This is a genomic window from Ruegeria sp. CG4 (assembly GCF_056537185.1).
Genome location: NZ_JBQFRB010000001.1, coordinates 789,061 through 845,593, shown reverse-complemented (window position 1 = coordinate 845,593; position 56,533 = coordinate 789,061). Strand labels below are relative to the sequence as shown.

General features: G+C 58.4%; 53 protein-coding genes (2 of these 53 running past the window's edge). 29 read left to right on the top strand and 24 right to left on the bottom strand.

Translation table 11 applies throughout. From position 1 onward, the window contains the following. On the top strand, positions 1–3,453 hold the 3' portion of the coding sequence (locus tag ACR0J2_RS04170) for a baseplate multidomain protein megatron (RefSeq protein WP_480811745.1). It extends 513 nt beyond the left edge of the window; 3,453 of the gene's 3,966 nt are visible here — the last part of the coding sequence; its start codon lies beyond the left edge, outside the window; the stop codon is at positions 3,451–3,453. A gap of 8 nt (positions 3,454–3,461) precedes the next feature. Next, complete coding sequence (locus tag ACR0J2_RS04165) at positions 3,462–3,758, top strand: DUF7742 family protein (protein ID WP_480811744.1); 297 nt, start codon at positions 3,462–3,464, stop codon at positions 3,756–3,758. Here ACR0J2_RS04165 and ACR0J2_RS04160 read toward each other — a convergent pair. After that, the gene (locus ACR0J2_RS04160; protein WP_170619146.1) at positions 3,739–4,077 is read right to left on the bottom strand and encodes a TraR/DksA C4-type zinc finger protein; all 339 of its coding nucleotides are present in this window, start codon (positions 4,075–4,077) and stop codon (positions 3,739–3,741) included. The two genes, ACR0J2_RS04165 and ACR0J2_RS04160, sit on opposite strands and share 20 nt — an antisense overlap. An 84-nt stretch (positions 4,078–4,161) precedes the next feature. On the opposite strand from ACR0J2_RS04160, the gene cysE reads away from it, so the two are divergent. After that, positions 4,162–4,971, top strand: a complete 810-nt coding sequence (gene cysE / locus ACR0J2_RS04155; protein ID WP_170610280.1) for a serine O-acetyltransferase — start codon at positions 4,162–4,164, stop codon at positions 4,969–4,971. A 397-nt stretch (positions 4,972–5,368) separates the two neighbouring features. Here cysE and ACR0J2_RS04150 read toward each other — a convergent pair whose 3' ends face one another. From ACR0J2_RS04150 to ACR0J2_RS04120, 7 genes are all read right to left on the bottom strand, one after another. Next, positions 5,369–6,673: a pyruvate dehydrogenase complex dihydrolipoamide acetyltransferase gene (locus ACR0J2_RS04150; protein ID WP_480522507.1), complete on the bottom strand. Its 1,305-nt coding sequence runs from the start codon at positions 6,671–6,673 to the stop codon at positions 5,369–5,371. Positions 6,674–6,687: 14 nt separating this feature from the next. Beyond that, complete coding sequence (locus tag ACR0J2_RS04145; protein ID WP_480522506.1) at positions 6,688–7,173, bottom strand: hypothetical protein; 486 nt, start codon at positions 7,171–7,173, stop codon at positions 6,688–6,690. Between the two features lie 3 nt (positions 7,174–7,176). Beyond that, entirely contained in the window at positions 7,177–8,547 is a 1,371-nt protein-coding gene (locus ACR0J2_RS04140) for a pyruvate dehydrogenase complex E1 component subunit beta (protein WP_480811743.1), read from the bottom strand. 15 nt (positions 8,548–8,562) lie between these two features. Next, positions 8,563–9,552, bottom strand: coding sequence for a pyruvate dehydrogenase (acetyl-transferring) E1 component subunit alpha (gene pdhA, locus ACR0J2_RS04135; RefSeq protein ID WP_170610291.1), 990 nt, complete (start codon positions 9,550–9,552; stop codon positions 8,563–8,565). 180 nt (positions 9,553–9,732) lie between these two features. Continuing rightward, positions 9,733–10,032 carry an FtsB family cell division protein gene (locus ACR0J2_RS04130; protein ID WP_480522503.1) on the bottom strand — a complete coding sequence of 100 codons (300 nt, stop codon included), beginning with the start codon at positions 10,030–10,032 and terminating at the stop codon, positions 9,733–9,735. Positions 10,033–10,164: 132 nt separating this feature from the next. Then, positions 10,165–10,509, bottom strand: a complete 345-nt coding sequence (locus tag ACR0J2_RS04125; RefSeq protein WP_170805498.1) for a lysozyme inhibitor LprI family protein — start codon at positions 10,507–10,509, stop codon at positions 10,165–10,167. 69 nt (positions 10,510–10,578) lie between these two features. Next, positions 10,579–11,769, bottom strand: coding sequence for a phosphoglycerate kinase (locus ACR0J2_RS04120; protein ID WP_480812027.1), 1,191 nt, complete (start codon positions 11,767–11,769; stop codon positions 10,579–10,581). Positions 11,770–11,903: 134 nt separating this feature from the next. Between ACR0J2_RS04120 and ACR0J2_RS04115 the strand changes: the two genes are divergently transcribed. The 3 genes from ACR0J2_RS04115 (at position 11,904) to ACR0J2_RS04105 (ending at position 14,288) form a co-directional block, all read left to right on the top strand. Then, on the top strand, positions 11,904–12,410 hold the full coding sequence (locus ACR0J2_RS04115) for a peptidylprolyl isomerase (protein ID WP_170610303.1): 507 nt from the start codon (positions 11,904–11,906) through the stop codon (positions 12,408–12,410). Beyond that, positions 12,403–12,960: a peptidylprolyl isomerase gene (locus tag ACR0J2_RS04110; RefSeq protein ID WP_480522501.1), complete on the top strand. Its 558-nt coding sequence runs from the start codon at positions 12,403–12,405 to the stop codon at positions 12,958–12,960. Before ACR0J2_RS04115 ends, ACR0J2_RS04110 begins: the two co-directional genes overlap by 8 nt. Before the next feature lie 362 nt (positions 12,961–13,322). Next, positions 13,323–14,288, top strand: coding sequence for a DUF3179 domain-containing protein (locus tag ACR0J2_RS04105; protein WP_480811742.1), 966 nt, complete (start codon positions 13,323–13,325; stop codon positions 14,286–14,288). A gap of 21 nt (positions 14,289–14,309) precedes the next feature. On the opposite strand, the gene aqpZ is transcribed toward ACR0J2_RS04105, so the two are convergent. Next, the gene (aqpZ, locus tag ACR0J2_RS04100) at positions 14,310–14,999 is read right to left on the bottom strand and encodes an aquaporin Z (RefSeq protein ID WP_480811741.1); all 690 of its coding nucleotides are present in this window, start codon (positions 14,997–14,999) and stop codon (positions 14,310–14,312) included. On the opposite strand from aqpZ, the gene ACR0J2_RS04095 reads away from it, so the two are divergent. Further along, complete coding sequence (locus tag ACR0J2_RS04095; RefSeq protein ID WP_480811740.1) at positions 14,993–15,202, top strand: hypothetical protein; 210 nt, start codon at positions 14,993–14,995, stop codon at positions 15,200–15,202. The genes aqpZ and ACR0J2_RS04095 overlap by 7 nt on opposite strands. Before the next feature lie 153 nt (positions 15,203–15,355). Further along, positions 15,356–16,120: a hypothetical protein gene (locus ACR0J2_RS04090; protein ID WP_480811739.1), complete on the top strand. Its 765-nt coding sequence runs from the start codon at positions 15,356–15,358 to the stop codon at positions 16,118–16,120. A gap of 80 nt (positions 16,121–16,200) precedes the next feature. Here the strand turns inward: ACR0J2_RS04090 and ACR0J2_RS04085 are convergent, their stop codons facing one another. From ACR0J2_RS04085 to ACR0J2_RS04070, 4 genes are all read right to left on the bottom strand, one after another. Next, a complete protein-coding gene (locus ACR0J2_RS04085) occupies positions 16,201–16,701 on the bottom strand; it encodes a bactofilin family protein (RefSeq protein WP_170610317.1) in 501 nt (166 codons plus the stop codon). Then, a complete protein-coding gene (locus tag ACR0J2_RS04080; protein ID WP_321252372.1) occupies positions 16,691–18,016 on the bottom strand; it encodes a M23 family metallopeptidase in 1,326 nt (441 codons plus the stop codon). The genes ACR0J2_RS04085 and ACR0J2_RS04080 overlap by 11 nt, the downstream gene beginning before the upstream one ends. A gap of 182 nt (positions 18,017–18,198) precedes the next feature. After that, positions 18,199–19,032, bottom strand: coding sequence for a ferritin-like domain-containing protein (locus ACR0J2_RS04075; protein WP_480811738.1), 834 nt, complete (start codon positions 19,030–19,032; stop codon positions 18,199–18,201). A gap of 73 nt (positions 19,033–19,105) precedes the next feature. Beyond that, complete coding sequence (locus tag ACR0J2_RS04070) at positions 19,106–19,567, bottom strand: peroxiredoxin (protein WP_170676473.1); 462 nt, start codon at positions 19,565–19,567, stop codon at positions 19,106–19,108. A gap of 72 nt (positions 19,568–19,639) precedes the next feature. Here ACR0J2_RS04070 and ACR0J2_RS04065 point away from each other — a divergent pair, with 72 nt between their 5' ends. From ACR0J2_RS04065 to ACR0J2_RS04050, 4 genes are all read left to right on the top strand, one after another. Next, positions 19,640–23,020 (top strand): YhdP family protein, encoded by a 3,381-nt coding sequence (locus ACR0J2_RS04065; RefSeq protein ID WP_480811737.1) that lies wholly within the window; start codon positions 19,640–19,642, stop codon positions 23,018–23,020. Between the two features lie 44 nt (positions 23,021–23,064). Then, positions 23,065–24,111: a tRNA preQ1(34) S-adenosylmethionine ribosyltransferase-isomerase QueA gene (queA, locus tag ACR0J2_RS04060; protein ID WP_480812026.1), complete on the top strand. Its 1,047-nt coding sequence runs from the start codon at positions 23,065–23,067 to the stop codon at positions 24,109–24,111. 112 nt (positions 24,112–24,223) lie between these two features. After that, positions 24,224–25,495 carry an MFS transporter gene (locus tag ACR0J2_RS04055; RefSeq protein WP_170610327.1) on the top strand — a complete coding sequence of 424 codons (1,272 nt, stop codon included), beginning with the start codon at positions 24,224–24,226 and terminating at the stop codon, positions 25,493–25,495. Positions 25,496–25,603: 108 nt separating this feature from the next. Then, positions 25,604–26,182: a DUF924 family protein gene (locus ACR0J2_RS04050; protein WP_170610329.1), complete on the top strand. Its 579-nt coding sequence runs from the start codon at positions 25,604–25,606 to the stop codon at positions 26,180–26,182. On the opposite strand, the gene ACR0J2_RS04045 is transcribed toward ACR0J2_RS04050, so the two are convergent. Further along, a complete protein-coding gene (locus tag ACR0J2_RS04045) occupies positions 26,179–26,613 on the bottom strand; it encodes a hypothetical protein (RefSeq protein WP_480811736.1) in 435 nt (144 codons plus the stop codon). The two genes, ACR0J2_RS04050 and ACR0J2_RS04045, sit on opposite strands and share 4 nt — an antisense overlap. Positions 26,614–26,828: 215 nt before the next feature. Between ACR0J2_RS04045 and lpdA the strand changes: the two genes are divergently transcribed. Next, positions 26,829–28,223: a dihydrolipoyl dehydrogenase gene (gene lpdA / locus ACR0J2_RS04040; RefSeq protein WP_480811735.1), complete on the top strand. Its 1,395-nt coding sequence runs from the start codon at positions 26,829–26,831 to the stop codon at positions 28,221–28,223. Between the two features lie 137 nt (positions 28,224–28,360). Here the strand turns inward: lpdA and ACR0J2_RS04035 are convergent, their stop codons facing one another. Beyond that, positions 28,361–29,746, bottom strand: a complete 1,386-nt coding sequence (locus ACR0J2_RS04035) for a dipeptidase (RefSeq protein ID WP_480811734.1) — start codon at positions 29,744–29,746, stop codon at positions 28,361–28,363. Positions 29,747–30,073: 327 nt separating this feature from the next. Between ACR0J2_RS04035 and hemA the strand changes: the two genes are divergently transcribed. The 4 genes from hemA (at position 30,074) to ACR0J2_RS04015 (ending at position 34,698) form a co-directional block, all read left to right on the top strand. After that, the gene (gene hemA, locus ACR0J2_RS04030) at positions 30,074–31,297 is read left to right on the top strand and encodes a 5-aminolevulinate synthase (RefSeq protein WP_170610341.1); all 1,224 of its coding nucleotides are present in this window, start codon (positions 30,074–30,076) and stop codon (positions 31,295–31,297) included. Between the two features lie 130 nt (positions 31,298–31,427). Continuing rightward, complete coding sequence (locus tag ACR0J2_RS04025; RefSeq protein WP_480811733.1) at positions 31,428–32,642, top strand: helix-turn-helix domain-containing protein; 1,215 nt, start codon at positions 31,428–31,430, stop codon at positions 32,640–32,642. A gap of 71 nt (positions 32,643–32,713) precedes the next feature. After that, positions 32,714–33,835 carry a flavodoxin-dependent (E)-4-hydroxy-3-methylbut-2-enyl-diphosphate synthase gene (gene ispG / locus ACR0J2_RS04020; RefSeq protein WP_480811732.1) on the top strand — a complete coding sequence of 374 codons (1,122 nt, stop codon included), beginning with the start codon at positions 32,714–32,716 and terminating at the stop codon, positions 33,833–33,835. 14 nt (positions 33,836–33,849) lie between these two features. Next, positions 33,850–34,698, top strand: a complete 849-nt coding sequence (locus ACR0J2_RS04015; protein WP_480811731.1) for an SDR family NAD(P)-dependent oxidoreductase — start codon at positions 33,850–33,852, stop codon at positions 34,696–34,698. A 151-nt stretch (positions 34,699–34,849) separates the two neighbouring features. Here ACR0J2_RS04015 and ACR0J2_RS04010 read toward each other — a convergent pair whose 3' ends face one another. After that, a complete protein-coding gene (locus ACR0J2_RS04010) occupies positions 34,850–36,241 on the bottom strand; it encodes an arylsulfatase (RefSeq protein WP_480811730.1) in 1,392 nt (463 codons plus the stop codon). A gap of 108 nt (positions 36,242–36,349) precedes the next feature. Here ACR0J2_RS04010 and ACR0J2_RS04005 point away from each other — a divergent pair, with 108 nt between their 5' ends. Further along, positions 36,350–36,475 (top strand): hypothetical protein, encoded by a 126-nt coding sequence (locus tag ACR0J2_RS04005; RefSeq protein ID WP_480811729.1) that lies wholly within the window; start codon positions 36,350–36,352, stop codon positions 36,473–36,475. An 11-nt stretch (positions 36,476–36,486) separates the two neighbouring features. On the opposite strand, the gene ACR0J2_RS04000 is transcribed toward ACR0J2_RS04005, so the two are convergent. After that, positions 36,487–37,245, bottom strand: coding sequence for a DsbA family protein (locus tag ACR0J2_RS04000; protein WP_480811728.1), 759 nt, complete (start codon positions 37,243–37,245; stop codon positions 36,487–36,489). After that, a complete protein-coding gene (locus ACR0J2_RS03995; RefSeq protein WP_480522485.1) occupies positions 37,242–38,621 on the bottom strand; it encodes a M48 family metalloprotease in 1,380 nt (459 codons plus the stop codon). Before ACR0J2_RS03995 ends, ACR0J2_RS04000 begins: the two co-directional genes overlap by 4 nt. Between ACR0J2_RS03995 and ACR0J2_RS03990 the strand changes: the two genes are divergently transcribed. The 3 genes from ACR0J2_RS03990 (at position 38,620) to ACR0J2_RS03980 (ending at position 43,655) form a co-directional block, all read left to right on the top strand. Then, positions 38,620–39,783, top strand: coding sequence for a pyridoxal phosphate-dependent aminotransferase (locus tag ACR0J2_RS03990; protein WP_480811727.1), 1,164 nt, complete (start codon positions 38,620–38,622; stop codon positions 39,781–39,783). The two genes, ACR0J2_RS03995 and ACR0J2_RS03990, sit on opposite strands and share 2 nt — an antisense overlap. A 66-nt stretch (positions 39,784–39,849) precedes the next feature. After that, the gene (locus ACR0J2_RS03985) at positions 39,850–41,070 is read left to right on the top strand and encodes an N-acetylmuramoyl-L-alanine amidase (protein ID WP_170677552.1); all 1,221 of its coding nucleotides are present in this window, start codon (positions 39,850–39,852) and stop codon (positions 41,068–41,070) included. Positions 41,071–41,165: 95 nt separating this feature from the next. Further along, positions 41,166–43,655: a PBP1A family penicillin-binding protein gene (locus tag ACR0J2_RS03980; RefSeq protein ID WP_170610366.1), complete on the top strand. Its 2,490-nt coding sequence runs from the start codon at positions 41,166–41,168 to the stop codon at positions 43,653–43,655. A gap of 22 nt (positions 43,656–43,677) precedes the next feature. On the opposite strand, the gene ACR0J2_RS03975 is transcribed toward ACR0J2_RS03980, so the two are convergent. Beyond that, positions 43,678–44,040: an aminoglycoside phosphotransferase family protein gene (locus tag ACR0J2_RS03975; RefSeq protein ID WP_321252401.1), complete on the bottom strand. Its 363-nt coding sequence runs from the start codon at positions 44,038–44,040 to the stop codon at positions 43,678–43,680. A gap of 127 nt (positions 44,041–44,167) precedes the next feature. On the opposite strand from ACR0J2_RS03975, the gene prfB reads away from it, so the two are divergent. The 3 genes from prfB to ACR0J2_RS03960 all read left to right on the top strand — a co-directional run bounded on the left by prfB (position 44,168) and on the right by ACR0J2_RS03960 (position 47,689). Then, positions 44,168–45,295, top strand: a complete 1,128-nt coding sequence (prfB, locus tag ACR0J2_RS03970; RefSeq protein WP_170610394.1) for a peptide chain release factor 2 — start codon at positions 44,168–44,170, stop codon at positions 45,293–45,295. 186 nt (positions 45,296–45,481) lie between these two features. Further along, entirely contained in the window at positions 45,482–46,882 is a 1,401-nt protein-coding gene (locus ACR0J2_RS03965) for an amidase (protein ID WP_480811726.1), read from the top strand. Positions 46,883–46,906: 24 nt separating this feature from the next. Then, positions 46,907–47,689 carry a DUF2189 domain-containing protein gene (locus ACR0J2_RS03960; protein ID WP_480811725.1) on the top strand — a complete coding sequence of 261 codons (783 nt, stop codon included), beginning with the start codon at positions 46,907–46,909 and terminating at the stop codon, positions 47,687–47,689. 27 nt (positions 47,690–47,716) lie between these two features. Here the strand turns inward: ACR0J2_RS03960 and ACR0J2_RS03955 are convergent, their stop codons facing one another. The 3 genes from ACR0J2_RS03955 to ACR0J2_RS03945 form a co-directional block, all read right to left on the bottom strand. Then, positions 47,717–48,445, bottom strand: coding sequence for a helix-turn-helix domain-containing protein (locus tag ACR0J2_RS03955; RefSeq protein WP_480713475.1), 729 nt, complete (start codon positions 48,443–48,445; stop codon positions 47,717–47,719). 315 nt (positions 48,446–48,760) lie between these two features. Then, entirely contained in the window at positions 48,761–49,321 is a 561-nt protein-coding gene (gene ilvN / locus ACR0J2_RS03950; protein ID WP_170610415.1) for an acetolactate synthase small subunit, read from the bottom strand. 67 nt (positions 49,322–49,388) lie between these two features. After that, complete coding sequence (locus ACR0J2_RS03945) at positions 49,389–51,140, bottom strand: acetolactate synthase 3 large subunit (RefSeq protein ID WP_480811724.1); 1,752 nt, start codon at positions 51,138–51,140, stop codon at positions 49,389–49,391. A 70-nt stretch (positions 51,141–51,210) separates the two neighbouring features. Between ACR0J2_RS03945 and ACR0J2_RS03940 the strand changes: the two genes are divergently transcribed. From ACR0J2_RS03940 to ACR0J2_RS03930, 3 genes are all read left to right on the top strand, one after another. After that, the gene (locus tag ACR0J2_RS03940; RefSeq protein ID WP_480811723.1) at positions 51,211–51,426 is read left to right on the top strand and encodes a hypothetical protein; all 216 of its coding nucleotides are present in this window, start codon (positions 51,211–51,213) and stop codon (positions 51,424–51,426) included. Between the two features lie 136 nt (positions 51,427–51,562). Further along, positions 51,563–52,408: a HalD/BesD family halogenase gene (locus ACR0J2_RS03935; RefSeq protein ID WP_170610419.1), complete on the top strand. Its 846-nt coding sequence runs from the start codon at positions 51,563–51,565 to the stop codon at positions 52,406–52,408. 50 nt (positions 52,409–52,458) lie between these two features. Continuing rightward, positions 52,459–52,848: a bleomycin resistance protein gene (locus ACR0J2_RS03930; protein ID WP_170815606.1), complete on the top strand. Its 390-nt coding sequence runs from the start codon at positions 52,459–52,461 to the stop codon at positions 52,846–52,848. Positions 52,849–52,919: 71 nt separating this feature from the next. On the opposite strand, the gene ACR0J2_RS03925 is transcribed toward ACR0J2_RS03930, so the two are convergent. Together ACR0J2_RS03925 and ACR0J2_RS03920 are read right to left on the bottom strand one after the other, a co-directional pair. Continuing rightward, entirely contained in the window at positions 52,920–53,567 is a 648-nt protein-coding gene (locus ACR0J2_RS03925; RefSeq protein WP_170610423.1) for a response regulator transcription factor, read from the bottom strand. Next, entirely contained in the window at positions 53,564–54,997 is a 1,434-nt protein-coding gene (locus ACR0J2_RS03920; RefSeq protein ID WP_170805522.1) for a cache domain-containing protein, read from the bottom strand. Before ACR0J2_RS03920 ends, ACR0J2_RS03925 begins: the two co-directional genes overlap by 4 nt. Positions 54,998–55,246: 249 nt before the next feature. Here ACR0J2_RS03920 and ACR0J2_RS03915 point away from each other — a divergent pair, with 249 nt between their 5' ends. Continuing rightward, entirely contained in the window at positions 55,247–56,329 is a 1,083-nt protein-coding gene (locus tag ACR0J2_RS03915) for a TRAP transporter substrate-binding protein (RefSeq protein WP_170805523.1), read from the top strand. Between the two features lie 120 nt (positions 56,330–56,449). Beyond that, a protein-coding gene (locus ACR0J2_RS03910; protein WP_170610432.1) for a TRAP transporter small permease subunit crosses the window boundary here: on the top strand, positions 56,450–56,533 show its beginning. It continues 843 nt past the right edge of the window; only the first 84 of its 927 coding nucleotides appear in the window; its start codon is at positions 56,450–56,452; its stop codon lies off the right edge, out of view.

The following is a 56,533-nucleotide window of genomic DNA, read 5'->3' as shown; positions in this document are numbered from 1 at the left end:
TATCAACTGCCGGACCCCCTGATCGAAGCCGTTGAAGGTGCAGGAAATGTGCCGGCCTATCGGGGCACGGCTTATGTGGTGATTGAGGACCTGCAATTGGCACAGTTCGGCAATCGGGTGCCGCAATTCTCTTTCGAAGTTGTTCGGCTCGAGCAGCCTGGGATGCCCGGCTATCACGATGATCTGTCGCGGAACATTCGTGGCGTGGCGCTGATGCCGGGGACGGGTGAATACTCGCTGGCAAGTACTCAGGTCAACTATTCACGTTGGATCGGGCAAAGCTGGGCCGCCAACGTCAACTCAAAATCAGGCCTGCCGGACCTGATCACGTCCACCCGGGCCCTGGCCCACGAAGTACCGGGGTGCAGCGCGGCATCGTTGATCGTGTCCTGGTTCGGGAATGATATTCGATGCGGGCAATGCCAGATCACACCGAAAGTGCTGCACAAGGAAATCGAAGGCGAGAATATGCCGTGGCAGGTTGCAGGCCTGAACCGGGCGGCGGCGCAGAGCGTGAAGTATCAGAATGGTCGACCGGTCTATGGGGCCACACCAGCGGATGCTTCGGTGGTGCAAGCAATCCAACACCTTAGGAACTCTGGTAAACGGGTGATGTTCTATCCGTTTATTCTGATGGATCAGTTACAGGGCAATGGTCTTCCGGACCCGTGGTCGGATGCGCCGCATCAGCCCCATTTGCCCTGGCGCGGGCGTATCACGTTGAACGAAGCGCCGGGACGGTCCGGGTCTGCGGACGGGACGGCGTGGGCGGATGCGCAGGTCGCGAACTTCTTTGGGCAGGCAAAGGCCGGCGACTTCGCGATTGGTAACGGGACGGTTTCTTACAGTGGACCGCAGGACTGGGGTCTCTGCCGTTTCATTCTGCATTATGCCGCACTATGCAAGGCCGCCGGCGGGGTCGAGTCCTTTTGCATCAGTTCCGAAATGCGCGGCCTGACTCAGATCCGGGGTCAGAACGGGTTTCCGGCTGTGGCTCGCCTTCGCGCCCTTGCCGCTGAAGTTCGTCAGATTCTGGGCGCGGGCACCAAAATCGGCTATGCCGCAGACTGGTCCGAGTATTTTGGCTATCAACCTGCCGATGGAAGCGGAGACCGGTATTTTCACCTCGATCCGTTGTGGGCTGATGTAAACATCGATTTTGTAGGGATCGACAACTACATGCCGCTGTCCGATTGGCGCGACGGCGAAAACCATCTGGACGCCAGTGACGGGGCCAAAGCGATCTATGATCTGAAGTACCTGCGCGGCAACGTCGAAGGCGGCGAGGGCTATGACTGGTATTACGCCTCGCCCGAAGAAGCTGAAGCTCAGATCAGGACCCCGATTGAGGACAGCGATCACAACGAACCCTGGATCTGGCGTTACAAGGACTTGCGCAACTGGTGGGTGCGTCATCATCATGAACGGATTGGTGGGGTGCGGCAGCCGAACCCGACGGATTGGGTGCCCGGGTCCAAACCGATCTGGTTTACTGAGCTCGGCTGCGCCGCCATCGACAAGGGTACAAATCAGCCCAACAAATTCCTGGACCCCAAATCTTCGGAGTCAAAATTCCCGAAGTATTCCAATGGCCTGAGAGACGACTTTATGCAGGTTCAGTATCTAAAGGCGGTACTGAGCTATTGGTCCGATCCCGATGTGAACCCGGTTTCGGATGTCTACGGCGGGCGCATGGTTGACCTTTGGAATACCTACATCTGGGCCTGGGATGCCCGCCCGTTTCCGACCTTTCCGAACCTGCGCAGCCAATGGAGCGACGGTGAGAACTATCCCCGGGGTCATTGGGTGAATGGTCGGTCCGGCTCGCGGACACTTGCATCCGTCGTGACAGAAATCTGTTATGGAGCCGGTGTTCGCGAGATCGATGTGTCCGAGCTATATGGCGTCGTGCGCGGTTACGCGGTCGAAGATGTTTCCGATGCGCGTTCCGCACTGCAGCCCCTGATGTTGCGCTACGGTTTTGATGCAATCGAGCGTGACGGCTTGCTTGTATTCCGGATGCGGGACGGCCGGCGGCCTGTTGATCTGTCATCTGATCAATTGGCGCAGAGTGAAGAGGTTACCGGAGACATTGAGCATCGCCGCGAAGCCGAGGCTGAAATGACCGGCCGTGTTCGACTGCGATTTGTGCAGTCCGATGCCGATCACGATGTTGTCGCCGAGGAGGCGATCCTGCCCGATGACAGCACCCATTCCGTTTCGGTCAACGAGATGCCCCTGTCAATGACGCGGGCCGAGGGACGCCAGACCGCCGAACGATGGCTGAGCGAAGCGCGCGTGTCGCGTGAGACAGCCCGCTTTGCGCTACCGCCTTCGATGATGCATCTGGGGGCGGGCGATGTCGTCCGGTTGCCCTCGAACGGACAGGGCGCGCTGTACCGGATCGACCGGCTGGAACAGGCGGAGCTTCAGATTGTGGTTGCGGTACGGGTCGAACCGGGCGTCTACACGCCGTCTGATTTGCCTGATGATAAGGTAACTGAAAAACCCCATGTCGCTCCGGTACCGGTTCTGCCGGTGTTCATGGATCTGCCATTGCTTACAGGATCCGAGGTGCCACACGCCCCATATCTGGCCGTTTCCGCGAAACCGTGGCCGGGAAATGTAGCAGTCTATTCGGCGTCGGATGATGAAGGTTACGCTTTGAGCGGTCTGATCCCGGGGCAGGCGATTATCGGAGTGACCGAAAGCCCCTTGATGCGGGCCACCCCGGGTATGTGGGACGAGGGTGCGCCACTGCGGGTCAAGTTGATCGACGGGGTGTTGGAATCGCGGCCGCGTCAGGCATTGCTCAATGGTGCGAATTTGGCGGCAATTGGTGACGGCACACCGGGGAACTGGGAGGTTTTTCAGTTCGCGACGGCAGATATGCAGGAGGTCGACACATATGCGCTTTCTGGACGGTTGCGTGGGCAGGTGGGAACCGACGCCCTAATGCCGGACGCCTGGCCGGAGGGATCTTTGTTCGTGATGCTGAACGATCATATTTACCAGACCAGCCTGTCACGATCAGAGCGCCGGGTCGCCAGACATTATCGCATCGGGCCCGCAACACGGGGGCATGACGACGCGTCTTTTGTGCATCAGATTCAGGCTTTCGACGGAAACGGTTTGCGGCCATATGCACCTGCGCATCTCAAAGCAGCCCAATCCGAAGGCGGTGACTTGATCTCGTGGGTGCGGCGCACACGTATTGATGGCGATGACTGGTCAGGGCTGGATGTGCCGCTGGGTGAGGAAAGCGAATCTTATCTGGTTCGGGTTCGGTCCGGCGCTGCGGTCTTGCGGGAAGACCTGACCGACACTCCGCAGTGGCACTATTCCGCGGTAATGAAATCAACCGACGGCGTCAGCGGCCCATATAGTGTCGAGGTGGCGCAAGTCTCGGCCGTTTTCGGCGCGGGCTTGTTTGCCAGGCTTCTGGTCGGATAGGCAAATCCGTGCGTCCTGTTCTTCACGGGGATGTCAGTGCTGCGGCGCGGGCCTTGTTGGCCGCGCCGCAGTGGGAGCGTCAGAAACTGTGCGCCCTGATGATCGCCGAGGCTGAGCTGGCCGATCAACATGTCAGGCGAACCGGCGATCTGCATCCGATGTTCGGCAACGGATCGTTGATGGCCGCTGCGCGCAGCCGTCGGCTGGCGGATGAACCGGACTTTGGAGATATTCAATACTGCCAGTGCTTTGAGATGGTTCTGAGCCAACTGATCCGTTTTCTGGTTAGCCGGACGCACAGCTGACACATTTTCCAGCCGCCGGATCAAGGTCCAGCCGCCCGCGCGGGATTTCATCGCCGCAATCCTCGCAATACCCGAACTCACCATCGCCGATCCGTGTCAGGGCGGCTTGCAATCGGCGGGCCTCAAGATCCCGGTTTGCTTGCTGGGCCTTGGCCATGGCCTGATTTTGCAGCGCATCCATTCGGCTGAGGCGCCCCACGGCCTGTTGATCCAACTGAACAATCGCCTGGGCGTCTTTGCCCGCCTCTGATTGCGCGGCCAGTTCGCGCAATCGGTCGCGAATCTGTGTTTCGAAATCGGCCAGTTCGGACTCATTCATTTTCGTTGTACTGCGGATCAAGGGTTTGCGTTTGGTGTTTTTACAACTAAATGGCATTCTAGGCGCAGCAAGGGATCAATAGCTATGTTTGAAACGCGCACCAAAGTGAGAAACATGGATCCGGTCTGGGATCGGATCACGGCCGAGGCGCACGCGGCTGTCGAAAAAGAGCCATTGATGGGCGGGTTGGTGCACGCATGTATCCTCCATCACCGCAGCCTTGAACGTGCGCTGTCGTATCGGGTGGCGGCCAAGCTGTGCTCGAACGAGATGTCGATGATGGTTCTGCGCGAGATCGTGGACGAGGCCTATGCCGACGACCACGGATTGATAGAAGCAGCGCGGGCAGACCTGATGGCCGTCTACGAACGCGACCCGGCCTGCCACCGGCTGTTGCAGCCCATTCTGTATTTCAAAGGCTACCAGGCAATGCAGGCCTATCGTGTCGCGCATTGGCTGTGGCGCAAGGGCCGTCATGACTTGGCTTATTTCTTCCAGATGCGTTCGTCCGAGATTTTTGGGATCGACATTCACCCGGCCGCGCAGATCGGAAAAGGCATCATGATCGATCACGCACACTCCATCGTGATCGGGGAAACCGCCGTTGTCGGTGATAACGTCTCGATGCTGCATTCTGTGACGCTTGGTGGAACCGGCAAAGAAGAAGAACAGCGCCATCCGAAGATCGGAAACGGTGTTCTGATTGGGGCCGGGGCCAAAGTGCTTGGCAATATCAAGGTCGGTAACTGCAGTCGCATAGCCGCCGGATCGGTGGTGCTGCAGGAGGTTCCGCCTTGCAAGACCGTGGCGGGCATTCCTGCCAAGATCGTGGGTGAGGCGGGCTGTGATCAGCCGTCGATTTCGATGGACCACATGCTGGGCAAAGACCAGTAAGGCAAATCAGTTCGAGCGGTTGTTCATTTTCTCCGACCGCTCGCACCTTCTTTCTTCCCATCGCTTCTTGCGCTCTTTGATCAAACTATCGCGCCGTTTTCTGTCTTGCGAATGCAGCAGGATCAGATGAACTGAAACGGGAATTTTCGCGCGGATAGTTGTTGGGCTTGGCCCTTAATGGCGCTGGAAGTGCTGTCGCCAGCAAAAATGAGCATCAGCAAAATTCTGACTGATTTCGCAGAGGTCATTGCACTCCGACAGGTAAAGGAGCCATGCGCAATGAGATGCGAGACGCCGATCTTTCTGAACAAAGCCGATGGTGATCTCGCCCTCTCACATCCTGAACAAGGGGCAAAGCCTCGCCGGATCAAGGATGCGGCGAGGCTGTTGTCTTGTTTCAGGCCAGCATGACCATCGGGTTTTCAAGATTGTCCACGATGGCTTGCAGCAACTGTGCGCCAAGCGCGCCGTCAATGACCCGGTGATCAACCGACATTGTGACCGACATGACCGTGGCGACCGTCAGTTCGCCATCTTCACCCACGACCGGCTTCTTCAACCCTGTACCAACGGCCAGAATACCTGCATGGGGCGGGTTCACGATGGCGTCGAAATTGTCGATACCAAACATGCCGAGGTTCGAAACCGCGAATGTACCGCCCTGATATTCATGCGGTGCCAGCTTGCGTTCACGGGCACGACCGGCGAGGTCCTTCATCTCGGTTGACAGCGCAGAAAGCGATTTGGTGTCGGCGTCCTGTAGAACTGGGGTGAACAGGCCGCCTTCGATTGCAACCGCAACGGCGACATCCGACGGCCTCAGTTGCAGCACCCGATCGCCCGCCCAGACGGCGTTGCATTCCGGGACCTGTTGCAGCGCGTTGGCGACGGCCTTGATGATGAAGTCGTTGACGCTCAGCTTTACGCCACGGCCCTCCAGTTGTTTGTTCAACTGGCTGCGGAACTTGAGCAGTGCATCCAGCTTGATGTCGCGGCGCAGATAGAAATGCGGGATGGTCTGTTTAGCTTCACCCAGACGCGCGGCGATGGTCTTGCGCATCCCGTCGAGTTTGATCTCTTCGTATTCACGACCCTCGTACATGCGGGCAACCATATCGGCGGATGGGCCAGTTGGAGCCGCCGCCGCTGCAGGTGCTGACGCGGCTGCGGCGGGTGCCGCAGCAGGTGCGGTTGCTGTCGCGCCTTCCACATCTGCCTTGACGATACGGCCATGGGGACCCGATCCGGACAATTGCGCAAGATCCAGGCCTTTCTGCGCCGCGATGCGTCTGGCCAGAGGTGATGCAAAGATGCGTCCGCCATCGGCTTTGGCCGGAGCAGACGGGGCAGGGGCCGGCGCCTCGGGTGCCGCGGGCGCGGCAGCCTCGTTGCCCGCGGCGGCTGCAGGCGCAGCCGCTGGAGCAGCGGCAGGCGCGGCCGCGATATCATCGGCGCTTTCGCCATCGTCCAGAAGAACCGCAATAGCGGTGTTGACCTTGACCCCTTCGGTGCCTTCCGGGATTAGGATCTTACCAACAACACCTTCGTCGACGGCCTCGAACTCCATCGTGGCCTTGTCGGTTTCGATTTCGGCCAGCAAGTCACCCGAGGCGACGGTGTCGCCTTCCTTGACCAGCCATTTGGCAAGTGTTCCTTCCTCCATGGTGGGTGAAAGGGCGGGCATCAGAATTTCGGTGGGCATGTCTTCATGTCCTCTTACTTCGAGAATGAGTAGATCAGCGTTGCGATGTCGATAAGCAGAATAGCGGCACAAAAGGTGACGAACACACCAATCACCATGGAACGCGCGCGCGACACATGCGGGTGGTTTGTCTTCAGCCACTCAGTGAAGTTTCCCAGTGCCGCCGCGTCGCTGTGATCCAAAACCGCCAGGTAATCCATGCCAAGCTGCAAGCGCTGCTGCTCGAGCACGATGTAGATGACGGAAGCATACGAAACGATACAGGCAACGCTCAGCATTGCCCGGATAGGCCAGGCGTCGGTCAGACTTCCAACCATAAAGGAAAACTGAAACTCGATCCCGTTCAGGCCTTCCAGATTCAAAGCTATGCTGATGAAGGAAACGGCAAGGAACGCTGCGCAAACATAAAGCAGATTGCGGTTGTTGTCCTTTCGTGCGGCATCGAGGCTTTCGAAAAGCCAGTCTGCTCCCGAAGGATAATCTGCGTTCCTTGCAATCATCGCCTAGCGGTACGTCACTTGTTTGACGGCTGCGATCACCTCATCGGTGGTCACCAGCGCCAGTTTTTCCAGGTTTGCAGCGTAGGGCATCGGAACATCCTTGCCGGTGCAGTTGATGACCGGCGCGTCGAGGTAATCGAACGCCTCCTGCATCACCACGGATGAGATATAGCTGCCAACCGAACCTTGCGGCCAACCTTCCTCGACAGTCACCAGGCGATTGGTCTTCATCACGGAATTGATGATTGCACCTGTATCCATCGGGCGGATTGTGCGCAGGTCTATCACTTCGGCGTTGATACCTTCTCCGGCCAGCTTGTCGGCGGCTTCCAGTGCGAACTGCATGCCGATACCGAAGCTGACGATGGTGACGTCGGAACCTTCGCGCCAGATACGGGCCTTGCCCAGCGGGACGGTCAGGTCGTCAACCTGAGGCATGTCAAAGCTGCGACCGTAAAGGATTTCGTTTTCCAGGAAAACGACCGGGTTGGGATCGCGGATGGCAGACTTCAGCAGACCTTTTGCGTCAGCGGCAGAGTAAGGCATGACAACCTTGAGGCCGGGCACCTGCATGTACCACGCCGCATAGTCCTGGCTATGTTGGGCTGCAACGCGTGCCGCTGCGCCGTTCGGACCACGGAACACGATCGGACAACCCATCTGACCGCCGGACATGTAAAGTGTCTTGGCGGCCGAGTTGATGATCTGGTCAATTGCCTGCATGGCGAAGTTGAAGGTCATGAACTCGACAATCGGTTTCAACCCACCAAAGGCCGAACCCACCGCGATGCCGGCAAACCCGTGCTCGGTGATCGGAGTGTCGATCACACGCTTGCTGCCGAATTCGTCCAGCAAGCCCTGCGAGATTTTGTAGGCGCCCTGATATTCGGCGACTTCTTCGCCCATCAGGTAAACGTCCTCATCGCCACGCATTTCTTCGGCCATGGCGTCGCGCAAGGCTTCGCGAACGGTTTGGGGTTTCATTTCGGCATCTGCCGGCCAGTCGGGAGACAGGTCCACCACCGGTGCCGCCGGTGCAGCAGCCGGAGCCGCAGAAGCGACCACCGCCGGGGCAGCCTCGGGCGCCACTTCAGCAGCAGGCGCGGCCGACGGCAGGGCCGAGGCGTCTTCACCTTCCTCAACCAGAATGGCGATTGGAGTGTTCACCTTGACCCCTTCGGTGCCTTCCTCGATCAGGATCTTGCCAACGATGCCTTCGTCGACGGCTTCGAACTCCATTGTGGCCTTGTCGGTTTCGATCTCGGCCATGATGTCGCCGGATGAAACGGTGTCGCCTTCCTTGACCAGCCATTTGGCAAGCGTTCCCTCTTCCATCGTGGGCGAAAGGGCGGGCATGAGAATTTCGGTTGCCATGTCTTATTCGTCCTCTCAGGCGTAGATGTCGGTCCAGAGCTCGTCCAGCGACGGCTCGGGGCTTTCTTTCGAGAATTCGGCGGCCTTGTTGACGACCTCTTTGATCTCTTTGTCGATTGCTTTCAGATCATCTTCTGTCGCGTGTTTGCCGGACAACAGCAGCTCGCGCACATGTTCGATCGGGTCGCTTTGCTCGCGGACCTTCTGAACTTCTTCCCGTGTGCGATACTTGGCCGGGTCAGACATCGAGTGGCCGCGGTAGCGATAAGTCTTGACTTCAAGGATATACGGACCCTTGCCCGCGCGGCAGTGAGCGACGGCCTTTTCGCCGGCCTCCTTGACGGCCAGAACATCCATGCCGTTGACGATCTCGCCGGGAATGCCAAAGGCTTCTCCGCGAACGTAAATGTCCTGGGTCGAGGTGGAGCGGGCTTGCGCAGTGCCCATGGCGTACTGGTTGTTCTCGATCACGAAGACAACGGGAAGATCCCACAGGGCAGCCATGTTGAAGGTTTCATACACCTGACCCTGGTTCGCCGCTCCGTCGCCGAAATAGGTGAATGTCACCCTTCCGTTGCCCTTGTACTTGTCGGCAAAGGCCAGACCCGCGCCCAATGGCACCTGCGCGCCCACGATGCCGTGGCCGCCGTAGAAATGTTTCTCTTTCGAGAACATGTGCATCGAGCCGCCCTTGCCCTTGGACAGGCCGCCCTCGCGCCCGGTCAGTTCGGCCATCACGCCGCCGGGATCCATGCCGCAGGCCAGCATATGGCCATGATCACGATAGGAGGTGATGCGCTTGTCGCCTTCTTCGGCAGCAGCTTCGAGACCGACCACAACGGCCTCCTGACCGATGTACAAATGGCAAAATCCGCCGATCAGACCCATACCGTATAGTTGTCCCGCCTTCTCCTCGAATCGGCGGATCAGCAACATTTCGCGATAATAGAGTTTGAGTTCGTCCGCAGAAACGTTTGGTTTCTTTGTGGTTTTTCGCGCAGCCATTGTGGCAATCTCCCCCTTTCGGCAAGATAGTTTAGCGTTAAACTATCTCATAGAACATTTGACCGCATCTGGCGAGAGTAAAAGTAACGCAGGGGCAGGATGCGCGATCCTTGGCCTTGCGGTCTTCGTTAAAAGACTGCGGGCAAAGGTTTTTCGATGAAAAATCCGAAACCTCAGGGATCAGTGAATGACGATTTCATCCGTGCGGACCATACCAAGAACCGAACGGGCCTGCTGGTCCAGCAAATCAAGATCCAGATAGGTGTCCGACAGGCGACGGGTCAGGTTTTCCATTTCCGAGGTCTCAGCCTCAAGCCGGGCCAGATCGCGCGACAGAGCGTCCCGTTCCGCAGCAATCTCGACCCGTCTGAACAGGCCAAAATCGCCCTGCACGGCGGCGAAGGTGAAATAGACACCCAGCATGAAAGCCACCATGAAGAACAAAACTGAGCCCAAACCGGGCCGATGGGAACGGGACACTCTGTTAACCGCCGTATGAAGTCTGCCTCAAAAACGTGCCCTTTGCGGACATCTGATCGCACTATGTCACAGGCGATTCGCGTTGTGAATCCCTTGATTCGCACTTTTTTGCGAATTGCCGAATTAGGTTTCTCAGCGCCATGCCGCCAGCGCCTGATTGCGTGTCAGAGTTTGCTGCTCCATGCAGGCCCAATAGAACATGGGCGCCGCGCTGCCATCGCTTGCCAGCTCCGGATCGCAAGTCGCGTCACGCGCTTTCAGCCAGGCGCGCTGTTCGTTCAACAGGGATTGACCGTTCCCACGCGCATCGGCAAGCGGTTTGACTTCGGCCCAGATACGGTTCAACTCGCGATCCGCGATTTCCCATTTTTCCTTGGCGCAGAAATTGGCGTCGAGTTGGGTTTGTCCGCTACAACTGGATTGTGCGGCGGAATAGGCGGGGATCAATGCAACGATCAGGCAGGCAAGGTACCTCATGACAAAATCTCCAAATCAATAAGGAGAGTTTATCATGAGGCGCGAAATGCAGCCAATTTGTCTTTACGACTAGCCTTCCAATGCCGCGACGCCGGGCAGGGTTTTGCCTTCCATCCACTCAAGAAACGCGCCGCCGGCGGTTGAGATGTAGGTGAAATCGCTGGCTGCCCCCGACGCATTAAGGGCGGCAACCGTGTCACCCCCACCAGCAACCGAGATCAGCTTGCCCGACCGGGTCAGCGCAGCCGCTTTAAGCGCTGCGGCGTTTGTGGCAGCGTCGAAGGGTTCCAGCTCGAAAGCACCCAGCGGGCCGTTCCAGATCAGGGTCTGGCTTTGCGCAAAGATTTCGGTGATGGCCGCGACACTTTCGGGGCCGGCATCCAGGATCATACCCTCCGGGGGGCATCCATCAGATGGCAGAACCTGATGCGGAGCATGGGCTTCGAACTTTTCGGCGACCACGATGTCGCGGGGCAGGACAATCGTGCAGCCCGACGTCTCCGCCTTTGCCAGAATTTCCGCAGCCGTGTCCTTCATCGCGGTTTCGGCCAGCGATTTCCCGACATCAATGCCCTTGGCGACAAGAAATGTGTTCGCCATTCCTCCGCCAATGACCAGATAGTCGACCTTGTCGATCAGATTGCCCAGCAACTCCAGCTTGGTCGATACCTTGGCCCCACCGACAACGGCAGTGACGGGGCGTTTCGGTGAACCCAAGGCGCCTTCCAGCGCCTCAAGTTCGGCCTGCATCAGACGACCGGCGCAAGCGGGAAGCAAACGTGCAAGCGCCTCGGTTGAACTGTGGGCGCGGTGCGCGGCGGAAAACGCGTCGTTACAATACAGATCACCCAGGCGTGCCATACCTGCGGCCAGGTCCGCATCGTTCTTGGTCTCTGCCGCATGGAAACGGGTGTTTTCCAACAGCAGCACCTGACCGGGCTTCAGTTCCTGCGCGGCCAGTTCGGCTTCGGCACCGACGCAATCGGCGGCAAACAGAACCTCGGCTCCAAAAGCAGCCTCCAGGGTCGGTACCAGCTGTTTCAGAGACAGGCTCTCGCGGCGTTCACCGCCGGGGCGTCCGAAATGGGCCAGCAGGATAGGTTTACCGCCTGCGTTCAGGATATCGCGCACGGTCGGAACGATCCGCTGAATACGGGTTGCATCGGTCACGACGCCGTCCACGACCGGAACGTTGATGTCCACGCGCAGCAGCACCCGTTTGTCGCCCATGTCCATATCGTCCAGCGTTTTCCAGCTCATCGCCCAATCCTCGTCATTTTTGAACCGATCTAGGCGGTTCTTTTCCTGCATTTTGCATTCAGGTCAATGCGTCACTTGGCATTCATGCGCCCGCATCATAGGTATTTGCGCAAGATAAACGACAGGAGGGCCAAATGGCCGAGATCAAGGATCCCGAAAACACCATCATCATCGAACTGAAGGATGGCAATGTCGTCATCGAGCTTCTGCCGGACGTGGCACCCCAACACAGTGAGCGGATGAAGGAACTGGCGCGTGCGGGCGAATACGACAACGTGGCCTTTCACCGTGTGATCGACGGTTTCATGGCGCAAACCGGAGACGTACAGCATGGCGACATGGAAGACGGGTTCAACCTGCGTATGGCAGGTACCGGCGGTTCGTCCCTGCCGAACGTTCCGGCGGAGTTCTCGAAACTGCCGCACGACCGGGGAACACTGGGCGCCGCCCGGTCACAGAACCCGAACTCGGCGAATTCGCAGTTCTTCATCAACTTCAAGGACAATCATTTCCTGAACGGCCAGTACACCGTTTACGGCCGCGTTATCGAAGGCATGGAGCATGTCGACGCCATCACCCGCGGCGAGCCGCCTGCAAGCCCCGACCGGATGGTCAGCGTCAAGGTGGCGGCCGATGCATAAGCTGGCGGCAGTTTTTGCTCTGATTGCCGGCCCGGCGCTGGCAACCGGGCTTGAGATCAAGGTCGAAGGTCAAGGGGCCAATGGCACCATCACCATCGAACTGTTCGACGACGTAGCCCCCAAACATGTTGAACAGATCGCGGCGCTGGCCAGCGAAGGTCAGTATGACGGTGTGATCTTCCACCGCGTGATTGACGGGTTCATGGCACAGACGGGTGACGTGCATTTCGGCGATCAGAACTCTGATGAGTTCAACGCGGGTTTAGCCGGGCGCGGCGGTTCCAAACGTCCGGACCTTCCTGCCGAGTTTTCGGACGTGACGTTCGATCGTGGCGTTGTAGGCATGGCGCGGGGTAATAACCCCAACAGCGCCAACTCGCAATTCTTCATCATGTTCGAGCCCGGTCCGTTTTTGGACGGCCAGTACACGGTCGTCGGAAAAGTCACGGACGGAATGGATGTTGTTGATGCGATCAAACGCGGTGAAGGGCAGAACGGTGCAGTCATCGGGCAGCCTGACGTGATGAAAAAAGTCACCGTGACCGAGTAATACCTCAATCCCGGCGCTGTTTCGCGCCGGGTTTTCCCATTCCGCTACCCATCGATTAAATCGTGGATCGCACGGTATGAGCTTCCGGCGTCTGAAACGAAGCTAAGTGGCTTACATCTTTCAATGTCAACATTGCAGCAGCAGGGATCGCATCGGCGATTGCCAGTGAAAAATCCGTCAGGATAGCCTCCTTGAATGGTGCGCCGGTTCTGACGGCCCATGATTTTGGCTGATGATGGCGACAGAATTGGGTGCCAGCGGCAGCTTCTTTGCCCCGATCCGGTGCATTCAATTTTGCGTGTATCGGTCTGGTCCAAGGGGGAAAGCTGCGTCAGCATGTCAGAACGTCAAGAGGTGGGCTGATGCGCGTTCTCTTTACATGTGCGTTGATGATGTGGGCCACGGCCACAGGAGCCGATCCTGATGAATGGCGTGCGGAATGGCCGGAGACCGATTTCAGAAGATCCGCAATAGCGAACTGGTCGGAAATCCGGTCAGGGGGTCCGCCGAAAGATGGGATTCCGGCATTGGACGATCCCGGGTTTGTCCGCGTTTCCAATGGCTCGCTTGCAGATGTCGAACCTGTGATAACTGTGGAACTGGCGGGAGCCGCGCCACGCGCCTATCCAATCCGCTATCTGATGTGGCATGAGATCGTGAACGACCGTATCGGCAGCACCCCCATCGCAGTTACATTTTGTCCGCTTTGCAACTCGGCCATCGTGTTTGATCGGCGTTTGTCCAATCGTGTCTTGAGTTTTGGCGTTACCGGTAAACTGCGTCATTCCGATATGGTGATGTATGACCGCGAAACCCAGAGCTGGTGGCAGCAGGCGACGGGTCAGGCCATTGTCGGACGCATGACAGGTCGCGAACTCAGGACTTTGCCGGTTTGGATGGAAAGCTGGGCCGATTTCAGCGCCCGCAATCCCGACGGGCTGGTGATGGCTGAACCCGCCTACAACCGCGACTATGGGCGCAACCCCTATCGAGGCTATGACACGTCGCGTCGACCGTTTCTGTACTCCGGACAAGACCCGCCGCACGGCATTCCACCGCTTGAACGGGTCGTGCGTGTGGGGGACAAGGCATGGCCTCTGACGCGCCTGAACGAAGAACATGAATTGCAGGAAGCGGGGCTGACGATACGGTGGTCAACGGGTCAGGCCTCGGCGCTGGATACGGGGCGGATAGCAAAAGGGCGTGATATCGGATCGATCCGCGTGCGGAATGACAAGGGCAGGGACGTTGTCCACGATGTCATGTTTGCCTTTGCCTTTCATGCCTTCTGGCCGAACGGGCAATGGATGGTCGGAGGCCGCCCTTAACGGCCTCCGACAGAATTCACCCTAGTCTTCCGGGGACATTACTTTCCAGATTACCGCTCCGATCGCGGCCCCGATCAGCGGCGCGACCCAGAACAGCCACAGCTGCGCCAGCGCCGGACCATCCGCAAACAGCGCCACACCAGTCGACCGCGCCGGGTTGACCGACGTATTCGTGACCGGGATCGAGATCAGGTGGATAAGAGTCAGGCCCAGACCGATGGCAATCGGGGCAAAACCCGCAGGCGCGCCGGCAGACGTCGCACCCAGAATGATCAGAATGAAGAACGCCGTCAGAACGATCTCGATGACCAGTGCGGACATCATCGAATACCCTTCGGGCGATGCATCACCGTACCCGTTCGATGCAAACCCGCCCACGCCTTCAAAACCGGGTGCACCGCTGACGATCATATACAGAACAATCGCCGCAACAATCGCGCCAACCACTTGCGCGCCCCAGTAGGGCAAGAGATCCTTGGCCGGAAACCTCCCGCCAATCATAAGCCCCAGGCTGACGGCAGGGTTGAAATGTCCGCCTGAAATATGCCCGACCGTATAGGCCATTGTCAGCACGGTCAGGCCGAACGCAAACGAAACGCCCAGCCAGCCAATACCAACATCAGCTACACCTGCAGCAAGTACCGCACTGCCGCACCCGCCCAGCACCAACCAGAAGGTGCCGAAAAACTCTGCCATTAGTTTTGATGACATCAAAAGTCCTCCAGAAAACAATGATTTTCAGGTTAATTCAAAAAACACGTTTTGTGAAACTAATGAAATCGGAGAGCTTTTTTGCGAAAACGGGCCGCACTCAACAGACCATCGAGGACGCCCTGGCTGCGCTGCTCATTCGCCTGAGCATAGGGGACGTGAAACCCGCGTCGCATAAGCATCCTGAGCTGATGTTCTATTGACCGTCAGTTGCCGACTGCGGCACGCACATCACATCCGAGGCCCGAGATATTGTGTAAATTCCTGATGAGTGTTTCTGTGACGGGACCTCGGCAGTAAGTCTTGTTCAGTCGTTTGCGATCAAGGTCAAATCTTGGATGGGTCAAAAACAGAAAATGCCACCTAGTGCAAAACTGCCCGGGGACCATCCGTTCGCCGGTGTCATCGAAGATGCATATCGCGTTCTTTCCTACCCCAGGCCAACACGAACCGGCGTCTGCGAAGGGTGCTGCATGGAGGCGTCCATCGAAGCGGATTTCTTCAATCCGGATATTGAAGACCTGCCTCTGCACTACATTCGGGATTGGTTCTTTGCGGCATGTGATCCGAAAGGCGTCGATAAGACAATTTGGGCCTATCTCCTGCCACGTATACTGGAAGTTCTGGCATGTGATGAAGACGTCAGTTCGAACGGGCTTGAAGTCAGCCTGAGCCGGTTTGAAACCGGCAACCCGGATAACTGGTCAGCCGAGGAATGGAATGTGCTCGATCGGTTTCAGCGCCTCTTCCTGATGCGCGAGATCGACCGGCAAGGGCATGATTACCTGGATGATACGATCTGTATGTTCAACCTGGGTGGGTGGCCATTGGAAACCCTGCTGGCGCAGGTTGCGGATGTTGCCGATGACAAGCTGGTCTGCCGTTTCTGGAACGACTGGTGCGCCGGTCGCGTACCTGGTCGCGAGGCGATTTGGATCACCGCCTTTTGGCCAAGCCCGAACAACTCCAGAATATTCGACTTCTACACATCAAAAGAGATGCATCAGAGGATTGAGAAGTTGGCTTTTGCAGACGACACCAAGGCAGAACTTGCCGAAAAGGCAATTGCAGTTGCGGGAATCATAGAAACCAATGCCACTTGGAACCAGCGTGAGACCTAGAAGGCCCAGATGCTGTCAAAGAAAAACAACGCCGCAGTGTTGCTGCGGCGTTTTCCAGACTATTGCTGTTTCAGCAGAGGTTACTGGCTGACTTCCGCTGCCGGGTTTGCGCCCGACTTGCCGCTGCGGCCAGGGTTCAGAGGGTCGTCCTGACGCTGCACCGAACCTTCGAAATGCGCGCCGCTTTCGATAGCGATGGTCTTGTGGATGATGTCGCCTTCAACCCGTGCGGTCGAAGTCAGGCGGACCTTCAGGCCGCGGACCCGGCCGACAATGCGGCCATTGATCACCACGTCATCGGCGGTCACTTCACCCTTGATGGTGGCCGTCTCGCCAATGGTCAGCAAATGGGCGCGAATATCGCCTTCGACGGTGCCTTCCACCTGGATGTCGCCGGACGTTTTGATGTTGCCTGTGATGTGCAGGTCCGACGACAGAACCGATGCTGGTGGCTTCGGCTTGGGCGGAGTGCTGGCCTTGGTCTCGGTCGAGGTGGGTGCTGCCGGTGTTGCCGGGGCGGCCGGCTTGGCCGCTTCAGGTGCCTTGGAACCGGGCTCGTTGATTTTGCTCTTAGAAAACATTTCTCGCAGCCTTGATGTAAGTCATTGGGTTCACAGGTCTCCCGTTCGACCGCACCTCATAGTGCAGATGCGTGCCGGTTGACCGTCCGGTGCTACCCATATCAGCAATATGATCCCCGCGCGAGACCCTTTGACCGACCTTCACGCGGATCTTTGTGTTATGAGCGTAAAGTGTCTCAAGTCCGAACGCGTGCTTGATCTTTACCAGCCGCCCAAAGCCTGACTGCCAGCCCGCATGGGTGACAACGCCATCGGCCGTGGCAAAGATATCCGTGCCGTGCGGTCCGGCAAAATCTGCACCATTGTGCATGCGGCGCCCACCGGTTTTGGGGTCACGACGGGTGCCATAGCCGCTGGTGTATCGCACCGCGGCACGCACCGGGCTCGCAAAGGGCGCTTTTTCCGCAGCAATACGGTAGAGGTTCAACTGGTCCATCTGCTGCAGCAGACGGTTCGCGCGGATTTCTTCCGGAGATAACTCCTCACCGCGCGTGCTGAAGGATAAAGGGGTCAGCGGACCGCCCATACCGCTATATCCGCGCCGGACCTCTTCGATGATACGGTCTGTGGGCATACCTGCCTGCTGGAACATCTTATCCAGGGGCTCGACAGAAATGACCATCGCTTCTTCCAGTTGCCGGAAAATCTCGTCGCTGCGCTCCTGCATCAGGCGGATTTCCAGTTCAAGCTCGTCACGCTGATCCAACGCATCGCGGGCATTGGCGGCGATCTGATCGCGTTCCTGCGCCGTCCGCGCCAGCGCTTCGGTCATGAAACCCATTTGCGCGGGGTTCGCGGCAGCGGCCATGTAGACGTCGCCCCCATCGGTGCCCTGTTGCACTTGGGCCAACTCGGTGCGCGCCTCTTCGCGCTGCTTCATCGTCGCGCGCAACGTGGTCTGGATCACGTCAATCCCGGTTTCCAATTCACGGCGGCGATTTTCCGATGCCAGCAGTTCTGATTGCATGACGGAAATCTGCTCAAGCGCGGCGTTGAACCGGTCCTGCGCGGCCAATGCCTCCTGCGCGCGCGCGTCGCGTTCTTCCGAGATGATATTCAGCCGTTCCTGATATGTCGCCTGATCGCGCCTTGCCTGATCGCGGAAATTGCCCGACCCGATACTGTCCATCAGCAGGATCGCCGTGGCAACGGCGGTCCAGCCGACCATGATGGCCACACCGGCAACCGCCGCAATCTGGGTTTCGGAACTCAGCCGGATGAACCGGGTGTCCTGGTCGGATTTCAGAAAAACTCTGCGCTCGGGAAAGTGCCGCTCGAGCAGTGAGTGAATTTTGATTGCCAGACGTGTTCGCACGCGTCTTCCCTCTCTCGTCCCCATTTTCGGGACCGGTCGTGAGTGATAGCCGTCCCTTGGGCGAAGTGCATAGAGGGCCGGTTCGATTTGGGCAAGTTTGTTGACCGGAGAGACAACTTAACAGCCGGTAATGGGCCAATTGTCGGCGGGATTTTGCCTAAACAGCCGCATTGGCCCCCAGATCATGTGCTTCCCGGCAATGGCATCTCTTCAGTGAGGGGCCAGTAGAAATCCGGGGGCAGTCCCGCTTCGGCGCGTTTCTCTTCGTTGAAAGGTGGTTTCAGGGCGCCATGAAAGTAGCGCCGGACAAGCTGGTGGAACACGTCTTTTGGGTCGGCGTTTTCGCGTCCACACAGAAAATGAAACCATTTCGAGCCGTACGCCACGTGGCCGACCTCTTCGGCATAGATCACCTCAAGCGCGGCGATGGCTTCATCTGCACCAGCCTTGCGGAAGATTTCGATCATGCCCGGCGTGACGTCCAGGCCACGTGCCTCCAGCACCATTGGCACCACGGCCAGCCGCCCCATCAAATCGTCGGCCGTATCTTCAGCCGCGCGCCACATTCCGGCATGGGCGGGCAGGGCGCCATAGAAACTGCCCATCTGTTCAAGGCAATCACAGACCATTTCGAAATGGCGCGACTCCTCTTCGGCGCATTTGACCCAATCGTCATAAAACCCGATCGGCATGGAGATGTGACCGAACCGGGCGATGATATCCCAGTGCAGGTCCACTGCATTCAGCTCGATATGGGCCACTGCGTGTAACAGCGCGATGCGACCGGCCTCGGAGCCGGGGCGGCGTTTGGGTACGTCGCGCGGCGACCGAAGTTCGGGCTTTTCAGGCCGTGCCGGGTTCAGAGGTGGCGTGGCGGTGCCGATTTCAATCCGCGGCGCTTCACCCTTGCGGGCAGCAAACCATGCGGCGGCGTGGCGCTTGGAAAGCGCGGTCTTGGCCCGCCCATCTGCCGTGTTCAGAACTTCGGTCGCCATCATCGTCAGCGTGTCGGACAAGGGTATCCTCCGCAGTAGCCTGGTGTCGCGCGGTTGATAGACCGTATGGATACCCGGGTCGAGGGGGCCGAACCTAAAGTGCGCGCACAGCCTCCAGCACCTCGTCGACGTGACCGGGCACCTTGACCTTGCGCCAGACCCGGGCGATCCGACCTTCAGCGTCGATCAGAAAGGTTGATCTTTCGATCCCCATGGATTTGCGCCCATACATGTTCTTTTCCACCCAAACCCCGTAGTCCTCGCAAGTGGTCGATCCCTCGTCTGACAACAGCGGTGTGGTCAGTCCGTGCTTGGCGACGAATTTGTCGTGCTTGGCCACACTGTCCCTCGAGATGCCGAAAACTTGAGCGCCAGCTTCCGCAAAGCTCTGAAGTTGTTCCGAGAAACCGATGGATTCCTTGGTGCAGCCCGGCGTATCATCACGGGGGTAAAAGAATAAGACGACGGCTTGGCCGCGCAGGTCCGACAAGGTAATTTCACCGCCTCCGTCCCGTGGCAGGGCGAAATCGGGGGCTATGTCTGAAACATCGGGCATTGGAAACTCCGTTGAATTGGTCAAGTTCGGTTTAGCGGACTATAGGGCGGCACGAGCAGGTTGAAAGGTGTAGTGAACGCTTTGACGGAAAACGAAGAACAGCAGACCGGAGAGGCCAGCCAGCCTCCACGCCGGCGGTCACGTCGCCGCGCCGCCAGCCTTTGGGCGATGCGGGGTGTCGCGCTGTTGGTTCTGTTGGGTCTTTTCACCGGATTCATGGTTCTGGGCCAGACGATGCATGCGCCCGCCTGGCTGCGCGACCGGGTCGAAGAACGTCTGGAGAGGACGCTGGGCGGGCTGCAGATCCGCTTTGGGGATGTCACTTTCGTTATCCATGAAGGGTGGCGACCTAGATTGCGGCTGAGCGACGTAAGTATCAGCGATGCGGCAGGTCAGCAAATCGCACAGGTTTCTGACTTGCAGGCCAGCCTGGCGATGCGCCCCCTGTTGCGCGGTAACGTGCGGCCCAAACGTATCATGCTCAGCGGTGCCCAGATCGACCTGACCCGGGGGCTGGACGGTGCGCTGACGCTGACCGTCGGTTCCGGCAGCGCGCCTGTTCAAGAGGCGCCCGATCTGGCACAACTGGTCGAGGAAGCCGACGAGATATTCCTGTCGCCGCTCCTGTCCGCTCTGACGTCGGTGGAACTGGATGCGATCACTCTGGGCTACCAGGATTTGCGCCTGGGCCGGTCCTGGGTTCTGGACGGGGGCCACATTCAGGCCATTCGCAGCGCGGGAGAGATGCGGCTTGCCACCGGGTTTTCGGTACTGACCGGGCGCGATTACGCCAGCACGATCGAGGCAAATTACACAAGTACACTGGGTTCGCCGCAGGCCAGTTTCGGCATTTCCATTACTGATCTGCCCTCCGAGGATATTGCCGGGCAAAGTCTGGCACTGTCGTGGTTGCAGGTGCTCAAGACCCCGATCTCTGGCGCGTTGCGCGGCAGTTTCGATACCGAAGGTGCTTTGGGTCCGGTGTTTGCAACGCTGAACCTCGGGGCGGGTGCTGTGCAGCCTACAGCAGATATCAAACCGATCCCGTTTGAAGCCGCGCGCACGTATTTCACCTACGATCCCAAAGGCCAGACGCTGGATTTCAACGAGGTGTCCATCGAGTCGGCATGGGGGTCCGTACATGCCGACGGCAAGGCGTTTTTGCACGGTCTGGAAAATAATGTGCTTGAAAGCCTGTCATCGCAGCTGAGGCTGAGCGCCATCCGGATCAACCCGGCCAATCTGTTTCCCAAGACGCTCGAACTGTCGCGTGCCGAGCTTGATTTCCAGATGAAGCTTGCCCCATTTCGCCTGCGACTTGGCCAAATGGTGATTGAGGATGGCAGCCACCGTTTGCTTGCGTCGGGTCGGCTGGAAGGTCTGACCGATGGCTGGGCCGGAGGGCTGGATGCTCATCTGGATAAAATGCCGTCCGACGATCTGTTGAACTATTGGCCCGAGCGTCTGGCCCCAAAACCCAGGAAATGGGTTTCCGAGAACGTCTACCAAGGCAATCTTTCGAACGTGGATTTTGCTTTGCGGCTGCAACCGGGAGCTAAGCCCGATATCTATCTGGACTTCGGGTTCAGTGAAACGACTGTCCGATTTGCAAAAACGTTGCCTCCGGTCCAGGACGCACAGGGGCAGGCAAGCCTGCTGAGCGACCGGTTCACCGTGACCGCGCAAAGTGGGGTCGTGATCCCTGACGTAGGTGGGCCCGTGGACGCATCGGGCACGTCCTTCATTATTCCTGATACAGGTATCAAGAAGTCCTCTCCGGCCATCGCACGTATTCAGGCAAGCGGCAGCACAACGGCGGCCCTGTCACTGCTGGAGCGCCCACCATTGCAACTGATGAGCAAGGCAAATCTGCCGGTTGAACTGGCGGATGGCGACCTGAAGGTTGAAGGCACGCTGGCCTTGCCAATGCATAAGGGGCTGGATTTTGAGGATACCGAGTTTCATTTCACCGGAGAGCTGGGGAACCTGTTCAGCGACCGGCTGGTGCCCGGTTTCACCGTCAGCGCGGACCGCCTGACGCTGACCGGTGATCAGAACGACATTGCCATTGAAGGTTACGGTTTGTTCGGTGCTGTGCCGGTACAGGCGCGCTGGAACCAGCCGATTGGCACCGGCGGTGCGCAGCGCAGCACCTTGAGCGGCCAGATTGAACTCTCACCCCGCCTTATGGATGAACTCAAGGCCGGCCTGCCAAACGGGATGCTGACCGGGCAGGGGACGGCCGATTTCGATTTGGGCATCGGTGGAGGAGAGCCGCCAAGGCTGACGGCGACGTCTGATCTTGTCGGCGTTGGTCTGGCGATACCGGAACTTGGCTGGCGTAAAGCTGACGGAAGCGCGGGCACGATGGATGTCGAAGCGACGCTCGGCGATCAGTTGAAGGTGGATCTGTTGCAGATCGACGCAGCAGGGCTGCGCAGCAAGGCGTCGATTTCGTTCCGCGAAGGGGGGGCGTTCGACCGGGTCAGCTTCAGCTCGTTCGATTTGGGTGATTGGTTGGCCGTGCCTGCCGAACTGATCGCGCGCGGGGCCGGGGCCCCGGACATTCGGGTGCTGGGCGGTGTCATGAACATGGCAAAGGCAACCTTTGGCCAAAGCAGTGGCGGTGGTGGTGCAGGGGCCGGGCCAAGACTGAACGTCGCGCTGGATCGTCTGCAGATCACGGAAGCCGTTGCATTGACCGGTTTCAAAGGCGCGTTTGCGACAACCGGGGGCGTCAACGGCGGTTTCACTGCACAGGTCAATGGCGGGGCGACCGTACAGGGTCAGGTCACGCCGCGCGCGGGGCGCAGCGCTGTCACCCTGAAATCACAGGACGCGGGGGCGGTTTTGCGCTCGGCCGGGGTGATAACGCAGGCGCGGGGCGGAGGATTTGACCTGCAACTTGAGCCGGTTGCAGGTCCCGGAAATTACGACGTTATCCTGAAGATCGTAGATACGCGGATCAAGGATGCGCCAGCCATGGCGGCGCTTCTGAATGCCATCAGCCTCGTGGGGCTGGTGGATGAAATGGCGGGGCAGGGCATTTTCTTTTCAGCAATCGACAGCCGGATGCGGATCACGCCGACAGAGATCAAGGTGCTCAGCGGCAGCGCGGTTGGGCCGTCGATGGGCCTGTCTTTTGACGGAAGCATTGATACTGTAGCCCAGCGACTGAATTTGCGCGGGGCGATCTCACCCATCTACCTTGTGAATGCCATCGGTAGCGTTTTGACCCGAAAGGGTGAAGGTGTTTTTGGCTTCAACTACACGCTGAAGGGGCCGCTAACGAATCCCAAGGTTTCGGTGAATCCTTTGTCGGGTCTGGCGCCCCTGTTTCTGCGGGACCTGATGCGTGCCCCTGCACCCACCGTGTCGGATGGCCCGAATGCCCAGGCACCCAAGCCGGATGAGCCCAAACGCACCTACGGTTCTCCCCCAAAAGATCATTGAACGCAACTGTGGCCGAATCTATCGCGGCCTTGTATGGCGCGGCCATGAAACTCAGCGATTTTGATTTCCATCTGCCCGAAGACCTGATTGCCACGCGGCCCGCCAACCCGCGTTCCTCGGCCCGTTTGCTGGTGGCGCAGGGGGATTCAATTTCGGACGGGCATGTGTTCGATCTGCCCGATTGGTTGCAGCCTGGCGATAGGCTGGTGCTGAACGACACGCGCGTGATCCCCGCACGCCTGAACGGACGCCGCCATCGCAACAGCGCACAGGGGCCGGTATCGGCCGCGATCGAGGCGACTTTGCTGGATCCGCAGGCCGATGGCACATGGTCCGCTTTGGTCAAACCGTTGAAGAAGGTGAAGCCGGGTGAGGAAATCCGCTTCTCGGACCAACTGAGCGCGACGCTGGAGACCGTCGCAGACGGACAGGCCTTTTTACGCTTCAACCTGACGGGCCAGGATTTCGATGCGGCGCTTGAACAGGCCGGTGCGATGCCTTTGCCCCCTTACATTGCAGCGAAACGTCCGGCGGACGATCAAGACAAGACCGATTATCAGACGATCTGGGCCAGAAATTCGGGCGCGGTGGCCGCGCCGACCGCGTCGTTGCATTTCGATGAACCCTTGATGCAGGCGCTGGCGGACCGGGGTGTTTCGATCACTCATGTCACTCTGCATGTCGGGGCCGGAACCTTCCTGCCAGTCAAGGTCGAGGATGTCAAAACCCACAAGATGCATGCAGAATGGGGCAGGGTCAGTGCCGAAGCCGCCGCCGATATCCGGGCGACCAAAGCCGCGGGCGGGCGGGTAATTCCTGTGGGAACCACTGCATTGCGTCTGATCGAAAGCGCGGCCCGAAATGGCGAGATCGAAGCCTGGGAAGGGGATACGGATATCTTCATTTATCCCGGCTTTCGTTTTAACGTCACAGATGCGCTGATGACCAACTTCCACTTGCCGAAATCCACTTTGTTGATGCTGGTTTCGGCCCTGATGGGACAGGATCGGATGCGCAAGGTCTACGCGAACGCAATCGCCCGGAAGTATCGCTTCTTTTCGTACGGAGACGCGTCGCTTTTAATCCCGTGAATGGCGCGTTCGCTGGATCAGGCGCTGGCAATATCATAGACAAGCACGATCAGAGTGTTTTTTGATCTGACTGCGGTGCGGACAGATAGATTGGCAATTTTCGGAGGCCCCGATGCTTCAGGTTCTTTCCAGCGCATGGGCGCTTCTTCTCGGTATGGGGTTGCTGATGATCGGCAACGGCCTGCAGGGTACAATCCTGGGTGTCCGCGGCGAAATCGAAGGGTTCTCGACCCTCGAGATGTCCTTTGTTATGTCGGCATACTTCCTTGGATTTCTGGGTGGGTCCCGTCTGGCGCCAGAAATGATCCGGCGAGTTGGCCATGTACGTGTTTTTGCGGCGCTGGCCTCGTTCATCTCGGCTGTGATGATCATGTACCCGATGCTGACCGATCCGATCGCCTGGATTCTCGGGCGCGTCGTAATCGGTTTCTGCTTTTCCGGTGTTTATGTGACCGCTGAAAGCTGGCTGAACAACGCGGCCAGCAATGAAAACCGCGGGCAGGCGCTGTCGCTGTATATGATTGTGCAGATGGCGGGGATCATCAGTGCTCAGGCCCTTATGCTGGTCGGCGACCCGGCAGGCTATGAGACATTCGTGATCGCATCGATCCTTGTTTCGGTCTCCTTTGCGCCCATCTTGCTGTCGATTTCACCAACCCCGGCATTTGACACCGCCAAACCCATGACGTTGCTTCAGCTAATGGGGATATCACCTCTGGGCTGCGTGGGCATGTTCCTGCTGGGTGGCGTCTTTTCAGCTCAGTTCGGCATGGCCGCCGTTTACGGCGCGCGGGCAGGGCTTTCGCTGGTCGAAATCTCGACCTTTGTCGCCTCGTTTTATATCGGCGCGATGGTACTGCAATACCCGTTGGGTTGGTTTTCCGACCGTATGGACCGGCGTGTGCTGATCCTTGTCGTCGCAACGCTGGGTGGCTGCGGGTCAACAGTGGCCATGCTTTTCGGCGTATCGTTTCCAATCCTTCTGGGCGCGGCCTTCCTGATCGGCGGAATGTCCAACCCGCTTTATTCCCTGCTGATTGCCCACACGAACGACTTCTTGGACCACGATGACATGCCCGCCGCATCCGGCGGTCTGGTGTTTATCAACGGGCTTGGAGCAATTGCAGGCCCGCTGATCACCGGTTGGCTGATGGGCGATGCGATCTTCGGGCCACCGGGCTTTTTTCTGTTTATTGCCGCACTGTTATTCGTGATGGCCTTCTATTCGCTATACCGTATGACACAGCGCGCTTCTGTACCGGTCGACGAAACTGGCACCATGTCGACCCTTTACCCGACGGCTTCGCCTGTGGCGTTTGAATTGGCGCAGGAGGTTGCCATCGAAGCCGCCGAAGCCGAGCAGGCTGAGCGGGTTGATGCCTAGGACACAGATTTATGTCGCAAGTGTTGCAATATGTTACTGTAACACTTCTGTAAAACGGCCTTAAATGACGTTACGTCCCTGGGGAGGACAATGCACGGAGTGACGGCAATGGTTACGCCTGAAGAAGTATTGAGTTTTTGGTTAGATGAAGTTGGCCCCGAAGGATGGTATATTCAGGATGACGCGCTGGACGCGAAAATCCGGGACAAGTTCTTAAAAACCTGGGAAGCCGCGAAAGAGGGCAAGTTTTCTCTTTGGCTCACCTATCCCAGCGGTGCTTTGGCCTACATCATTTTGACGGACCAGTTCCCGCGAAACATGTTCCGGGGCTCTGGCAAGGCATTCTCGACGGATCGTGCAGCGCTGGCGGCTGCGAAATGTTCGGTCGACAAAGGCTGGGATCTGAAGATTGATGAACCCGCCCGGCAGTTCTTTTATCTTCCGATGATGCATTCGGAAAATCTGTGTGATCAGGAACGGTGTGTACGCCTGATTTGTCAGAACCTCAGCGAATGCAACCCGGGCAACCTGTTGCACGCGCGCGCGCATCGCGAAGTTATCCGCAAGTTTGGTCGCTTTCCCTATCGCAACGAAGCGTTGTCGCGGCAGATGACGGAACATGAGGCCGCTTATGTAAGCAAAGGTGGCTACGGGTCCACCGTTCGCGAATTGCAGGCCGCAAGCTAGGACGCAGGTTTACACTCACGGATCGCGATGACTCTGTCGGCGATAGCGTCGGCAGATGTATGAATTGCATTGTTGATCAAATCGTCCGGGGACTCTGACAGATCAGTTAAGCGCTCCTGAACCAATTGCAGACGATCCTGTGTTTCTTGCAACCGATCCAGTGCGGTTGTCACGCGTAGTTTTACTGCGCTATCCAGAACGTCACCATTTACATGGATCAGTGTCAGTTCATCCCGCAACCCCTTGGTCTCATCCCTGATACCTTGTGCCTGTTCCTGCAGGGGCGCCACGACCTGCAGCTTTTCAGCAAACCCGGTTGTTATCCCTTCGAGGGTTGAAGCCAGTTTCCATCCCAAAAACAGGCACAGCGCCAGCAGAAGCAAAGTCGCGTTCAGCAGGGCAAGTACAAGATCTTTAAGCGTTTTGGCCATGAGGCATCTTTCTATAGAAGCTTGATCAGGAAAGGCCGGAGAACTCCGCCGCTTTTGTTCTAACGCCCGTTCTTCCGTCGGTATAGGCAGAAATCCGCGCCTTTCGATTTGGGTGACCTTGCGTCGCTTTTGTCGCGGAGACGGTATATTGATGCATTGCGGAGAATAGTTTAATGGTAAACTAATTTTCAATCGACCTGCGCCGAGAGGAACACATGGCAGCACAATCTTTTGATCTGATCGTAATCGGTGCCGGTCCCGGCGGATATGTCGCTGCCATTCGCGGCGCACAGCTGGGTCTGAAAACCGCTGTTGTCGAACGTGAACATTTGGGGGGAATCTGCCTGAACTGGGGATGTATCCCGACAAAGGCGCTGCTGCGGTCTTCCGAAGTTTTCCACCTGATGGAACGCGCGAAGGATTTCGGCCTGAGCGCAGATAAGGTCGGCTATGACCTCGACGCGGTTGTCAAACGCTCGCGCGGAGTTGCAGCCCAACTGTCGGGCGGAATTGGACATCTTCTGAAGAAAAACAAAGTCACCGTCGTGATGGGTGAGGCAACAATCCCTGCCAAAGGGAAAGTCAGCGTCAAAACCGACAAGGGGACCGAGGAACTGACCGCCAAGAATATCGTCCTGGCCACCGGTGCCCGTGCGCGCGAACTGCCGGGCCTCGAGGCCGACGGCGATCTGGTCTGGACATACAAGCATGCGCTGCAACCACCGCGGATGCCGAAAAAGTTGCTGGTCATTGGTTCCGGCGCAATTGGCATCGAATTTGCCAGCTTTTACAACACGTTGGGTGCCGACACGACCGTAGTTGAAGTCATGGATCGGGTTCTGCCGGTTGAAGACGCGGAAATCAGCGGTCTGGCGAAGAAGGCATTTACCAAGCAGGGCATGAAGATCATGGAAAAAGCCATGGTCAAGCAACTGGATCGCGCGAAGGGTAAAGTCACGGCCCATATCGAGGTCAAGGGCAAGGTCGAAAAGCACGATTTTGATACCGTGATTTCTGCCGTGGGCATTGTCGGAAATGTTGAAGGCCTGGGGCTCGAGGCGCTGGGCGTCAAAATTGACCGAACCCATGTTGTGACGGATGAATATTGCCGCACCGGAGTCGATGGTCTTTATGCGATTGGTGATATCGCCGGTGCGCCCTGGCTGGCGCACAAGGCCAGTCACGAAGGTGTCATGGTCGCAGACTTGATCGCAGGTCAGCACACACACCCGGTGAAACCTGAGAGCATTGCGGGATGCACCTATTGCCAGCCGCAAGTTGCATCTGTCGGCTATTCTGAAGCCAAGGCAAAGGAACTTGGGTATGACGTAAAAGTCGGCCGCTTCCCCTTCATCGGTAACGGTAAAGCCATCGCTTTGGGTGAACCGGAAGGTCTGATCAAGACCGTCTTCGACGCCAAAACGGGCGAACTGTTGGGGGCTCATATGATCGGCGCGGAAGTCACCGAACTGATCCAGGGCTATGTTGTGGGGCGTCAGCTGGAGACCACGGAAGAAGATTTGATGAACACGGTCTTCCCGCATCCGACCCTGTCAGAGATGATGCATGAGAGCGTTCTCGATGCCTATGGGCGTGTAATCCACATGTAGCGCATCAGGGGGCGCTGCCCCCGCCGCCCTATGGGCGACTCCCCCGGGATATTTTTGAGCCAGATGAATGAAGGATCCCCAGTTCATCTGGCCCCAAATATCCCGGAGCGCGAGACAGAGCCTCGCCTAAAACCGGTTCAGCGTGTCAGGGCGTCAAGAATACGGGCCCATGAGCGGATGCCTTTGTGAAAGCTTTTCACGTCGTATTTTTCATTCGGTGAGTGAATAGCATCATCGTCATTGGCATACCCGACCAGCATCGAATCCAATCCCAGAACCGTATCGAAATAGCCAACCACAGGGATCGATCCGCCCATGCCGGTGAAGACCGCTTCGCGATCCCATTCATCCGAAAGCGCGCCGCGCGCCGCTTCGAATTCAGGGCGGTCAAGGTTCATGACCGAAGCAGGGGATCCTTCCAGATCGTTGTCCCAGATAACTTTGGCATCGGGTGACAGGCGGTCTTCGACATGTTTGCGGATTTTGTTGCGCAACGCGTCAGGGTCCATGTCGCCCACCAGACGGCAGGTGATTTTGCAATGCGCCTCGGACGGGATAACGGTTTTCGATCCCGCGCCGTTGTAGCCCCCCCACAACCCGTTCACCTCAAGCGTTGGGCGCGCCCATTGCTGTTCCAGCGTGGAATAACCCTTTTCACCATGCGGCTGTGTGTACCCGACCGAGTTCAGGTATTCGGCTTCGTCAAATCCGCAGCCCTCCCACTGGCGCAACTGTTCGGCGGGAACTTCGTGGACGCCCTCATAGAAGCCATCAACCGCAACGCGTCCAGTTTCATCGTCATAGAAAGAGGCGACGATTTTCGACAACTCCCGCAAAGGATTCAGGCCCGGGCCGCCATAGTGGCCCGAGTGCAGATCGATGCGGGGGCCGACGATGGTGAATTCGTCTTTCAGCATTCCGCGCAGCTGCGATGCAATCGAAGGCACACCGCGCGATACCATGGATGTGTCGCAAACCAGGGCCAGGTCAGCCTGCAATTCCTTTTTGTTGGCCTCAAGGAACGGCACCAGCGATGGCGATCCAGACTCCTCTTCACCCTCGAAAAAGAATGTTATGCGGCAGGGCAGTTTCCCGTGAACCGCTTTCCAGGCGCGGCAAGCTTCGACAAAGGTCATCAACTGGCCCTTGTCGTCCGAAGAGCCGCGCCCGCGAATGACCTGACCATGTTCGGTGTCTTCCAGCGCCGGGTCGAAGGGATCGCGGTTCCAGAGGTTCAGCGGGTCGACCGGCTGCACATCATAGTGACCATAGAAAAGAACATGCGGGGCGTCATTGTCGTCACCAACATGACCGACAACCATGGGGTGACCAGGTGTCACGCGTTTTTCGGCGTCGATACCGATACTTTGCAGGTCGGATACCAGCCAATCTGCCGCCTGATCGACCTTTTCCTTGAAGGCCGGGTCTGTCGAGATCGAGGGGATGCGAAGAAACTCCATCAGACGGTCGATAGAAGTGGTCAGATCGTCGTCGATCCTGCTCAGAACAGCGTCAAGCGACATTGCTTTCTCCTGAATGGTTGTGAATTTGCGCGGAGCCTACCAGTGCTGGCCGCGCCGTCCAGTGTGTATCGACGGGAATTTGGTCTATACTGATGAAATCGAAGTGCCAAACACGGCGGCCTGCGTCGTTTCCTCGCGTCTGATGGCCGTAACTTTACTTGTCTGCCGTTGTGATAGGGGATAGTTGATGCAAATCAAAGTGGCCCGCCCCGCAACACGGATAGGCAGACGGGGTAGGAACCTGGCCGCTATGGCCTGAAAAGGTGCCAGTTGATAAAGTAAGTTACCCGGTTGTGGACGACCAGATCGGGGTGCAAGGAGAGACCGGTGGATTATACAGCTCAGCTCGATTCAGCGATTGCCAGGCTACATGAAGAAGGGCGCTACCGGACCTTTATCGACATCGAGCGTCGCAAGGGCCATTTTCCCCATGCTGTACGCACTTGCCCGGATGGCTCGCAGCAAAACATCACGGTTTGGTGCGGCAACGATTATCTGGGGATGGGCCAGCACCCGGTTGTTCTGGACGCCATGCACGAGGCGGTGGATGCCGCCGGAGCAGGCTCGGGCGGAACGCGCAACATTTCAGGCACGACGGTCTACCACAAACGGCTGGAAGCTGAACTGGCTGACCTGCACGGCAAGGAAGCTGCGCTGCTGTTTACCAGTGCTTATATCGCCAACGATGCGACGCTCAGCACGCTGCCGAAACTGTTCCCCGGTCTGATCATCTATTCCGATGCGCTGAACCATGCCTCGATGATCGAAGGCGTGCGCCGCAACGGCGGGGCCAAGCGGATCTTCCGTCACAACGACGTCGCACATCTGCGTGAGCTGCTGGAGGCTGACGACCCGGCCGCGCCCAAGCTGATTGCATTCGAATCCGTATATTCAATGGACGGCGATTTTGGCCCCATCGAAGAAATCTGCGATCTGGCCGATGAATTCGGCGCGCTGACCTATATCGACGAAGTGCATGCGGTTGGCATGTACGGCCCGCGCGGCGGTGGCGTGACCGAGCGTGATCGCCTGGCGCATCGCATCGACATTATCAATGGAACGCTCGCCAAGGCTTATGGTGTGATGGGTGGGTATATCGCCGCCAGCGCAAAAATGTGCGATGCCGTGCGTTCTTATGCGCCGGGCTTCATCTTCACCACCTCTCTGCCGCCTGCGGTTGCAGCCGGGGCGGCGGCTTCGGTCGCTTATCTCAAGCGGGCGCCCGAACTGCGCGAACAGCATCAGACGCAGGCAAGCATCCTCAAGCTGCGGCTTAAGGGGCTTGGTCTGCCATTGATCGATCACGGCAGTCACATTGTTCCGGTGATTGTCGGAAATCCGGTACACACGAAAAAGCTGAGCGATATGCTGTTGGACGATTACGGCATTTATGTGCAGCCAATCAATTTCCCAACTGTCCCCCGTGGAACCGAGCGTCTTCGGTTTACCCCTTCTCCAGTGCATGGTCCGAACGAAATGGACCGCCTTGTACACGCTATGGACGAACTTTGGTCACATTGTGCGCTAAATCGCGCCGAACTTGCAGGTTAATATAACACCAAAGTGTGCAACGTGTTTGACGCGTGTTAAGCTAACGGCAACAAAAGCATCGGACGAATCGTTTTGGGGATGATTCGCCGTTAGCGTGAAACACACGCGAAGGCAGAATGGGGCAGCAGGAATGATTGGGCGCAGATCTCAGCGCGATTCCGAACAGGATACCGACGTCAGACCGAAGGGTTTTGACGACTACGAGGTTCGGCTGGGTGATGTGATGCGTGGCGAACGCGCCACAATGGGCAAGTCGCTTCTGGATGTTCAGCGCGAGTTGCGGATCAAAGCCAACTACATCGCTGCGATAGAAAACGCCGACCCTGACGCCTTCGACACGCCCGGCTTTATCGCCGGGTATGTGCGTTCTTACGCGCGTTATCTGGGTATGAACCCGGATGATACCTTCGCCGCGTTCTGCCAGGAAAGCGGGTTCGAGGTTGCGCACGGCATGTCGGCCGAAGCTTCGGTCATCCGCAAGGGTACAGGCAATCTGCCATCCCGGGGACCGATGGGCCGTGACCCGTTTATTTCTCCGAACACACCGTATCTGCCCGGCAGGGAATCGTTCGTAAGTCAGATCGAGCCGCGCGCCATAGGATCTTCACTGGTTCTTGTGGCTGTCATCTGCGGCATTGGATATGGCGGCTGGTCGGTTCTGAATAGGATTCAGCAGGTTCAGGTCAGCCCGGTCGAACAGGCACCGGTGGTTCTGTCCGACCTTGATCCCTTGGATGCCGCGCGTTCGAAAGAAGATGTTCAGGAAGTGGCGGCACTGGAGACACCCAGCGCCGAGGCACTGGACCGCCTTTATCGCCCACAGGCTTTGGACGTTCCGGTTCTGGTCGCGCGTGACGCACCGATTTCGACCCTTGATCCGCGGGAAGTGGGCGCCTTCCGGCCGCCGGAGCTGCCCGAAATTCAGCTGGCCGAAGTTCACACTGTCGAACGCCCCTCGCTGCCGCAGGTGGTCGAACAGATCGACACTACCCTCAAGATCGTAGCTGTAAACCCATCCTGGATGCGGATCACGGCGGCGGATGGCAGCATTCTGTTCGAAGGGACGCTGGGCACGGTCGAAAAAGGCAGTACATTCCAAGTGCCGCTGACCGAAGAACCGCCTCAATTGCGGGCAGGGGCATCGGGCGCGGTTTACTTCTCGATGAACGGTGAACACTTTGGTCCTGTTGGGGCACCCGGTACAGTCACCAAGGGTGTCGTGCTGTCGAAAGACGCGGTGGCCGAGCGGTTCCAGGTTGCCGACCTTGAGGCAGAACAAAACAGTGCGCTCAAGCAACTGGTCGCCGAGTTGCAGACGCAGGCGGCAGAAACTCCGTCCGAGTGATCTTGCCATTGCGATAGCGCCGTTGCCGGACTATCTAAAGTCGCAACTCTGGCTGTTCTGGACCCGTCCTCATGTCGCTCAATCACGTTCGTCCGTGGCGTAACATCTACCGCCGCAAATCCCGTCAGATCATGGTCGGAGATGTCGCCGTAGGTGGTGATGCACCGATCGCGGTTCAGACGATGACGAACACCCTGACAACGGATGTGGCGGCCACTGTGGCACAGGTGCAAGCCGCAGCCGAGGCCGGCGCGGACATCGTGCGGGTGTCGGTCCCGGATGAGGCGTCTTCGAAAGCGCTGAAAGAGATTGTGCGCGAAAGCCCGGTACCGATTGTGGCCGATATCCACTTTCATTACCGCCGCGGCATCGAAGCCGCTGAAGCCGGCGCTGCCTGCCTGCGGATCAACCCCGGCAATATCGGCGACGAGAAACGGGTGAAAGAAGTAATCAAGGCCGCGCGCGACCACAATTGTTCGATCCGGATCGGCGTGAACGCAGGTAGCCTGGAAAAGCACCTGCTTGAAAAATACGGCGAACCATGCCCCGAGGCGATGGTGGAAAGCGGGTTGGAGCATATCCGCATCCTGCAGGACAATGATTTCCACAACTTCAAGATCAGCGTAAAGGCCAGCGACGTGTTCCTGTCCGCAGCGGCCTATCAGGGCATTGCCGAAGCAACGGACGCCCCGATCCATCTGGGGATCACCGAAGCTGGCGGACTTGTCTCGGGTACAATCAAGTCCGCAATCGGTCTGGGCAACCTGTTGTGGATGGGCATTGGTGACACGATCCGTGTCAGCCTGTCGGCTGACCCGGTCGAAGAGGTGAAGGTAGGATACGAAATCCTGAAGTCGCTGGGCCTGCGCCATCGTGGGGTGAACATCATCTCGTGCCCCTCCTGCGCGCGGCAGGGGTTCGACGTGATCAAGACAGTCGAAGCGCTGGAACAGCGTCTTGAACACATCAAGACCCCGATGAGCCTTTCTATCATCGGCTGTGTCGTGAACGGCCCCGGAGAGGCGCTGATGACCGATGTCGGCTTTACCGGCGGCGGGGCAGGCTCGGGCATGGTATATCTGGCCGGCAAGGCCAGCCACAAGATGTCGAACGATCAGATGATCGACCATATTGTTGAACAGGTCGAGAAGAAGGCGGCTGAGTTGGATGCCGCGCTGGAGGCTGCCGAGTAAACCAGAGGTCAGCGATGTATGAAAAGGCAATTGAACAAGGCGGTGTCGCCGTTGTCACTGGGGCGGCCAGCGGTGTAGGGCGCGTTGCTGCCCTTAGGTTTGCGCAAAGCGGGCTTAGCGTCATTCTGGCGGATTTGCCGGGGGACAAGCTGAACGAGGCCGTGGCCGAGGTCAGTGCCAGCGCTTCCGAGGGTGCGCAGGTCATTGGTGTTGCCACCGATGTCTCCAAACAGGAAGACATCGACGCACTGGCCGAAACGGCCTTTGCAACCGGTCCGGTTGCAGTTCTCATGAACAATGCCGGGGTCGGTCTGCCGACCAAAGCGTGGTCGGAGATGGAGAACTGGCTGAAACTGCTGGAAATCAACTTTCTGGGCGTGTTGCGCGGCGTTCAGGCCTTTCTGCCCCGCATGATCGAGGCGGACCGGCCGGCAGTCGTGATCAATACCGGATCAAAGCAGGGTATCACGACTCCGCCCGGCAATCCCGGCTACAATGTGAGCAAGGCCGCCGTGAAAGTGCTGAGCGAGCAGTTGGCGCATGAGTTGCGCGAGGCGGGCGCACCGATATCGGTGCATCTGTTCGTTCCGGGCTTTACCTACACCGGGATGATCGCCGCCTTTCTGCCGGAAAAGCCTGCCGGGGCCTGGACAAGCGAGCAAACGGTAGATCATTTCATCCATCGTATGGCGGACGGGGATTTCTACATCCTTTGCCCGGACAATGACGTGGACCAAACACGCGACGCGCGCCGGATCGCGTGGAATGTCGAGGATATCACCCAGAACCGTCCGCCCTTGTCCCGATGGCACCCCGACTTCGCCGAAGGCTTTGCAAACTTCGAAAACACCGGGAAAAAGTAAAAAAGGCCGCGCGCAGCCATCCCTTTGCGATTGATGATGCAGCGTCGGGCCGAACGCATTGTAGGCGCGACGCCATGTCGAAAAGCAGCGCCCGAAGATATCTTCGGCCGCTGTCTGCGACGGATGTCAGCTATGCGTACAAGGCCGCCATTCAGTTTTTGGGTGGTTCGTAGGGGTCCGGCGTTCCTGGGGGGATCGGAGGAAATTCCTCGAATGTAGCAAGGTGTTCCTGTAGCTGTGGCAACGCCTTTTCGACTGCCCAAGTGTGCGGGAAGAGCACGCTTTCGCGTTCATGCGGATCATTCAGAAGGTTGTAGACCCTTGGTGTGTCGAAGGACTCTGTCGCTCCAAAAGCCGTAGTGTTCTCTTTGAACAGAACTTTCCAGTCCTTCCATTTTACACCGAATATCTGTTCGCCCATGTAAACGATCACGCCTTCTCGGTTCGATCTCGGCTGGACGCCCAGAAAGAACTCGGACTGGTCGATGCCATCAATTGCCCGGTCCTCCGGCACTTTGCCGCCTGCGAATGCCGCCAGTGTTGGATAAAGATCCATCGAGTGGACAACGTCATTGCTTTCTGAACCAGCGGGAATCTTCCCCGGCCACTTGATTGCGAAGGGCACGCGCATGCTTCCTTCGAGGCTGGTGAACAGAGTGCCCCGCCAAGGCCCCGCAGTGCCATGTACCGCAGGAACTGGCGAGACATTGGCGTTTCCAACCGGAAGAGCCTCGGGGCCGTTGTCTGCAGTAAATATCACCACGGTGTCGTCGGATACACCTGCCGCCTCGATCGCATCAACGATGCGCCCGATATAGGTGTCTGTTTGAAGTAGAATGTCGGCCCAGACGCCGTTTCCAGTGGTCCCTTCAAATTCTTCGGACACGATGTTTGGATAATGGGTCTGCGTGTAAGCAAGATAGATGAAGAAGGGTGCATCTTCCGCACTCTTGGCTTTGATGAAATCGATGGCCTTGATTGTCAGGTCGCCATCTATCTCGCCGCGATAGTCCAAGTCATAGTCCCGCGCAACGGTCGCCGGTTCGCCCGCAATTCCCTGCATGACAACAGGCTCTTCCATGTTGGCTTCGGCAAAGCCCGCAAGCGAACGCCAGACCGTGACGTCCGTGGTTTCAACACCGTAAAACTCGTCGAAGCCTTGGTTCGTTGGAAAGCGGCCTTCGGTCCAGCCTAGGTGCCACTTGCCGTACATGGCCGTGTTATACCCTGCTTCCTTAAGCATCTCGGCCATTGTGATTTCCCACTGGGTCAGACCGTAAACGCCACCTCCAAGTGGGACTGTATGGTTGCCACTCCGAATGCCGTAACGACCGGTCATAGTCGCTGCACGGGAAGGAGTGCACTGACTTTCCACGTTGAAGTTCGTAAGCCTAAAGCCCTCAGCGGCCAGAGCGTCCATTTCCGGAGTGGCTGTGCCACGAATTATTCCACCGCCGTTGAACCCTGGCTCACCCCATCCAAAGTTATCGAGAAATATAAAGACAATATTGGGCTTGTCCTGAGCCGAGACGACAGTGCCCATTAGAAGAGATAGCAACAGTAGGAATGTTCGCGAAAACCGCTTCATGACGACGCTCCAAACAAATATCATTCGTTCGAGACTGGCGAAAAAGGGTGCCTGCGGTCAAGAATGACAGTCAGTTTCGGGCTCGAAGCGGCAATTGCGCTTCGAGCCTTCAAGGTTCTCACATGCACCATTTACCGCAAAGGTCTGGCGCGCGAAGCGGCCTATTCTTCAATGAACATCAAAGGGTAATCCCGGAATCGTTACCCTTGTTCGGCCCGAACACCGTCCGCAATCTGTTGCATCTGGTCGGCAGGCAGGTAGCCGCGCAGAAGTTCTGTGCCCAGCACGAACGACGGGGTGCCGGAAATCCGCATGCGTTGCGCCAGTTCTCGGGTTTGGGTGATCTCTTTGGAAACCGCGTCACTGTCCATGGCGGCGATGATGTCGTCGGTTTCAAGACCCAGACCATCCGAGAGACGACGTAGCGTGACTTCGTTGGGTTCGCCTGTGAATTCAAGCAGCGCATCGTGCACCTGCTTGTAGGCATCTGCACCTGCGACATGTTTGGTCGCCACGGCAAAGCGCGAAGATATCATCGAAGCTTCGCCAAGGATTGGGAACTCCTTGATGATCAGCCGGATGTTCCCGTCTTCCGCCAGCAGAGCATCCACTTCGGGAACCGCACGGCGGCAGTACCCGCAGCGATAGTCCATGAACTCGACCAGAGTGATGTCGCCATCGGGGTTTCCGCCCACCCAGCTATAGCCGTCATTGAACAGTTCCTCGGCATTGGCTGCGACCAGTTCCTGGTCAGCCACGGCCTCGGCGGCAGCGTTGCGCTGCTCCAGAATGTTGATCGCCTCGAGGATCACCTCGGGGTTTTGCAGCAGGTATTCGCGAACCTGTGTACCGAACTCGGCCTTTTCGGCGTCGCTCATGTCGTTCAGGTCCAGCGCCTGCACCGGTCCGGTGATCAGGGAAAGCCCGACAAGGGCCATGGCTGCATGTCTGAGGATCATCTGCGTTTCCTTTTCTTTTCTACCTGTTCCGAGGCTATCAGCACATCCTGCGCCCTTTGCCACCCCGGAGACCCTTCGGGCAATTGCCTTATGGCCCGTTTTGCGTGGATGCCTGCATCGGCCATGCGACCTTGCAGGGCGTATCGTTCCGCTGTCACAACCGCGGCCATTCCGTTGTTGCCGACCTGAGAATAGGCAACCCCCAGATCCTGCATCAGCCGACCGTTTCGATAATCGCGCGCGCGGGCTTTTTCAAGCGCTTGCAGGGCGTTCTCGGTTTGCCCTTGCGCCAGCAGCGCACGCCCGTACCCGGCGAGGATAAGTGAGTCGTTCGGGGCCATTTCAACAGCACGGCCGTAGGCGGCAACAGCCTGATCCATCTGCCTGTTTTCCAGCAATATTTGCCCCTTGAGCTCGTAGTAGTACGGATCGTCCGGGCGAATGGCCAGTGCCCCGTCAATCGCCGCGCGGGCGGCCGCAAGATCTCGGTTCTGGTGGTGCGCTGCTGCCTGGCGCATCAGGCGAATATCCTCCGCGCTTTCCTCGCGCGCGCGTCGCATTGTCCAGGCAGGCGTTCGCAGAAACGCAGACAGCTTGCCCTTGACGCGGGCAAACCAGTAGTCGGCATTGGCGTTGTGGGTCGAGTTGTCTCCGAACTCGTCAAGAAACGCCTCGGCCGCGCGCAGGCGTTCCCGGCTGGTGGGGTGGGACCGTGTATAAGGATCCTGATTTGCCTCGCTCAGCAGTTCCTGGCCTGCAAATTTGCGATGCAGGGCCACCATGCCCTTTGGTGAGATGCCCGCCCATCGCAGATAACCCGCCGCGCTGCGGTCTGCCGATGCCTCTTCGGCGCGTGTATGCCCCAGAAAGCTGCGCAGGGCCGAACCGGATGTCCCGGCAGCGATGCCGCCCGCTGCTTCGCCACCGCCCGCTGCGGCGACAATCAGCGCCAAAGCGGTTCCCAGAGAAGCATTGCGCTTTGCGGCGCGCAGGTTTTCCACACGTCTGGCCAGATGGCCATTTGCGATATGTGCGGCCTCATGTGCGATGACAGCCTGCAGCATCTCGGGGCTGTCGACAGTCAGGATCAGCCCGTAGTTCACGTAGATGGCGTTGTAGTCGATGACGAAGGCGTTGAACGTCTTGTCGTGGACGACCAGAATCCGCACCCTGTTCGTGTTCAGTCCAGCCGCCCGCAGCACCGGAAACGCCAGTTCCCGTAATCCATGTTCGATGTCTGGATCGCGGATCAGGCCCTGTGCCTTGGCGGGAACAGCGCCCGTTATCCATGTCACCGCAATCAGCAACATGGCCGGGATTGACGCCAGCCTGGATACGCGTTCAAAAGCCATGGCCGCAACATGGGAGATGGCCATGAGAAACTCAACCCGATCCGGGGTCGATCCCTTCATCGTGATGGATGTGATGGAAGCCGCGCGCCGCGCCGAAGAAGCAGGGCGCCATATCATCCACATGGAAGTCGGGCAGCCTGGGACCGGTGCCCCCAAAGGCGCAGTCGAGGCTTTGGCGTCGGCCATGGGTCAGTCGCCGCTGGGCTATACCGTTTCGCTGGGCCTGCCGGCGCTGCGGCAACGGATCGCACAAATGTATGGCGAGTGGTACAATGTCGATCTGAACCCGGACCGGGTGGTGATTACGCCCGGATCTTCCGGTGGGTTTCTGCTGGCGTTCACCGCGCTTTTCGACAGCGGCGATCGTGTCGGTATCGGCGCGCCAGGCTATCCTTCTTACCGACAGATCCTCAGGGCGCTTGGGCTGGTTCCGGTCGATCTGCCGACCGCGCCGGAAAACCGCCTGCAACCCGTCCCGGCGGATTTCGCGGGGCTTGATCTGCAAGGTTTGATGGTAGCGTCCCCGGCAAATCCGACCGGTGCCATGCTGGATCGACCGGCTATGGCCGCGCTGATTGATGCGGCCCACGGACAGAACGCGTCATTCATCAGCGACGAAATCTACCACGGCCTGGAATACGAGGCCAAAGCCGTCACCGCGCTGGAACTGACGGAAGAATGCTACGTCATCAACTCGTTCTCCAAGTATTTCTCGATGACCGGCTGGCGCGTCGGATGGATGGTGGTGCCCGAGGACCAGGTGCGCGTGGTCGAGCGGATCGCTCAGAACATGTTCATCTGCGCCCCACACGCCAGCCAGGTCGCGGCGCTGGCCGCGATGGATTGCGAGGACGAACTGCAAGCCAATCTGGACGTCTACCGGCAAAACCGAGCCCTCATGCTGGACGGGCTGCCCAAAGCCGGATTTACCAATATCGCACCGCCGGACGGCGCTTTCTATGTTTATGCCGATGTATCGGACCTGACGCAGGACAGCCGCGCCTTTGCGGCTGAGATTTTGGAACAGGCCGGTGTGGCGGTGACGCCGGGGCTGGATTTCGATCCCGAACGCGGCCACAAGACCCTTCGATTTTCCTATGCCCGCTCGACGGCGGACATACAGGAAGGGTTGCAGCGGCTGCGCAGCTTCATGGCGGCACGAGGGGCCATCCCGCAGGCAGTGTAACCCGTTCACAAACCGGCGCTGGTACAGTAGGGTCTGCGCAACACGATCTCGGGAAAACTTGAGGCCATGAGCAGACTTTTCTATGCCTTCGCGCTGATCTGGGCGCTGACGGGCGCTGTCGCAGCGCAGGATTTCAGCGCCCTTGCGCGCGTGCAGCCGGACCAAAGCCGTATCACGGATGTCGGCCGAACCGGCGTGAAGGTGGATATCGGGCTGAGCCAGGGCGTGCCTTACCGCGTTTTCACATTGCGGGATCCGTATCGCATGGTGCTTGACTTCCGCGAGGTCGACTGGACAGGTCTGATCAGCAGTGAATTCCTGCAATCCGAACGGATCAGTGGGGTGCAGTTCGGCACTTACGTCCCCGGCTGGTCCCGTCTGGTTCTGGAACTTGGTGCGCCGATGGGTGTCGATACGGCGCAGTTGAAGCTGGATCAGATAACAGGCACTGCGGTGTTGTCCCTTATGCTCAAGGGGGTCGAGTTCGACTTGTTCAATGCCAGCGCCGGTGCTCCTCAGGTTCCCGGTTGGGATTTGCCTGAAGCGACCGCCCCACTTCCGGCGGCGCCGCGTGATCCCGACGGACCCATTCGCGTCATGCTGGACCCTGGGCATGGCGGCATCGACCCGGGGGCCGAGGTTGGCGGCACCGATGAAAAAACCCTGATGCTGACCTTTGCGCGCGAACTGAAAGAGCTATTGCTGCGTTCAGGCGGGTATGAAGTGGTTTTGACCCGCGTCGAGGACCAGTTTGTTTCGCTGGAGCGGCGAATTGCGCTGGCGCATCGGGCCGGTGCCGATGTGTTCATCTCGCTGCACGCGGATTCCCTGTCGGACGGGCAGGCGCATGGTGCGGCCGTGTATACCCTGTCAACTGACGCATCGGATGTTGCCAGCCAGAAACTTGCGGAACGTCACGACCGGGGCGACCTTCTCTCGGGGGTGGATCTGAACGGGGCCGACGATCAGGTGGCGGACGTTTTGCTGGACATGGCCCGTCAGGAAACCAGACCGCGCACCAACGCATTGGCGCGGGCTTTGGCCAATGGCATGGCGCAGCAAGGTGGTCCGATGAACCGGCGGCCCGTCCGTACGGCCTCTTTCTCGGTTCTCAAGGCGGCGGACATTCCCTCGGTGCTGGTCGAACTGGGTTTTCTTTCCAGCCCCAGAGACCTGAAAAACCTGCAAAATTCCGAATGGCGCGCGCAAATGGCGCGTGGGATTTACAACGGTCTGGAAAACTGGCGACAGCAGGATGTGATCAGACGCTCATTGATTGGCCAGTGACCCCGCGTCGCAAACAGGCTAGAATACGCCATGGTGTTTTGACCTGGCGTGGGGCCGACACTATATAGGCCGCACCGCGAGTAAAAGGCAGTACAGTGATCCGGTTCATTCTTTCGTTTTTCGGGGCGATCTTCAGCCTCGTGACCCTGGGTATCTTCATGGCGGCACTGGTCATCGGTGCGGTCTTCTGGATGTATGGGCGCGACCTGCCCAGTCATGAATCACTGGCGCAGTACAAGCCGCCCACGATCAGCAGGATTTATTCCGGTAAAGGGCAGCTGATCGACGAATTCGCCCAGGAGCGCCGCCTGTTCACGCCGTCCGAGGAAATCCCGGATCTTGTGAAGCAGGCCTTTATTTCGGCGGAAGACAAGAATTTCTACACCCATCAGGGCTATGACCCGCGCGGGATAATTGCTGCGGGTGTCGAAGCGGTGAAATCCAAAGGTGAAAACGTGCGCGGCGCGTCCACCATCACGCAACAGGTCATGAAGAACTTTCTGTTGTCCGGCGACCGGCAGGCCGAACGCAAGATCAAGGAAATCATCCTTGCGACCCGGCTGGAAGACACTCTGGACAAGGAACAGATCCTCGAACTTTACATGAACGAGATCTTTTTGGGCCAGAACTCTTACGGTGTGACGGCTGCTGCACAGACGTATTTCAACAAGACGCTGCAGGAACTGGCCCCGCATGAGGCCGCCATGTTGGCTGCCATGCCGAAGGCGCCGTCAAACTACCATCCGGTTTTGCAAAAGGAACGCTTGCTGGCGCGTCGCGACTACGTGCTGCGGGAAATGAACCAGAACGGCTACATTGACCGGGCTACCTATGAGGCCGAGGTCAACATGCCTTTGCGCTCGGTACAGAACGGTGACTTTGAAAGCTTCCGCACGGCATTGCCGCCCCGTGACTATTTCACCGACGAAATCCGCCGCCAGCTAAGCGAAGATTTCGGCGAGGGTGAATTCTTTACCGGCGGCTTCACGGTGCGTGCGTCGGTGGACGAGGAAATGCAGGTCGAAGCTGCCAAGGCCCTGCGCACGGCCCTGCAGAAATACGACCGCTCGCGCGGGAAATGGCGCGGTACGGGTGAGGTGATCCCGGAAGAAAAACTGGCCGAGGAAGCCCAGTGGCGCGAGGCGCTGGCCATCATGGAAATTCCGCGCGATGTCGAATTGCCGACCCAATGGTATCCGGCTGTTGTGATGAATGTGGCCGATCAGTCGCTGACCGTGGGTATCGAAAACGGTCCGGCAGACGGAACCATTCCACGCGAAGACATCAAATGGATGCAGGGCAGTTTCAAGGACAATTTCAAGCGCGGCGATGTCATTCTGGTGATGGCCGGGGAAGAAGGGCAGTGGTCTGCCCGCCAAGTGCCTGAGGTGCAGGGCGGTTTCGTCGCGATGGATGTGAACTCGGGCCGTGTTCTGGCGATGCAGGGCGGGTTCTCGTATCAGGACTCGGTGTTTAACCGTGCCACGCAAGCTCAGCGTCAGCCGGGGTCCAGCTTTAAGCCTTTCGTCTATGCCGCCGCGCTGGACAGTGGTTACAGTCCCGCCACCATCGTTGTGGACGCCCCGATTGAGGTGAACACGCCGCAGGGTCTCTGGCGGCCCAAGAACTCGTCGAACAAATTCTACGGGCCAACACCGCTGCGCACCGGGATCGAACAGTCGCGGAACCTCATGACCATCCGTCTGGCCCAGGAGGTGACGATGCCGGTGGTTGCGGGATATGCCGAACGGTTTGGTGTTTATGACCGAATGGGCGCGTTCCTTGCGAACTCGCTGGGATCGGAAGAAACGACGCTGTACAAAATGGTCGCCGCCTATGCGATGTTCGCGAACGGCGGCGAGCGGGTCGAACCCACTCTGGTCGACCGTATCCAGGACCGGTTCGGAAAGACGATCTACCGGCATGATGACCGCCAGTGTCTGGACTGCAACTCAACCTGGCTGGAACCGGATGAGTCGCCGCAGATCGTGACCGACCGCGAACAGGTTATGGATGCCATCACCGCCTATCAATTGACGTCTATGATGAAAGGCGTGGTTGATCGCGGCACCGCGTCGCGTGTTGTCAACCTGCCGGTGCCGACTGCCGGCAAGACCGGCACCACCAACGAATCCAAGGACGCCTGGTTTATCGGCTTCACCTCGAACATCGTGGCCGGCTGCTATATTGGCTACGACCGACCGCGTCCGATGGGCAGTGGCGCCTATGGCGGTACGATGTGCGGGCCAGTATTCCAAAGTTTCATGGAAAAGGCGGTCGAGAAATATGGCGGCGGTCCGTTCGAAGTTCCGCCAGGCGGGCACTTCATCAAGATTGACCGTTTCAGCGGGGCGCGCTTGCCAGAGGATGCGGTCGGGGAATATGTGGTTGCCGAGTATTTCCGCGACGGTGTCGATGGCTTCATAGACCGGATTTTCGATGGCGGCTTTGCCATGGGATCCGATTTGCCACTGTTCGAAGAAGTCAGCGGATCGGGTCGGCAGGTGACAACTTCCACCGGAAGCACAGTTACGGTCGGACCCAACGCAAGCCAGGGTGATCTGCAGGGGGGCGGACTGTACTAGTCCGCAACTTGTAGGAATAGGTTCAACAGGTCAGTTCGCTGTCATCGGTAATCTGTTCACAAGACCGCCAGCAGATCGATAGCGCACATTTGGCAGCAGCCCATTTGGCAAGCCGTTTGCATGGTACGCCCAATGCGTCCGAATAGAGCCACAGGCAGTGGCTGATTTGCGAAGGCTCGCGTACAAGTTCCGGCATGCCTTTCGGATGTCGCAGAGCGTTTGCCAGTTCGAAAGTAGCATCCCCCAGATATCCCTTTGCATCTATAACCCGAGGACCGGGATCCGATAGTAGCACGTTGTCGGTATGCAGATCGCCGTGAAGCGGGTCGTGCGTGTGCTGACTGCTTAACAGATCTTGGGCCAGCCCCGTGTCCGCAAGCAACACGATGCGTGTCAGGTCCCAACTGTCAAAAACTCGCCCGACGCATCCTTCATTCGCATCTCACTTGTCTTGTGGTGGCTCTCGCCTCTTGCTATCACGCAGGCCTGATTGAGCAAGTTGGGACAAAACCATGCGCGCCGAAACCCAGAATATTGTGGCGGAAATAGAAAAGTCGCTGGAGCTGCTGGCGAAGCGCATGGATTACGAAACGGCGCCGCACCGGCTTGAGGAATTCAACGCACGCGTCGAAGACCCGAACCTGTGGGACAACCCGGAGAACGCTCAGAAGCTGATGCGCGAACGCCAGATGCTGGTCGATGCCATCGAAACCTACGAGTCGATCAAGACCGACCTGAGTGACAATGTCGAACTGATCGAACTGGGCGAGATGGAAGAGGACGAAGAAGTCGTCGCCGACGCCGAGGACGCAATCAGGAAACTGAAGGCCAAGGCCGCCAAGAAAGAGCTTGAGGCCCTGCTGGATGGCGAGGCAGACGGCAATGACACGTTCCTTGAGATCAACTCGGGCGCGGGGGGCACCGAAAGTTGTGACTGGGCCTCGATGCTGGCGCGGATGTATGTGCGCTGGGCCGAGAAAAAGGGCTATACGGTCGAATTGCAGTCCGAGACCGCGGGTGAAGAGGCGGGGATCAAGTCTGCCGCCTACAAGATTTCAGGCCACAACGCCTATGGCTGGCTAAAGTCGGAAAGCGGGGTGCACCGGCTTGTGCGCATCTCGCCCTATGACTCGGCGGCCAAGCGGCACACGTCGTTCAGCTCGGTCTGGGTCTATCCGGTGGTAGACGACAATATCGAGATCGAGGTGAACCCGTCGGACATCCGCATCGATACTTACCGCTCTTCGGGTGCCGGTGGTCAGCACGTGAACACCACGGACTCGGCGGTTCGGATCACGCACATCCCCACGGGCATCGTAGTGACCTCGTCCGAGAAGTCGCAGCATCAGAACCGTGACATCGCCATGAAGGCGCTGAAATCGCGCCTGTACCAGCAGGAACTGGACCGTCGCAACGCCGATATCAACGCGGCGCACGAAGCCAAGGGCGATGCCGGGTGGGGCAATCAGATCCGGTCTTACGTGTTGCAGCCTTATCAGATGGTCAAGGACTTGCGGACCAATCACGAAACCTCGGACACCAAAGGGGTTCTGGACGGTGATCTGGATGGGTTTATGGCAGCCACGCTGGCCCAGAACGTTGCCGGCAAAAGCCGGTCCGAAGCGCAGGGCGACGGCTGATCACAAGGGGGCTCTGCCCCCGTCGCGGCGGGCCGCGACTCCCCCGGGATATTTTTGGCCAGATGAAGCGGATCCGTCGGGGTGCCTGGGGGTCCCGAAAAGATACATGTAAACAGTGGGTTTAATTGGCAGGTTGCCCCGGCTAGGCTGGTGGCGACCACGTTGTATCTGAGCTGATGAACTCCCATGGATCTGAGCCAAACTTCCGCCGTTGCATTGCTGTCTGCGCTGTCCTCGGGGCAATTGACGGCTGCTGAGTTGATGCGCGAAACCTTGCATCGGATTTCCAGCGTTAATGGAGAGGTCAATGCCATCGTCGCCCTGCGCGATGAGGATGAGTTGATGTCCGCGGCTGAGGCGCTGGATGCCGGTCCCCGGCGCGGCCCGCTGCATGGACTGCCCATGGCGGTCAAGGATCTGGTCAATGTGGCCGGGATTGTGTCGTCTCATGGATCGCCGATTTACCGAAACAACGTGCCCGAGCGGGACGATCTGATCGCAGAAAGATTGCGGGCTGCCGGTGCCATTGTGATCGGCAAAACAAATACACCCGAGTTCGGGCTGGGATCGCATACGTTCAATCCGGTGTATGGCGCCACGCGCAACCCGTACGACCCCGCCCGAACCTGCGGCGGTTCGTCCGGTGGCGCGGCGGTGGCGCTGGCCGCGGGCATGGTGGCCTTGGCGGATGGCTCGGACATGATGGGCAGCCTTCGCAACCCGGCGGCCTGGAACAATGTATACGGGTTCCGGCCAAGCTGGGGCCGGGTTCCGAGTGAACCGATCGGAGACGGTTTTCTGCATCAGCTTTCGACATTGGGCCCCATGGCCCGCAGCCCGCAAGATTTGGGTATTTTGCTGGACGTCATGGCAGGTCCGGATGCACGTCAGCCATTGTCTGTTGATGGTGGCGCTGTATCACCTGTGCAGCCGGCTGATCTCACGGGTTTGCGTGTTGGCTGGCTGGGTGACTGGGGCGGTGCCTTTCCGTTCGAAACCGGGATCGTCGATCTGTGCCGGTCTGCGCTGACCGTGTTTTCGGATTTGGGGGCCGACGTCGAAGAAACAAAACCGCCTTTTGACGCAAGCCAGATCTGGGACAGCTGGATTACACTGCGATCCTGGAGCGTTGCGGCTGGTCTTTTGGAACTGTCCGAGCATCGGGACGTGCTGAAGGATACCGCACAATGGGAGCTGGATCGGGGACTGGCGCTGAGTGCGATGGACGTGCATCACGCCAGCGTTCTGCGATCCGAGTGGTATCGATGTGCCGCCCGTTTGTTTGAGACGTATGATGCGCTGGTGCTGCCAACGGCCCAGGTTTGGCCTTTTGCCGTCGAAACTGCGTATCCGACCGAAATAGCCGGGCAGGCGATGGACACCTATCACCGCTGGATGCAGGTCGTCACTCCGGTCAGCCTGATCGGGTTGCCCTGCCTGTCGGTTCCTGTGGGTTTTGGAGAGAACGGTCTGCCAATGGGAATGCAGATTTTCGGGCCGCGCGGCGCGGATGCAAAGCTTTTGTCCATCGGGGCAAGCTATCACGATGCAACCGGCTGGCCCCAAAAACGACCGGCCCTGCAATAGGGTCGCTGGGGAGGAGAGACAGACATGGAAAAACCCTTTGGCGTTCCGACAATGCAGCAGGCCGATACGGCGATGCTGCGGCAGGCTATTCGTCAGGCATGGGCCGATTATCGTCGGGCGCCGGTATTCGGGATTCTGTTCGCGGGATTCTACGTGTTGGCCGGGTGGGCAATGGCATGGGTCACTTTGAAAACAGGAACCACCTACTGGCTTGTTTTGGCCGCGATCGGTTTCCCGCTGCTTGGGCCATTTGCGGCGGTTGGACTGTACGAAGTATCCCATCGGCTTGAGCAGGGAGAACCGCTGGATTTCGGGTCGATTTTTGGCGTGGTGCTGCAGCAGGGCCGCCGCCAGTTGCCCTCAATCTGTGCGATCATCGTAGTGATGTTTCTGTTCTGGTTCTTTCTGGGGCACATGATTTTCGCTTTGTTCATGGGGCTTTCCACCATGACGAATGTCTCTTCCTCGATTGAGGTGTTTTTGACTGCGAACGGATTGGCGATGCTGGCCATCGGCTCGGTCGTTGGCGCAATATTCGCGACCGTGCTGTATATGATCACAGTGCTTTCGATTCCGATGCTGCTGGATCGCGAACTGGATTTCGTAACCGCCATGATCGCCAGCTTCGGCTATGTCCGTGACAATTTCCCGGTCATGATTGGGTGGGGCATGTTTATTGCGGTTCTGACCTTTGTGGCGATGTTGCCTTGGTTTCTTGGGTTGTTTCTTGTGTTGCCGTTACTGGGGCACGCCAGTTGGCATCTGTACCGGCTGATCACGCAGGAACAGAATGCTGTTTCCGAGTAAGGCAGGGGGCTTGTTCCAAGTACAGGATCATAGCCAGGCGCGTGCGGCCCTTGCCGCGCCGAAGACTGCGGACCGGTCCGATCCCAGATGCCGCAACATGATCCGCTGTGTCCCGCTGGGGTCCGTGGATGTGTCCGACAATCTGATTGCCACGCCCCGCAGTTGACCGGCCTGATCTCCGTAATGATGAGAGATCAGGAACATCCGGCTGTTTTGCGCGTCTCGCTGTGACATCAGGATGTAGATCTGACGACCAGCGCAGGCGGCAATGCCCTGAACCTCACGCTCTTTGGGCGGGGCCTCGGGCATGGTGGGACGAGGCTCGTAGCTGCGCACAAGCGTACATTGCGGCAGTCTGCGGGCGTAGAACAACCGATGCCGCAGCGCGGTGTGGCTGTCCAGCGCCGTTTCCGTCGCATAGTAGAATCCGGCAGGAAACAGGGTCTCGGGCAAGGTATTCGGGCCAGAACCCAGGAACTCGGTCAGGGCCGAGGCAGCCGGGTGGCGGAAAGGCTGGGCGATCTCGTCCAGTGGTTTCAGCAGGATACGGGCGTCGACTTTGAAAAAGCGGCAAATGCGGTCCAGTACGTCGGGCCTGGGAAAGCTCTCGCCGCCAAGATATCTGTTGTACTGCGTCCGGTTGATACCAAGCTGGCGGCAAAGCTCTGAGACTGAAGGGTACTGGTGAGACAGCAATCTCAGATTTGCGCCGAACATTCTGCGCAATTCAGCAGGGCTGCGGAAGTCATTCGTCATTCTCGTCCCGGAACTCACATATTCTTTTTGGAAACAAGGACACGTGCGGCTCATATGGCGCGCTGCCTCTGAAATCGTGACTAAACACCTGACGGACGTGTGGTCACGTCTCGTTGCGTGTAGAGGCTAACGCCCAAAGGAATAAACGCAATAGGCTAAATCGCCAATTGAGTGGTCTTATTCTTGATTTCCGAGGCGTATGACAATTGCACCGCACCCGCACCGACGTGCGCGTCTCAGTCAATCCAGTGCTAACCAAGGCCGGCTGGCCCGCCCCGGAGGCAATGATCTTGAGTCCGGAGCGGAGTTTTCAGGTCAGTCGCCGCGCAGCAGGGCGGCAACGCCAGTACGGGCGATCTCCAAAAGGCCCAGAGGACGCATCAGATCGGCGAAGGCGTCGATCTTGTCCGGGGCGCCGGTGATCTCGAATATGAAGGAATTCAGCGTGCTGTCGACCACGTTGGCACGGAAGATGTCCGCCAGACGCAGCGCTTCGACCCGCTTGTCGCCTTCGCCCACAACCTTGATGATCGCCAGTTCACGCTCGACCGAGGGACCTTCGACGGTCAGGTCATGCACGTCATGGACGGTAACGATCCGACCCAGCTGCGCCTTGATCTGCTCGATCACCTGCGGCGTGCCGGTGGTGACGATGGTGATACGGCTGAGATGGCCGGTATGATCCACCTCGGCCACTGTCAGGCTTTCGATGTTGTAACCGCGGCCCGAGAACAGTCCGATCACGCGGGCCAGAACACCCGGTTCGTTCTCGACCAAAACGGCGATCGTATGCTGTTCCTGCACGTCCGAGAAAGTCGGGCGTAGGTTATAGGCCGAATGGCGGTTCGCGCCTTTTTTGATATGTAGGGCAGACATTTATGTCCCTTTCGTCATCACATAGTGCCGGGCACAAGAGGCGCCCGACAAAATTTGTCGATTTTTGTCAGACCAGAACCGACCCTTTGGAGTCGATGACGCCCTGCGTTTCGGCCTCGCCCAGCAGCATCTCATTGTGCGCTTTGCCCGACGGGATCATGGGGAAGCAGTTCTCGTGCTTTTCAACCAGACAGTCGAAGATTACCGGCCCGTCATAGTTGATCATCTCCATGATCGCATCATCCAGATCGGCCGGGTCAGTGCACAGGATGCCCTTGGCTCCGAAAGCTTCGGCGAGTTTGACGAAATCGGGCAGCGCTTCGGACCACGAATGGGAATAGCGTTCGCCATGCAGCAATTCCTGCCACTGACGCACCATGCCAAGACGTTCGTTGTTCAGGATGAACTGTTTCACCGGCAGACGATACTGCGCTGCGGTGCCCATTTCCTGCATGTTCATCAACCACGAGGCCTCTCCGGCAACGTTGATGACCAGCGCGTCGGGATGCGCCATCTGTACGCCGATGGAGGCGGGGAAGCCGTAGCCCATCGTGCCCAGGCCACCTGAGGTCATCCAGCGGTTCGGATCCTCGAACCCAAGATACTGCGCAGCCCACATCTGATGCTGACCCACTTCGGTGGTGATATAGCGGTCGTGGTTCTTCGTCAGCTCTTCAAGCCGTTGCAGCGCGTATTGCGGTTTGATGGTCTTTTCGCTGTTGGTATACGCGAGGCAGTTGACCTTGCGCCACTCATCGACCTGAGCCTGCCATTTCTTGACGGCAGCGGCATTGGTTTTGCGCCCGCGGGCTTTCCAGACTTTCAGAATATCCTCGAGAACATGGGCGACGTCGCCAACAATCGGTATGTCCACACGGATCACCTTGTTGATCGACGAAGGATCAATGTCGATATGGGCTTTCTTGGACTTCGGCGAAAACGCATCGATCCGACCGGTGATCCGGTCGTCGAACCGCGCGCCGATATTGATCATCAGATCGCAATCGTGCATCGCCAGATTGGCTTCATAAAGTCCATGCATGCCCAGCATACCCAGCCAGTTCTTGCCCGACGCCGGATAGGCACCCAGCCCCATCAGGGTCGAGGTGATCGGAAAGCCCGTCGCATCTACCAGTTCGCGCAGCAATTGGCTGGCGGCAGGGCCCGAGTTAATCACGCCGCCGCCGGTATAGAACACGGGCTTTTTCGCGGTTTCCATTGCCGCGACAAGTTCGGTGATCTCTTCCAGATCACCTTTCAGCACCGGTTGGTAATGCGAAGTCGAGGGCTTGGGCGGGCTGTATTCGCCCGAGGCGAACTGCACATCCTTCGGGATGTCGATCAGCACCGGACCGGGGCGGCCCGACTTGGCGACGTGAAAGGCCTCGTGCATGGTCGCGGCCAGAGAATCCGTGTCCTTGACCAGCCAGTTGTGCTTGGTGCAGGGGCGGGTAATGCCAACGGTGTCGGCCTCCTGAAAGGCGTCCGAGCCGATCATGAATGTGGGAACCTGACCGGTCAGAACGACGATCGGGATCGAGTCCAGCAATGCATCCGTCAGACCCGTTACCGCGTTTGTGGCACCGGGGCCGGACGTCACCAGCGCAACGCCGGGCTTCCCGGTCGAGCGGGCATAGCCTTCGGCTGCATGAACCGCGCCCTGTTCGTGACGTACCAGGATGTGGCGAATGTCGTTTTGCAGAAAGATCTCATCATAGATCGGTAGCACGGCGCCGCCGGGGTATCCGAATACTGTGTCCACGCCCTGATCCTTGAGGGCCTGAACCACCATCTTTGCGCCGGTCATCTCACGTGTCATCTGCTTTGCTCCGTTCGCGACATGTGTCTTGCGTTTGACAAAAAAAAGCCCCCGAGAGTGTCGGAGGCGCATGGGTTCGATTATGGTTTACCGTTACCGGCCCATGCGCGTGGTTCCTACGATTACGACTAGCGTTTTCATCGCCAGAGGCTCCTTCTTTGCGTGGGGGGACATTATGAGCGAGGGGAAGGGGCGTCAACAGGCAATTGTGCCAATTTTCTATCTCAGGGCAGGGTTTTTGCGACATTTTGTTGCGCAGATTGCCGCATGCCCGGAATTTCCGTGAAATCGGGCCGGTTGGGGTCAATCCTTGCCATGTCAGCAGTGGTCTAATTGCGTCAGCCCCATGTCTGAAATTGACATGAGAGGTGCAATTGTCTGGGTCACGCTGAACCCAGGTCAACAGTTTCAGGAGGCGAACCATGCTACAGGATTTGGTGGATCTGGGACGGTATCCGATCGACCGGCCGGACTCGCGCGCCTATGATCAGATGATCGCCGATCTGCGGCGGGATCTGGACAGGGACGGATGCGCGGTTTTGCCCGGGTTTGTGCATCAGGCGGGGCTGGACCTGCTGGTGCGCGAAGCCGATGCGGTCGCCCCCCAGGCACATCGCTCGTTCAACCGGACAAACGCCTATTTCACCAAGGACGATCCCCGGTTCGGGATCGGCCATCCGATACGACGTTTCTATGACCGATCAAACGCGTTTGTTCCGGCGGACAATTTCCCGGATTCCGGCCCCTTGCGCCGGATTTACGAATATGAAGGCTTCATGCCGTTCGTGCGGGATGCGCTTGACGAGTCCGAGGACCGGTTCTTCCGTTACGACGATCCCCTGGCGGACGTGATAATCAACGTGGTCGAGGAGGGGCAGGGCTTTCCGTGGCACTTTGATACCAACAATTTCACCGTTACGCTTGCCATCCAAAACGGCGAAACCGGCGGAACATTTGAATATGTGCCCAATTTGCGCACGGCAGAAGACGAGAATTTCAGCCAGGTGGCCTCGATACTGGATGGCAACCGGGCGCAGGTACGTGAACTGGAACTTCAGCCTGGGGATCTGCAGATATTCAAGGGGCGGTATGCGCTGCATCGGGTTGCTCCGGTCAAGGGACCGCGCAATCGCTACGTCGGGATATTCTCGTTTGTCGAGACGGCAGGGATGTGCGGCGGTGTCGAGCGGACTCGGCAACTTTACGGTCGCGTATTGCCGCATCATTATGAACGCGAAGGGAATCGGCGAGATCAGTTGCTGGATTGACCCCATATCGGGATTTGGGAACCCGTGATCAATCGGCCGAAAGGAGCCTCATGCCGCGAATTTTGCAACTGACACCATTCGTTTTGTGTTCTTCCTTAGATGCCCAGATCCGCTTCTACACCGAACGACTTGGGTTTACCTGCAATTTCAGGCAGGACAATTATGCATTCCTGAGGCACGGAGCCGTCGCGATCCGCCTTTTGCAATGCCCGCAACGCGATGATGGCCGCCCTTTGGGCGATGATCAGTCCTTTTACATCGATGTCGAGGGCATCGACGATCTGTTCGAAAGCCTGCGTGCGGGATTGGCCGACCTGCCAGCGGGCCGCGTGCGCCCACCGTTTGACCAGCCCTATGAGCAGCGCGAATTCCACGTGATAGATGAAGACGGGACACTGGTTTTCTTTGGTGAGGACATCAGAGAGAGACCGCAGGGATAAACCCTCCCGCCCATCGTCAATACGCCTTTGGCGCATCTCCTCTGGTTGGGGCGGGCAGCGCTGCGCGCGTATCAAAAGCCGGGGCTTGTCCCCTGCAACATGCCATGTTCCAGCGCATAACGGGTCAGACCGGCAGTCGATGAGATGCCGAGTTTGCGCTTGATGTTCTTGCGGTGCGTTTCGACGGTGCGCACGGAAATATCCAGCGCATGCGCGACGTCCTTGTTCGATTTACCTTGCGCAAGTTCCAGCAGGATCGTCTGTTCCCGCCCGGTCAGCGCTTCGCGTGCGTTGTCGCCTTTTGGTTTCAGCGACCCGCTGGCCCCGGTGCACAGATATTGTTCGCCCTTCATCACCGCGTCGATGGCATGTTTTATCTCATCGGTCGGGACGTCTTTTAGGATGTATCCTTTCGCGCCATGACTCAGGGCGGTCGAAATGTACTCGGGGCTGTCATGCATGGACAGGATCAGGATACGAATGTCGGGCAGGCGTTCCAGAATGATTTCTGTGGCGCTGAGCCCGCCCATGCCCGGCATGTTGAGATCCATCAGAACAACGTCCGGGTTCAACCGCGCCGCCTGATCCACTGCGTCCTGCCCGCTGCCGAGGGTTCCGACGACTTCGATCCCGTCATAGCTTTCGAGGATGGACTGGATGCCTTCGGCGACCATGGGATGGTCATCAACGATAAGGACTCGGATTGTTTGCTCGGTCATGTCCCGGCCTTTCGGTTCGGTGTCGCGTCGTCCTGAGGGGACAAGAGGTGGCTGAGGGGCAGGTCGACGTCGATTACTGTTCCGCTTTGCGCGCCGCGTGATGACAGAATGCGCAGCGATCCGTCAAGCTGTTCGATACGCTCCTGCATATTACGCAATCCAATCCCGGCGCTGGACTGGTCCGGCCCGGTGCGCAGGCCGCAGCCATTGTCGGTGATGCGCATGGTCGCACCCTTCTTGTGCCCGCGCAGGTCGATTGTAACACGGGTCGCCCCGGAGTGACGTTCGATGTTGGTCAGTGCCTCCTGTGCGATACGGTAGAGCGCGATCTTGCTGTCCTGATCCAGTCGATTTCGGAAAACGACTGTGGTGAATTCGGTTTCAATCCCGGTGCGCTCGGCAAAATCGTCGGTCAGCGCCTTGAGGGCAGGGCCAAGGCCCAGATCGTCCAGTACTCCGGGACGCAGGTCCCGGCTGATGCGGCGGACTTCGGTGATGGCAGAGCCCAGGTTGTCGATCCCCTTGTCGAGCGGGTCCCGGGCACCGTCATCATCACCGCGAAGCAGACGTCGGCGCGCATTGTCCAGCGCGTATCGAACACCGACCAGAATCTGGCTGATCCCGTCATGCAACTCGCGCGCCACGCGGCCCCGTTCTTCCTCTTGCGCGTCAAACACGCGTTGGGTCAGCTCTTTCAGCTTGGCGTCCGCCAGCCGCCGCTCGCGGAAATTTAGCAACATGCCCGATGCGAACACGATCAGTACCGCCGCCAGAACAATGCCGCCGATATACATGAATGTTCGTCGCACCCTCGCTTCGACCTCGGCCCTTGCGTTGGCGACCGTGGCGACGATGTCATCGATAAAAACGCCGGTGCCGACAACCCAGCGCCAGTCCTGCAATCCGACCACATAGGCTATCATTTGCGCTTCTTCCCCGGTCGAGGGCTTTTGCCACATGAAACTGTGCCAGCCTGCGCCCTGGCGGGCCATGCGGATGAACTCATCCACGACAGGGGTGCCGTCACTGTCGGTCAGGCCGACCCAGTTGCGGTTGATGAACTCGGTCTGGCGCGGACTGACCAGGTTGTTGCCGTCATAGTCATAAACAAAGAAGAACCCGTCCTTGCCATAGATCATGGCTGCCAGGATTTGCGTCACAAGACTTTTGGCCGTGTCATCATCAGGCTCGGCGCGACCATAGATGTAGGCAAATCCGTTGCGGGCCTGTGTGACGTAGTTGCGCAGTTCTTCCTTTTTGGCCTCGATCAGGCGCCGCTCAAGCGCCTGTATCTCGCTTTCGGCAGTTGCGCGCGATTCATAAGCGACGACCAAAGCAATCGCGGCCACTGCCAAAACCAAAGGTATTGCCGCAACAAGCGACAGCTTTTGCGCATAGGTGAGTGAGACCAGATGTCGAAGCCCTGCCATGTTCGAATCGATACGCAAGCCCGGCCGGAAAAGCAAAAGGATTGCGGGGACGGAAAAACAGATTTGGCGGAAATTCAGCGGAACGGGCCTGATAAGCACGGTATTTGCGTCTGGCAAGATGAAAAAAACTGATCGTCTACGTAGTACTTGGTATTCACATTCCCGCGACGACATTTAGGCTGACGCGCACCGAAAACGACTGACCCGGCTGTCGCCGGGTTTTTGAATATGTAGGGGAGGAACACTCATATGGATCGTCGTTCATTTCTGAAAACATCTGCACTGGGCGGCTCGGCAGCTGCAGCCACCACGCTGGCGGCACCGGCTTACGCGCAGGGCAAGCGCACGCTGACCATGGTGACTTCGTGGGGTCGTGGTCTGGCCGGTGTTTTCGACAGCGCACAGCGTTGTGCCGACAGCATCACGGCAATGTCGGATGGCAATCTGACCGTTGACATCAAAGCTGCAGGCGAACTGGTTGGCGCGTTCGAGGTGTTTGACGCGGTATCGTCAGGTCAGGCTGACATGTACCACGCCGCTGACTACTATTTCGTTGGTCAGCACCCGGGCTATGCCTTCTTCACCGCCGTTCCGTTCGGCATGACCGCGCAGGAAATGGTGAACTGGTACTATCAGGATGGCGGCATGGAGCTGCATGACGAACTGGGTCAGATCTTTGGTCTGAAGTCGTTCCTGGCCGGTAACACCGGTGCACAGGCGGGCGGCTGGTTCTCGAAAGAGATCAACAGCCCCGAAGATTTCAACGGTCTGAAGTTCCGCATGCCGGGTCTGGGCGGTAAAGCACTGGGTAAACTGGGCGCTTCGGTTCAGAACATTCCGGGCTCGGAAGTGTATCAGGCGCTGTCCTCGGGCGCGATTGACGGAACCGAGTGGATCGGTCCGTGGGCCGACGAAAAGGCCGGTTTCCAGGAAATCACCAAGGTTTACTACACCGCCGGCTTCCATGAACCGAATGCGGGCCTGTCGCTGGCAACCAACCGCGACGTGTTCGAAAGCCTGACACCCGCCCAGCAGAAGATCATCGAGATCGCTGCAGGCGAATGTCACCAGTGGAACCTGTCGCAGTTCCTGGCCAACAACGGTGCAGCACTGCAGCGTCTGCAGTCGGGTGGCGTCAAGGTCATGGAATTCCCTGACAGCGTCTGGGATGCATTTGGCCAAGCCAGCCAGGAAGTGCTGGACGAGAACATGGGCGACGAGCTGTTCAAGAAGATCCACGACAGCGCGGTTGCTTCGTCGACCGCGTCTTCGGCATGGCTCAACCTGTCGTCGGGCGTCTACACCTCGCAGCGCGACCGCGTCCGCGGCTAACATCCGGCTCACACTCACATGGTTCCCCCGCACACGCGGGGGAACCTTTCCTGTTGCACATGCACGGTGATTTCAAACCGGCTATAATAACAAGTGCAACTGACGCGACCTGGGGACAACATGCAGGACGAAAACGGTATCTCGTTCTTCGGCGCCCTGTGGAATGGACTGGTGTGGTTCATTCAGAACATTGCCGAAGCCTTC

Bases quoted from the DNA above. Each gene is read 5' to 3' on its own strand.
- ACR0J2_RS04160 (WP_170619146.1), bottom strand. From the start codon at position 4,077: ATGAATGAGTCCGAACTGGCCGATTTCGAAACACAGATTCGCGACCGA.
- cysE (WP_170610280.1), top strand. From the start codon at position 4,162: ATGTTTGAAACGCGCACCAAAGTGAGAAACATGGATCCGGTCTGGGAT.
- ACR0J2_RS04150 (WP_480522507.1), bottom strand. From the start codon at position 6,673: ATGCCCACCGAAATTCTGATGCCCGCCCTTTCACCCACCATGGAGGAA.
- ACR0J2_RS04145 (WP_480522506.1), bottom strand. From the start codon at position 7,173: ATGATTGCAAGGAACGCAGATTATCCTTCGGGAGCAGACTGGCTTTTC.
- ACR0J2_RS04140 (WP_480811743.1), bottom strand. From the start codon at position 8,547: ATGGCAACCGAAATTCTCATGCCCGCCCTTTCGCCCACGATGGAAGAG.
- pdhA (WP_170610291.1), bottom strand. From the start codon at position 9,552: ATGGCTGCGCGAAAAACCACAAAGAAACCAAACGTTTCTGCGGACGAA.
- ACR0J2_RS04125 (WP_170805498.1), bottom strand. From the start codon at position 10,509: ATGAGGTACCTTGCCTGCCTGATCGTTGCATTGATCCCCGCCTATTCC.
- ACR0J2_RS04120 (WP_480812027.1), bottom strand. From the start codon at position 11,769: ATGAGCTGGAAAACGCTGGACGATATGGACATGGGCGACAAACGGGTG.
- ACR0J2_RS04115 (WP_170610303.1), top strand. From the start codon at position 11,904: ATGGCCGAGATCAAGGATCCCGAAAACACCATCATCATCGAACTGAAG.
- ACR0J2_RS04110 (WP_480522501.1), top strand. From the start codon at position 12,403: ATGCATAAGCTGGCGGCAGTTTTTGCTCTGATTGCCGGCCCGGCGCTG.
- ACR0J2_RS04105 (WP_480811742.1), top strand. From the start codon at position 13,323: ATGCGCGTTCTCTTTACATGTGCGTTGATGATGTGGGCCACGGCCACA.
- ACR0J2_RS04095 (WP_480811740.1), top strand. From the start codon at position 14,993: ATGACATCAAAAGTCCTCCAGAAAACAATGATTTTCAGGTTAATTCAA.
- aqpZ (WP_480811741.1), bottom strand. From the start codon at position 14,999: ATGTCATCAAAACTAATGGCAGAGTTTTTCGGCACCTTCTGGTTGGTG.
- ACR0J2_RS04090 (WP_480811739.1), top strand. From the start codon at position 15,356: ATGCCACCTAGTGCAAAACTGCCCGGGGACCATCCGTTCGCCGGTGTC.
- ACR0J2_RS04085 (WP_170610317.1), bottom strand. From the start codon at position 16,701: ATGTTTTCTAAGAGCAAAATCAACGAGCCCGGTTCCAAGGCACCTGAA.
- ACR0J2_RS04070 (WP_170676473.1), bottom strand. From the start codon at position 19,567: ATGCCCGATGTTTCAGACATAGCCCCCGATTTCGCCCTGCCACGGGAC.
- queA (WP_480812026.1), top strand. From the start codon at position 23,065: ATGAAACTCAGCGATTTTGATTTCCATCTGCCCGAAGACCTGATTGCC.
- ACR0J2_RS04055 (WP_170610327.1), top strand. From the start codon at position 24,224: ATGCTTCAGGTTCTTTCCAGCGCATGGGCGCTTCTTCTCGGTATGGGG.
- ACR0J2_RS04050 (WP_170610329.1), top strand. From the start codon at position 25,604: ATGGTTACGCCTGAAGAAGTATTGAGTTTTTGGTTAGATGAAGTTGGC.
- ACR0J2_RS04045 (WP_480811736.1), bottom strand. From the start codon at position 26,613: ATGGCCAAAACGCTTAAAGATCTTGTACTTGCCCTGCTGAACGCGACT.
- lpdA (WP_480811735.1), top strand. From the start codon at position 26,829: ATGGCAGCACAATCTTTTGATCTGATCGTAATCGGTGCCGGTCCCGGC.
- ACR0J2_RS04035 (WP_480811734.1), bottom strand. From the start codon at position 29,746: ATGTCGCTTGACGCTGTTCTGAGCAGGATCGACGACGATCTGACCACT.
- ACR0J2_RS04025 (WP_480811733.1), top strand. From the start codon at position 31,428: ATGATTGGGCGCAGATCTCAGCGCGATTCCGAACAGGATACCGACGTC.
- ispG (WP_480811732.1), top strand. From the start codon at position 32,714: ATGTCGCTCAATCACGTTCGTCCGTGGCGTAACATCTACCGCCGCAAA.
- ACR0J2_RS04015 (WP_480811731.1), top strand. From the start codon at position 33,850: ATGTATGAAAAGGCAATTGAACAAGGCGGTGTCGCCGTTGTCACTGGG.
- ACR0J2_RS04010 (WP_480811730.1), bottom strand. From the start codon at position 36,241: ATGGGCACTGTCGTCTCGGCTCAGGACAAGCCCAATATTGTCTTTATA.
- ACR0J2_RS04005 (WP_480811729.1), top strand. From the start codon at position 36,350: ATGACAGTCAGTTTCGGGCTCGAAGCGGCAATTGCGCTTCGAGCCTTC.
- ACR0J2_RS04000 (WP_480811728.1), bottom strand. From the start codon at position 37,245: ATGATCCTCAGACATGCAGCCATGGCCCTTGTCGGGCTTTCCCTGATC.
- ACR0J2_RS03990 (WP_480811727.1), top strand. From the start codon at position 38,620: ATGAGAAACTCAACCCGATCCGGGGTCGATCCCTTCATCGTGATGGAT.
- ACR0J2_RS03995 (WP_480522485.1), bottom strand. From the start codon at position 38,621: ATGGCCATCTCCCATGTTGCGGCCATGGCTTTTGAACGCGTATCCAGG.
- ACR0J2_RS03985 (WP_170677552.1), top strand. From the start codon at position 39,850: ATGAGCAGACTTTTCTATGCCTTCGCGCTGATCTGGGCGCTGACGGGC.
- prfB (WP_170610394.1), top strand. From the start codon at position 44,168: ATGCGCGCCGAAACCCAGAATATTGTGGCGGAAATAGAAAAGTCGCTG.
- ACR0J2_RS03965 (WP_480811726.1), top strand. From the start codon at position 45,482: ATGGATCTGAGCCAAACTTCCGCCGTTGCATTGCTGTCTGCGCTGTCC.
- ACR0J2_RS03960 (WP_480811725.1), top strand. From the start codon at position 46,907: ATGGAAAAACCCTTTGGCGTTCCGACAATGCAGCAGGCCGATACGGCG.
- ACR0J2_RS03955 (WP_480713475.1), bottom strand. From the start codon at position 48,445: ATGACGAATGACTTCCGCAGCCCTGCTGAATTGCGCAGAATGTTCGGC.
- ilvN (WP_170610415.1), bottom strand. From the start codon at position 49,321: ATGTCTGCCCTACATATCAAAAAAGGCGCGAACCGCCATTCGGCCTAT.
- ACR0J2_RS03945 (WP_480811724.1), bottom strand. From the start codon at position 51,140: ATGACACGTGAGATGACCGGCGCAAAGATGGTGGTTCAGGCCCTCAAG.
- ACR0J2_RS03940 (WP_480811723.1), top strand. From the start codon at position 51,211: ATGGGTTCGATTATGGTTTACCGTTACCGGCCCATGCGCGTGGTTCCT.
- ACR0J2_RS03935 (WP_170610419.1), top strand. From the start codon at position 51,563: ATGCTACAGGATTTGGTGGATCTGGGACGGTATCCGATCGACCGGCCG.
- ACR0J2_RS03930 (WP_170815606.1), top strand. From the start codon at position 52,459: ATGCCGCGAATTTTGCAACTGACACCATTCGTTTTGTGTTCTTCCTTA.
- ACR0J2_RS03925 (WP_170610423.1), bottom strand. From the start codon at position 53,567: ATGACCGAGCAAACAATCCGAGTCCTTATCGTTGATGACCATCCCATG.
- ACR0J2_RS03920 (WP_170805522.1), bottom strand. From the start codon at position 54,997: ATGGCAGGGCTTCGACATCTGGTCTCACTCACCTATGCGCAAAAGCTG.
- ACR0J2_RS03915 (WP_170805523.1), top strand. From the start codon at position 55,247: ATGGATCGTCGTTCATTTCTGAAAACATCTGCACTGGGCGGCTCGGCA.